The following is a 56,929-nucleotide window of genomic DNA, read 5'->3' as shown; positions in this document are numbered from 1 at the left end:
GGTGCCGCCGACCCGCCGCCCAGGAGGCACAGCGTGAGCCCGCCGGCCGCCGGCGGGCGGTACACGGCCCCGGTCGACGTGCACCTGATCCTGCTGCGCGAGGGCCCCGAGGGCGAGCGGGTGCTGCTGTCGCGGCGGGCCGGAGATGTGTACGCGAGAGGAATGTGGCATCTGCCGTCGGGGCATCTGGACGGGCCGCACGAGGACGTCGTCGACGGCGGACTGAGAGAACTGCGGGAGGAGACCGGTGTCGTGGCCGGCCGGTCGGATGTCCGGGCGGCGCTCACCGTCCATCACCGCGCCCCGGCAGGCAGCGCCCGCACCGGGGTGTTCCTGGTCGTCCTGGACTGGCAGGGCGAGCCTGAGATCACCGAGCCGGACCGGTGCGACGCGATGGACTGGTTCGGCTGGGATGCGCTGCCGGAGCCGATGGTGGCCTACTGCCGGGCCGGGCTCGACGCTTACCGCGCGGGCGCCCACCTGGCCGTACATTTCCAGCGCGAGGGTGACCCGATCGCCTACGACCGGGCCGTCGACCGGCTGCACATCGTCGCCGACGCCGCCCGTCCCTCGAACGCGCAGGCACCGGACGCGGTGGTACGTGCCTTCGCCGAGCAGGCGGTGGGGCGGATCGCTGAGTGGTCGGACGCGTCGTGGGCACGGCGCGAGAGCCGGGTATGGCGGGCCACCGGGGCTCGCGGCGGCGCCTGGTACGTGAAGCGGCATCAGAACGAGAAGTTCCACCAGCGCGAGGTTCACGCCTGCCGGCACTGGGTTTTCGCCCTCGGCCCGCGAGCACCACGGCTGATTGCTGCCGACGGTGCGCACCGTACGGTGGTCCTCACCGAACTGCCCGGACGCCCCCTGAACGGCCGTGCCCTGCCCGCCGAACTGGAGCGCGAGGTGCACCGGCAGGTCGGGGAACTCACCGCGCGCTACCACCACGCGGCCGACCCCAGCCCGGCCCCGCCGCCAGGACCTGACAAAGTCCACCGCCACCTTCAGGCCGCCGGTCCGCTGCTGGCCCCCGGTGACGAGGACGTCGTCCTCGACCTCGCCGCTGTCCACCGCACGCTGCCCGCGGTGCGGTGGGTACCGACCCTGGGCGACCTCCAACCGCGCAACGTCCTCCTGGACGACACCGGAAGCGCTCCTTGGGTCGGGCTGATCGACTTCGAACGAAGTGAACTCGGCCCCGCCGTACGCGACTTCGTGCGTCTGGCGGACGCGTGGCTGGGCCGGCCCGACCTGGTCGAGGCGTTCTTCACCGGCTACGGCCGCCCCCTCACCGGCGACGAGCGGCAACGCCTGCGCTGCGAGGCCGCGCTTGATGCTGTCAACGGTGTCCAGTACGGCCACACCCACGGCGACCCGGAACTCGTCGAACGCGGCCGGCGCACGCTGCGTGCCCTGCGTACCAACACCTTCATCTGACCAACTCCCAGGCCGATTCGACCGGGCAAGGAGCCCGCACGGTGGGATACACCACGTCTGACGAGTGGGATGCGCACTACGCGCGGCAAGACCTTCCGCCGTCTCGGCGACGCCGAGCGACGCCTGCTCGCCGCACACGCCCCGGCCCCGACGGCGGTGGGCTCGCCCTCGATGTCGGCTGCGACCTGGGCGAACTCGCCCGCCACCTCGCCGAGAACAGCTACGAGGTCGACGCCATCGACTACGCCCCCGCCGCCCTCACCCACGCCAAGCCCAAGTCCGTCAACCGAGCGGCTTCATCTCCTTCGACGTGATGAAGCCTGATGAGACTGACCGACGTCAACAAACCACCGGTAACCGCTCGCGCCTGCGTGTGCCCCGCAGCGCCACGGCCACGCCCCTGCGCACCGGCGAGTTCCACAAGGCCGGGCATCTGGTGAAGCGCTCGCCCGGTGCAGCACCCGCCGACGTTGGGCTTCGGTCCGGGCCCACACCGGGCCTGGGAACTATTGCGCGGGTGCGTCGCCGGATACGGCGACGCCGGCCCGGCGGAAGTCGTTCAGGGCCGCGGCCGTTGTGTGCGCAGCGACCCCGACCGAGTAGTCCAGGCGTACGCGTACGCGGAATCCCGCCTCGACTGCATCCAGCGCGGTCGCACGGACGCAGTGGTCCGTGGCGATGCCCACCACGTCGATGTCCTCCACCCCGCGGGCGCGCAACCAGTCCGCCAGAGAAGTGCCCTGTGCGTCGGCTCCCTCGAAGCCGCTCTTGGAGGCACTGTGCGCGCCCTTGAAGAAGACGGCATCGACCTTGCCGCCGGTGACGGCCGGGGCGAAGCCGGGGTGGAATTCGCCGCCCTCGTCCCCCGCCACGCAGTGGGCAGGAAAGCTGTCCTGGAAGTCGGGGTTTTCCGAGAAGTGGCCTCCTGGGTCGATGTGGTGGTCCCGGGTGGCAACGACGTACTGGTAGTCGCCCCCCGCGCTCTGCTCGACCAGATCGGCGATCGCCGTCGCGATCCGCGCACCGCCCGCGACGGGAACACTGCCCCCTTCGCAGAAGTCTTTCTGCACATCCACGACGATCAAGCCACGGCTCATCACGAACACCCTTCAGCAGGACGGAACGACCCTCACGTTGTAGTGGCCCTCTCAGGCCCGCCGGGGACATAACCGGCCGCGCTCACCCGCACGGCTGAGGACATTCACCGCAGGAACGATTCACACGACCGAAGGCGATGAAGTACGGCCAGCCACGCCCAGTTCGGGGCGGGGTGCCGCCGAGCGAGGGCAGCCCGGCCGTGTTCAGGTGGGCGGGGGCGGTCGGCACGGAAGCCGGGGAGGACGGTGACTCGACGGAGTCCCGGGAGCCACCCGACTCACGGAATTCGTCCACCGTTTCGGAACGGGGTCATCTGTCCGGCAGGGTGAAAACGGCGTACTCCGCGAATTCATCAGATGGTGTAGGTCATCCACCGTTCGGCCGTCTCGCCGTTCTTGCCCGCTGAAGATCGGAGGACGTCCGTGCCGTCCTGGGAAACGTTGTCCGCGACCTTGGCGTGCCCGGCCGCATGCACCATCCGACCAACAGAATTGGTTCATCGTGCATTTGACTCCGCATGAGCAGGAGCGCTTACTGATCCACGTCGCGGCCGACGTAGCGGGGAAGCGCCGCGACCGGGGGCTGCTCCTCAACTACCCCGAGACCATGGCCCTGCTGACCGTTCACGTCTTCGAGGCAGCGCGCGACGGCAAGACGGTCAGCGACATCATGGACTCGGGCCGACGGGTGCTCACCCGTGACGACGTGATGGACGGCGTCCCGGAGATGATCAAGAACGTCCAGGTGGAGGCGACCTTCCCGGACGGCACCAAGCTGGTCACGATCCACGACCCCATCCCGGAGGCCACGCGGAAGCCCGAGGTCTACCCGGGCAAGGTCGAGCACCCCCAGCCGGCGCCCGGGCCGGAGTGCCCGGTTGACTGCGACGACACCGACTCCTCCGCCTGTTGCCACGAGTGCGAGGACGCCGCGTCCTGGCATGAGGCGATCGCGTTCAACGAGCACCTGCAGCGCGACAAAAAGACGATCAAGGTCAGGAACACCTCCGACCGTCCCGTCCAGGTCGGCTCCCACTACCACTTCGCCGAGGTCAACCCCGGCCTCAAGGTGGTCGAGAATCCCGTCGGCACGCCCGTGACCAACGAACTGCTCAAGAACTGCGCCGAGGCGAAGGGGCGACGGCTCAACATCGCCGCGGGCACGTCCGTGAGGTTCGAACCAGGAGATGTGTGCTGCGTCGAGCTGGTGAGGATCGAGGGTGATGCCAAGAACGACACCCGCAAGATTCAGGGACTGCGCAAGGGGATCGTCCGATGAGTAGCCAGCCGGGGCAGGCGGGCCAACAGAGGCAGAGCAACGTTCTGAAGCGGGCGGACTACGCCGCTCTGTACGGGCCCACCACCAAGGACCGGGTGCGCCTCGCCGACACCGATCTCACGATCGAGATCGAAGCTGACTGGAGCGGCGGACCGAAGTACAGCGGCAATGAGATGATCTTCGGCGGCGGGAAGGTGATCCGAGAGTCGATGGGCATGTCCCACATCCCGAGGGACGGGGACGGCAACGAGGACCGCATCCCCATGGACACGGTCATCACTGGAGCGCTGATCCTCGACTGGTGGGGTGTGGTCAAGGCCGACGTCGGCATCAGAGACGGCAAGGTTCATGCCATCGGCAAGGCGTACAACCCCGAGACGATGGACCCGATCCCGGAGTTCGAGAGGTCCGCTCGTGAACAGGCGGGTGAGCAGCTGCCGGTGACGGCGACGAACTTCGTGGTCGGCCCGAGCACCGAGGTCATCTCCGGCAACGGCCGGATCCTCACCGCGGGGGGCGTGGACACCCACGTTCACTTCATCTGCCCCGAAGAGATCCACGAGGCCCTGGCCTCGGGCGTGACCACTCTCATCGGCGGCGGCACCGGCCCCGCCGAGGGCAGCACGGCCACTACCGTGACCCCGGGCGAGTGGCACATCACCCGAGTCTTCGAGGCCCTGGACGAGTACCCGGTCAACATCGGTCTGCTCGGCAAGGGCAGCACGATGAACGACAAGGCTCTGAACGAGCAGGTGGACGCCGGTGTCATCGGCCTCAAGATTCACGAAGACTGGGGTGCCACGCCCGCGGTGATCGACAAGGCACTGGCAGTCTGTGAAGAGCGCAAGATCCAGCTCGCCCTGCACGCCGACTCGCTCAACGAGTCCGGTTTCCTGGAGGACACCAAGGCTGTGTTCAAGGGGCGTTCCATCCATATCTTCCATGTCGAGGGCGCCGGAGGGGGCCACGCCCCGGACATGATCGAGCTGGTCAAGGAGCTGAACGTCCTGCCCGCCTCGACCAACCCCACCCGGCCCTTCACGGTGAACACCGTCAAGGAACACGTCGACATGATGATCGTGTGCCACCACCTCAACCCGGACATCCCGGCGGACATGGCCTTCGCGGACTCCCGCATCCGGCCGTCCACCATGGCGGCGGAGGACCTCCTCCACGACATGGGCGCCATCTCGATGATGTCCTCGGATGCCCAGGCGATGGGGCGCATCGGGGAGATGATCATGCGGACCTGGCAGACCGCGCACGTCATGAAGTGCCGCTACGGCGCGCTGCCCGAAGACCTGAAGAGCGCCAAAGTCCGAACGATCCGCGATGACAATAAGGCCAAGAAGGACAAGGCACACTCCTTCAATGAGGACAGGCTGACGCCGAACGACAACTACCGGGCGCGCCGGTACGTCGCCAAGTACACGGTCAACCCGTCGATCACACACGGCATCGCAGGTCACGTCGGTTCCGTGGAGCCGGAGCGGCTGGCAGACCTGGTGCTGTGGGAGCCGAAGTTCTTCGGCGTCAAGACGCACATGGTCCTCAAGGGCGGCCAGCTCGCCTACGCACAGGTCGGCGACGCCAATGCCTCGATCACGACGCCGCAGCCCTACCTGCCGCGGGCGGTCTGGGGGGCCAGCGGTAGTGCCCCGGGGAGCAACTCGGTGAACTTCGCCGCCCCGGGCGTGGCTGACAAGTTGAACACCCGATTCGTCATCGCCCAGGACGAGAGCAGCAAGGTCGCAGAGGCGAAGACGGAGGGTCTCGGACTCCGCAAGAAGTTCGTCGAGATCTCGGACACCCGGGATATCCAGAAAACCCACATGAAGCTGAACGACACGGTGCCGGACAGCCTCGAAGTCGACCACAACAGCTTCGAGGTCACCATCGGCGGTGCGACGACGAGCGACGCCCGCACCGAACTCAACGGTGCGACCGTACCGCGCTCCTACGTCACCGAAGTACCCCTGGCACAGCGGTACTTCCTCTTCTGATCCGACACCGGGCCTGGCCGTCGGCGCCGCCGCAACGGCCGGGCCCGGTGTGCCAGTCCCGCCACCGCATCACTGTCTACCCTGTGAAAGGCAGCCGCTCACCCATGAGCCGCGCAGCCCTGCTCCTGCTGGCCGACGGCCGCTTCCCCGCCGGTGGGCACGCCCACTCCGGCGGCGTCGAGGCCGCGGTCGCCCACGGAGCCGTACACGACACCGACAGCCTGGAGGCGTTCTGCCGCGGGCGTCTGCACACCACCGGTCTGACGACGGCAGGGCTGGCCGCGGCGGCCGCCGCCGGGCAGGACCCGCTGGTGCTCGACGACGCCGCCGACGCGCGCACCCCCGCTCCCGCGCTACGTGCCGCCGCCCGCAGGCTCGGCCGGCAGATGCTGCGCGCGACTCGTGCCACGTTCCCCTCTGCCGAACTCGAGCGCTTGGCAACCGCGCGTCCCCAGGGCGCCCACCAGCCCATCGTCTTGGGCCTCGCCGCCCGCGCCGCCGGGCTCGCACCGGTGGACGCCGCCTACGCCGCCGCATACGAGACCATCGGCGGCCCGGCCACCGCAGCGGTGCGTCTGCTGAGCCTCGACCCCCTCGACGCCTCGGGACTGCTGGCCCGCCTCGGCCCCGAAACCGACGACGTCGCAGCAGCCGCCGCCGACGCCGCGATCCGCGCCACGGCCGAAGGCATCGACGCCCTGCCGTCGGCCTCCTCACCCCTGCTGGACATCACCGCGGAGCAGCACGCCGCCTGGACCGTCCGGCTCTTCGCCTCCTGACCACCACCCGAACACCCGGACTTCCCAACGGAGTTGCCATGCACCTCGACCACTCTCCGCCTCACCAGCACATCACCAGCGCTTCAGCGACCCGACCCGACGGCAGCCGCCGTGCCCTCCGCGTCGGCCTGGGCGGCCCCGTCGGCTCCGGCAAGACCGCAACCGTCGCCGCGCTCTGCCGCACCCTGCGCGACCGCTGGTGCATCGCCGCTGTCACCAACGACATCTACACCCGCGAGGACGCCGAGTACCTGCTGCGCGAAGCCGTCCTGCCGCCCGAGCGCATCACCGCCGTCGAGACCGGCGCCTGCCCGCACACCGCGATCCGCGACGACATCTCCGCCAACCTGGAAGCCGTCGAGCACCTGGAAGAGACCCTCCACCCCCTCGACCTGGTGCTCGTCGAGTCCGGTGGTGACAACCTGACCGCCACCTTCTCCAAGGGCCTCGTCGACGTGCAGATCTTCGTCATCGACGTGGCCAGCGGCGACGACATCCCCCGCAAGGGCGGGCCCGGCATCACCACCGCCGACCTCCTCATCGTCAACAAGACCGACCTAGCTCCACACGTCGGCGCCGACCTGGACACCATGGCCATCGACGCGAAACGACAGCGCGGCGACCTTCCCGTCATCTTCACCAGCCTCACCACCGACAACGGCATCCGGGAAGTCGCCGACTGGGTGACCGGTCACCTCGCCCTGTGGCGCGCCCGGGCAGCTGTATGAGCCCCTCCTCCCCACTCGGCTCCACCCGAGCCACCTCCAACCGCGACGTTCCCCCAGCCGGCGCCCAGGAGTCCGCCGGCCACCCCGACGGCGTACACGCCACCGCCCGGATCCGCGCCACGCACAACGGTCGCGTCACCACCCTCCCGCAGTTGCGCAGCGACGGCCCCTTCCACCTGCGGCGTCTGCGCAACGCCGGCAACGCCGCCACAGTGGGAATCATCGGCGCGATGAGCGCCCCGCTCGGTGGCGACCGGCTCACCCTCGACATCACCGCTGAGGACCGGGCCGAGCTGGAGGTCACCACGGCTGCCGCCACGCTCGCCCTGCGCGGCCCCACCACCGACGCGGCCACCTACGACGTGCGGCTCACCGCCGGAGAACACGCCCATCTGCGCTGGCTACCGCAGCCCCTGATCAGCGCCGCCGGCAGCAACCTGCGGCAGACGTACACCGTCGAACTCGCCGCCACCGCACGGCTGGTGCTGCGGGAAGAGCAACTCCTGGGCCGGGCTGACGAGGAACCAGGCCACCTCGTCAGCCGGATCCTGGTCCACCGTGCCGGGCGCCCACTGCTCGACCAGCGCACGGCGTACGGGGCGCCCGAACCCGGCTGGGACGGCCCGGCCGTCCTGAACAGGCACCGTGCCGTCGGCCAGCTCCTGATCGTGGACCCGCGCCTCAACGTCCGACGAGGCCCCGTACTCCTCGGCGAAGGCACCAAGGACGGGTGTGCCGTCCTCGCGCCGCTGGCAGGCGGCCCGGCACTGCTCGCCACCGCCATCGCACCAACCACCTCGACGCTGCGAGAACTGCTCGACGAGGCACACGCACACGCCCTCACCAGCTAGCGCGGACGGGCCGTCGCCCCCGGCGGGTGACGGCCCACGTGTCGGACCAGTCCTCACTGGGGTTTGTTCATACTGAAGTTGCTGGTCATTGGCACGTCCCTCCCGGAGCCGACCTACGAAGAGCCGCACGCTCTCCTCGGAATCCAGGAGAACCGCAAGAACTGCCAGAACTGCCAGAACTGCCCCATGACGGACGATTGCCTGCTCAATGCTGTGCCCGGGAAGCTTCGCACTTCGTCCGGAGGGTCTTCGGGGACGTACGCCTCGACGTCTGCTGGCAGGTCCAGGTGCCACAAGAGAAACTCGGGGACTCGGACGACGTGGCGAGAGAGTCGGCGGAGAGGAGCTGCCGTCAGCAGGCAGCGGCGATGTGCCTGTTCCTGGCTGCGCTCGCGTCGAGGTCGTCGGACAACGGGGAAATGGTGGCGGACTTCCGGAGCCGGGCCGATGCCGAGAGCGCCGCGCTCGGCTACGCGGACGAAGCCGTGCGGGTGGACAAAGTCGATGCTGCTGCCGAAGTACGGCCGGCAGAGAGTTCAGACCTGACCGTCAGCCCGCGAGCGGGAGTTCCGCACAGGCAGGAAGCGTGGACATCGAGTGCGCGAGATGTTGGCGAGAGCCACAGGTTGACAGGCCAAGGAGCACAGCGGCTGACACCGGCCAGTCGGGGGCCAAGGAGCGTAGAGGGGCGCGCTCGTGCATATATCTGCCCCAGAACGTGCGCCGCGCTCACTCTATGTAGCGAAGTACGTGTCCAGCGTATGGCCCGTTTGTGCCGCGCGCGCTGCACTGGGGCGTGAAGCGAGCGGTGCTGTGCTGACGCCGAAGCGCCGGGGTGCGCTTTCCCCTTCCTCCGGTGTCGGCACGTGGCCGCGGTGACTGCTGCGGAAGGAAAGGTGTTATGGCACTGATGTGGATGCGGTCAAGTGCCTCGGAGTGGCTTGCCGCCGCCTCGGAGGATCCCCGATCCTGCAAGCGCGAGTGGCGGCTCGGCCTCAGCGGTGTCGCGCTGCTTCCCGCGGGACGTCTGTGGGATGTGGTGATCGTTCCGGATGAGCTGGGACTGCGTGTCGCCGGCATCCTGGAGGACCTGCCGCTGCTGAGGCCCGGGCCCGTCCTGTGGGATGCCCGGCGGTGTCAGGTGGGCTTCTTCGTGCCGCCGGGCACGGCTTCCCGGTGCGTCTGCACGGGTCTGCGCTGCGCGGGCCAGGGCGCGTGGATCACAGCTCCGGCGCCGCACCGCCGCTGGGGCTCTCTGCGCTGGCTGATCCCCCCGGACGGCGCCGGCACCTTGAACCGGCCGGAGGTCCTGGAGCTGACGCTGAAGCGTGCAGTGAGGCGATCGGTGCTTGGGCTGAGCGGGTGATGACGGCGGTGCTGCTGTTGCCGTAGCCCTTGATCACGCGTTGGCAGGGCATGGATCCTCGCCGTGATGACGCTGTGCCGACGCCAACCCTGCTCGGGACCACCTCCTCCTGGCTCCCACCCGAGCGGGAGGACCCGGATACCGTCATCACGCGCGACGGCGGGTGGAGCCGGGCCGCGATGGTCATCTGCTCAGCGGCAACCGTTGCCACCGCGGTGGTGCTGGCCGTCGCGGGCCGGCTCACCTGAAAACGGCGATCAGGAATTGAATTCCCCACGACGGTCAGTTTCGGATGTAACCGCGCGTGACGGCACTCGGCTCGATGGCATTGGCCGTGGGCTCGTGGCCGTTTGTTCGGCAGGCGCCATTTGTTCGGCAGGCGCCGCTTGTTCGGCAGGCGCCTGCCGGCCCAGGTCAGTACGTCCTCGGCTCGGGTAGCCAGGGTCGTGGCGAGGTCGGCTGCGGAGGGCAGACCGGTATGAGGTCGACGTCCAGGGCCCGACCGGCCTCGTCCGGATCGTTGACATGAATGATCAGAGCCGCGTCCGACCGGCAGATCCGTTCGACGAACGGCCTTGAGTCGCCGAAGGACAACATCAGCGCCGCCGCATTGAACTACCTCGTCTGCTCCACCGCGTCAGCATAGATCGCCCAGGTCAGATACCGATACCTCATGGTTCGTCGGCGCCCTCCGCAACGATCGCCAGCTCCCTGGCGGGACTCCGCCGCGAAGGAACTCCGGCCCCGGTGGAGGGCGCTCGCGGGAGAAGCGGGGGCCATGAGGGTTGCTATCTCGACTGGTGCCGGTTGTTCCGCCGAGGGTCGGCGCCGTCGCGACGAGCACGGCTCATCGACACCAGAGTCGCGACGATCCCCCCGAAGCACAGGGCCACTCCGACGATGCAGATGACCATCCCAAGCACCATCGCGACGATCGTGCTGTCGTCGGAGCTGGTGGAATTCAGGTGCTGGTAGATGAGCACGATGGGAACGGCCAAGGTCACGCCGACGAGCGGCAGCATCCCGAGCATGATCCATGGGCCTTTGCGCGCATGCTCCGGCGGTACCGCGTCGGGGCGCCGCGCGAGGAGCGTCCGGGCGATGGCCGGGCCGTCGGCGGTGTACCCGTCGATCCTGATTCTGGACCTGTCGGTGAACCGAACCACACAACGGAAATGCCAGCCGAGGTGCCGGGCAATGCGCACGTACGGTACCTGGGTGTGTTCGTACTCCGGCGCGTCCGGGTTGGCACGCAGGAAGGCCACCTCGTCCCAGGTCCAGCTCCGCACGCGCCCTGACACTCGATGAGCGAGGCCGTGCTCGTACAGCTGGTAGTTCTCGTCCCTGCCGCTGCGCTGCGCGCGGGTCAACTGGACTGCGGCGATCGGGAGGCCGGCGATCGTGGGGATCAACGCGAGGCCAAGAATCCGCTCCACGACAAGGCCCGGGTAGGTGATCAGGAGAACCATGAGGAGCCCGCCACCGAAGGCGAACGCCAGCGCCTTGAATCCGGTGCTCGAGTACCGCCCGCTGGCCACCGAGTGAGTGCTGAGCAGACGGCCGAGTCGGTCATCACCTGGTTCCGGCGTGGCCACTGTGGTCTCCCTCCGCCGCACAACGACGATCCGACCGCGCCTCGCTCGGCGGGGAATCCCCCAACCGGCACTCGTCGACACGGATGCACGCAGTCTGGCAGTGCTTCCGGGGACCGGTCCCGGAATGCGGTGACCACCACCTCACCACCTCCTACTCCACCGTTCCTCCTCACTGTTCGGCCGTGCCCCGCCGAGTGGTATGGCCCTCCGAACCCCCGGCCAACCGGCCCCATGCCCTGCGGCCGCTGACGACACGGTCACCGTCGTGATCAGTCGACGATACGGTCGCCGCCAGGATCAGTCAGATACAGGACGCCGGCGGGCGTCCTTTTCGGAGCCCTGAGTTCGTACTTGTCCGTCACTATGGCCGAACCCGCCAGGCACCGGCGCACGATGGCAACTCGCTGGGACCAACAAAAGCTCGACACATCCATCGAGTACGCCGCGTGTGTGAAGGAGGCAGCTGACGCCTCGAAACACTCTCGGCCGGCAAACAAGCGCGGACACATGAACTTCACCCGTGATCGGCAACCCTCCACGAGCGACTGAACACGCTCCATGGGCGAGCCCGAGAGGACCTGGGTCTCAGCAACCATTCGTGAGCGGTTCACGCCGAGAGAACCGCACCCCCGCCGCCTGGTCACTGCCTGCGAAAGACAGGGACCAGGCGGCGACGTTGCTGCGCGGAAAACTCAGTCCACCCGAGGCTTCCATACCCCCTAGGGGTATGCTAACTTCCTCCACCGGTACCCCCCAGGGGTACCAACTTCAGGAAATCGACCTGGAAAGGGGAAGGCAATGCCAACCGTCAGTCCCCGGCGCTGGTGGGCGCTCGCTGTGCTCGCCACCGCCCAGTTCATGGTGATCATGGACACCTCGATCATCGGAGTCGCGCTCCCCGAGATGCAGAAGGACCTCGGCTTCTCGCAGGGCGAGCTGCAATGGGTCTTCAACGCGTACGTCATCGCCTTCGGCGGCCTGCTGCTCCTCGGCGGGCGCCTGTCCGACCTGCTCGGCGCCCGCCGGGTCTTCACCGTCGGCTGGACCGTGCTGATCGGCGGATCGATCGTCGCGGCAGCCGCGCAGACCGCATGGGTGGAGGTCGCCGGACGCGCGGTGCAGGGTGTCGGCGGTGCGCTCATCGCCCCGGCCGCGATGACCCTGCTGATGACGCTGTTCGCGCACGACCCGAAGGAACTCGGCAAGGCCATGGCCCTCTACGGCGCCGCGGCCCCCGCGGGCGGCACCGCCGGCGTCTTCCTCGGCGGCGTCTTCACCGAGTGGCTGAGCTGGCCGTGGATCTTCATCATCTACGTCCCGATCGGCGTCGTCACTCTTGCCGCCACCAAGCTGCTGCCTGTCGTCGAGTCGCGCCGAGGCGCCATCGACGCACTCGGCGCCGCCGCGGTCACCGCGGGTCTCGCGCTCGCCGTATTCGCCGTCGTGCGCGCCCCGGAGACCGGCTGGGGGTCCACCGAGACCGTACTCGAACTCCTCGGCGCCGCCGCCCTGTTGGTCCTCTTCTTCGTCATCCAGAAGTCCGTACGGCAGCCCCTGATGCCACTCGGTATCTGGCGCGTGCCCCGGCTCGGCTCGGCCAACCTGGCGATGATGCTGCTCGGGGCCGCGTGGATTCCGATGTGGTACTTCCTCAACCTCTACCTCCAGCAGGTCCTCGGTTACGGGGCGTTCGCCTCGGGCGCCGCGCTGCTGCCGATGACCTTGCTGCTCATGGTCTTCATGACCGCGGTCACGGCGCGCCTGCTCGGTCGCTTCGGCGCCAAGCCGCTGATCGGCGGTGGGCTTCTCGTCCTCGCGCTCGGGCTGGTGTGGCTGTCGGCCGTGGAACCGAGCGGCTCCTTCGTGGTTGACGTACTGCCCGCCTCACTGGTCGCCGCGCTCGGCATGTCGCTGGCGTACATCCCGGCGATGATGGCGGCCATGGCCGGAGCCCCGCAGGAGCAGGCAGGCCTGGCCTCCGGCATCGTCAACACCACGTATCAGGTCGGCTCGGCCCTCGGCCTGGCCGCGCTCACCGCCCTGGCCACCTCGCAGGGCGCGGGCCGGCTCGGCGACCTGCCCGCCCTGACCGACGGTTTCAGCGCGGCGTTCACCGCGGCCGCGGTGATCGCCGCGGTCGGCGGACTGATCACGCTGCTGGTGATGCGCACCGAGAAGGCCTCGGCGGCCGGACGCCAGGAACAGCCTGAGCACGCGGGGCCGGGTGAGCAGGTTGGGGTCTGAGTGATGGGTTGCCGAACCGTGGTCCGGCGATGTCATTTCCGACGGTCCGTCAGATCCGTGCCGGGTCTGGCGGACCGTCGGCGCTTACCAACAGATCAGCGACAGGTCAGCGGCTCAAGCAGACCGGTCGGGAAAGGGGTTTCGACCGTGCAGGTCCCATCGCAGAAAGGCGCTCTTCGACGAGCGGTTGAGCATCCGGTGGTGAGGATGACGGCCGCCGCGCTTCTCCGGACACTGGCAAACCAGCTCAGCGAGAAGGGCGATGACGGCTCGTCGTGTTCGGGCGTCTGTGCACCCACCAGGGCTCCGCGTGCCGCCTCTTCAAAGCCGTGATCGGGTCGAGACGGGCAGCGGGCATTTCAAGGGCTGTGTCGGCGTCGCTTGTAGTGGCTGCTGGGGGGCTTGGAATTGTCGCCTGCGGCATCAGTGTGACCAGTGCAGAGAGTGGCTGACCAATGCGGGTCGGCGGTCGGTGAAGCGGTGGATCAGGCGTCTGATCTCGGCGAGGCTGACGTGGATGAGTTTCGGTGATCTGGCAGCCGAGGTCGCGGAGCGCGGCGATCTGCACCGGCATCTGCGGCCGGCTGACATCCACGGCCGGCTGATGGACGACGGCGCCCGGATCGCGGTGCAGACGGTCCGGGCGGTGGACACCGCCGTAGACGAGGTGCGGTTCGTGCTCGTCGACGATCGGGCGTACGAGGTGTGCGCCGCGCACGTGCGCTGATCGCGGGGCGGCCGGATAATTGGCTCCGAAGGCGTCTGGAGAGTGCGGCACGCCGGCTGAGGTGTCAGGGCAGGCTGCCTAGCGCCAGGTAGGAGCGACATTGATCCGCGTTCTTCTCGTCGAGAACACCCGCCTCGTGCGGGCAGCGTTCGCCGCTCTGCTGTCTCGCGAAGAGGACATCGAAGTCGTTGCCGAAGCCGAGGGCAATGGTGAGGTTCTCGCGCGGGCGCTGATGTGCCGCCCCGACGTCGTGGTGATCGGCGTCGACTCCAAGGAGGGCGAGGAAATCGCCGCGCGGAGTGAGCTGAGGATCCGACTGCCGGACTGCCGGATGCTGCTGCTGATGGCCTCGACGACACCCGAGCGGCTCCGCCGCATCCTCGACCTGCACGCCGCCGGGGTCATCAGCACGAATGCCCCAGCGGACCGCTTGGTCCACGGCGTCCGCAAGCTGGTCAGGGGGCAACGATTCATCGATCCCGAGTTCGCACTGGTCGCACTCGACGCGGGAGAGAACCCGCTGACCCCGCGAGACGTGGACATCCTGCGCCTGACCGCCGATGGCACGCCCACACGGGAGATCGCCGAGCGGCTGTCCCTGTCCGTGGCCACGGTCCGCAACCACCTGTCGGCGATCACCAGGAAGACGGGCGGACGCAATCGGATCGACGCCATCCGGATCGCCAGGGAGTCGGGCTGGGTGTGAGCAGTCAGAGCTGATCGGCAAGCCGTAGGAGTACGCGGACCGCATCCCGTACCCGTCCCGTACGTGTCAGCGACCCGACCGGTGCACGGGACGGGTTCGCCGCACCCCAGTGACCGACCAGGTCACGGTAGAGCGGGGAGTCGGCGAGCAGCTCCTCGTGGGTGCCGAGGCCGACCCGCGTACCGTCCATGACGAGGATCCGATCCGCCCGCAGTGCCGAGCTGATGCGGTGGGCGAAGACGATCAGGGTGCCCGGGCGGCGGGCGAACGCCTCCTCGGCGACCGCCTCGGCGACCGGATCGAGGTGGCAGGTGGCCTCGTCCAGCAGAGCCAGTCGCGGGGCCGGGAGCAGGGCGCGGGCCAGGGCGACGAGCTGGCGTTCCCCGGCCGAGAGGTCGCGCGGGTCCAACAGCGCGTCGTAGCCGCCCAGGCGCTCCACGAGCGGCGCCGCGCCCACGGCACGGACCGCCGCCTCCACGTCCGCCCGGGCGGCGCCAGGAACCAGGTAGGTGAGGTTCTCCTCCAGCGTGTCGGCGAAGACGTACGCCTCCTGCGGGATGAGCACGCGGTGCCGGGCCAGGTCGTCGTCGCCGAGCAGATCGCCGACCGGCACGCCGTCGAGGCGCACCTGCCCCGCCTGCGGTTCGAGGACTCCCGCGATCAGCGCGGCGAGGGTGGACTTTCCGACGCCGCTCGGTCCCACCACGGCGAGGTGCTCGCCCGGGCGCAGGACGAGGTCAAGGTCGCGGATCACCGGCTCCGCGGACTGGGCGTAACCGAAAGTGATACCGCGTGCCTCCAGGCGGGCGCCACCGGGCCGTACCGGCGGGTGACCCGTCGCGGCGCTGGTCCCGGCCTCAGCGGCCTCGCCTTCGGGGGCCTCGGGTCGGTCTGGTTCCACTCCGATCTCGGCCATCCGGCCGACGGTGACCAGCAACCACAGCCCGCTGCTGCCGAGTCCCTGGACGAAGCCCTGAAGGGCCGGTTGCAGGGCCTGCGACACATAGGTCACCGCCCCGAGGATCGCGCCCGCCGTGACTCCATTGCGTACCAGCCAGGGCGCGCCGAGCAGAATGAGCAGCAGAGGTACCCAGCCGCCGATGCCCAGGGCGGCGGTCCGCACGGCGGTGAGCCGCGCCAGCGATACCGCTGCCCGCGCCGCGGCGTCCACCTGCGCGCCTGTCTCGGCCTCTACGCGGTCCTCGGCGCCGCAGGCCACCACGTCCCGCAGCCCGCCGGTCACGGCGCTCGAACTCTCGGCGATGCGCTCGTCCGCCAGAATGACCTCCCGCTGGCGTGCGGCCATCGCCCGGAGCGCGGCGGCGAAGAGTGCGAGGCCGATCAGGAGGGGCGGCAGCACGAGGACGAGCAGCAGGGGGTCGAGGCCGGCCAGGCCCAGCAGCACGCCCCCGGCGGTGACGACGAAGCCCTGGACGAACAGGACGATCGCCCCGTACGCGTCCCGGGCCCGCTCCACGTGCTCCGTGAGCCGGGCCACGCCGGCGGTGTCGGCGGGCGCGCCCAGCCCGGCGGACCGGTGCAGTGTGCCGGTGGCGACGAGTGTGATCAGCTCGTCCCGGAACGGTTCGATGAGTGAGGCGAGCCCCAGCATGGCGTGCCGGGTCCCCCAGGCTCCCACGAGGTAGGCGCCCGCCAGCGCGGCCAGCCAGAGGAAGCCGGTGGCGGGCCGGTCGGCGAGGAACCCCTGGTCGACGGCGCGGGCCACCATCCACCCGGAGAGGAAGGCGGGCACGGCCTGCACCAGCGACCAGGCGATCAGCCGCCGGTACTCCCGGCGCCGGCGGCTGAGCGAGGAGCGCAGAATGCGGACGGACCGCGCCTTCATCGCGCGCCCCCCGCGCCCGAACGGACAGGTTTCCTGGTCGCGGAGAGCGGCTGGAACGTGGCCCGGTACTCGGCATCCGCCCACAGCGCGTGATGGGTTCCCCGCGCCCGGACGCCACCGTCGGACAGCCACACCACGAGGTGCGCCCGCGCCGCCGTGGAGGCCCGGTGCGTCACGATGAGCCGTGTGCGGTCGGCGAGCGCGCCGGTGAGCACCTGGCTGATGTGGTGTTCGGTCACGGTGTCCAGACTCGCGGCCACGTCGTCGAGCACCAGCACCCGCCCGGCATGGACGAATGCGCGGGCCAGCCCGATCCGTTGGGCCTCCCCGCCGGAGATCGGCGTGTCGGCGACGCGGCTGGCGTAGCCGGCCGGCATGTGGCGGATGAACGCGTCGGCGCGGGCCGCCCTGGCCTGCGCCACCAGTTCCTCGGTGGAAGGGGTCCGTAGCCCGAACCCGATGGCGTCGGCGAGAGTCTCGCCGAGCAGCACCGGGCGTTCGAAGCCGTACGCCACCGCACGCCTGAGCTCCTGGCGTGCGAGGCGGCGCAGCGGCACGCCGTCGAGCAGCACCTCGCCCTCGTCCGGGTCGACGAGGCGCCCGGCCAGCGCCGCCAGCAGCGACTTGCCGGCCCCGGAGGGGCCCACGACGGCGACGAGTGCCCCTCCGGGGACGACCAGGCTGAGGTCCTCGAGCACGGGCCCGTCCGTCCCCTGGACGGTCACGCGCCGGAACTCCAGTCGGGCACGGCGCATCCGTCGGCGTTCCAACTCCGCGCGGTCCGCGGGCGAGAACCCGTACCGGCCGCCGGGGCGCCGAGCGAGCCGGAAGTCTCGATCGTCGGCGACGCCGGACATGACGTCCCCCGCCTGGCCGGGCTCATCCAGAGGCGGGCGGACTACGCCTGAACTGCGACGTACTCACCGTCCCCGGCGACGATCAGCAGGTCGCCTTCATCACCGCGGACCCGGGCACTCCCTCCGCCCGGGCCCTGCGCCACCTTCTCCCGGCCGTCTGACGTCGTCGCAGCCGTGCTCACCACGCTGCGGGGCGCCGACGCCGCCGTGAAGCTCCGGCCGTCCCCCAGGCGTTCCGCGTGCTGATAACCGCCGCCGCCAGCGAGTGCATCCACACCGCGTTGGCCGCATCGACGGGCCGCTCGTGAGCCAGGGATTGCCCTTCCCGGGACGCTGACGGCGGTGTTCACGCCGAACTGGACAGTGCGCACGGCGGGTTCGGCCCGAGCCGTGAGGTTGCTGTGCCTGGCTCGTCCACCCGGGTCTGGCTGGGCAGGTCTCCCGGCCGATCGGCCTCAGCAGCAGCCGGTATCGGCGGCGCCGATGACTGCTTCGTCGGCGGCGCCGGTGACGGCTTCCAGGCGGCAGAAGCAGGATGCCTCGATCGGTACGTCCGCCAGGGCGGAGGCGATCTTCAGTTGCTGGGCCACGATCTGTGCCTCGCCTACCTTGCCCAGACGGACGAGGCACTCGTGGAACCCGTGCAGGGCCCAGACGTTGCCGGGATGCCGCAAAGCGCGTGGAAGGGTGTCGTCGAGCCCCAGATCGGCCCGGTAGACGGCTTCCGCCTCCGCGACGCGCCCCTGTTCGAGGAGCAGGGCACCGTACGCGTGCCGGGTGGGCTGCATCCATCCCCACGGCTCGTCGTAGGGAAGGCTGTCGTCCAGTTCGATCGACCGCTCCAGTGCGGCGAAGGCCGCCTCGTGGTTGCCCTTGCGGTACTCCAGTTCGCCGTCGAGCATCGCCGACGCGACCCCGAGGATGTCGGCGCAGGTGTTGTTGAACAGCATCCGCGTCTCCGGAACCCGCGTGACCGCCTGGCGGAAGAGCTCCCGTTCCGCCTCTGCCTCGGCGATCCGGCCAGTGGCCGAGAACGCGACACCGCGGGCGTAGTGGAGCATCGCGGTCGTCACGCAGTACAGCCGCGGATCGGCAGGCAGCGGCAGCTTGAGGATGTCGGACCAGCGGCCGAAACGGATCAGGACATGGACCCGCATGGCGAGGAAGCCTTCCAGCCAGTCCGCCATGGGCGGACTCTGCACCCGCAGCAGTTCTTCCGGGATGGAGGCTTCGAGTTGGGCGGCGGTCTCCAGGGCGGTCTTCGACTGGCCGAGGAACATCGCACCGTAGATCTTGAAATGGTAGTTGTGCGACCGGTACAGGGTGTAGAAGTTCATCGCCCCGGCCCGCGCGCGGAACTTCTCGTCGGCGACGATCGCCGCGCTGTTGTCGGACACGACGCGGCGGTAGTCGCCGCAGAGCACGTCCAGGTGCGTGGGCATGTGCTGCAGGTGGCCGGCGTCGGGGACCAGGCCGCGCAGCCGGTCCGCGGCGGGCAGCGCGGTCTCGGGGGCCGAGGACATCTCCATCAGGTGGATGTACATGTGCAGGACGCCCGGGTGCCGCGCCCCGGCCTCGGTGGCGATCGCCCGCTCCAGGAGCGCCTTCGCCTCCATCGTGCGCGTTCCCTCAGCCGGCTCGCCCGTGCGCAGATTCCACAGCTGCCAGGGCGTGAGGTTCATCAGCGCATCGGCATAGAGCGTGACGACATCAAGGTCGTCGGGGGCGAGTTCGTAGACGGCGCGCATGCTGTCGGCGTAGGGCTCGTTCCACACCGAGCAGTCCTCCACGGCCTCGGCCTGCGGGTAGCGGGCACGCAGCGCACCGATCAGCGCACGTTCGACGGGGGTGGCGCCGGCTGCCTTCTCGTGGGCGAGCTCCACGGCGGCGTGGGTTCGGTTGACGGTGTGGGTCAGCTCCTCACCATCGAAGAACTCCCAGGGCTTGTTGTAGTTCGGGCCGAGGGCGTAGGCGATGCCCCAGTAGGCCATGGCGCATTCGGGATCCGCCGCCGCGGCGGCCTCGAAACAGGAGACGGCTTCCTCATGGTGGAAGGCGTACGCCCAGATCAGGCCGCGGTCGAACCACGTCTGCGCCTGGGGGGACGACGTCGTCACGGGGCGGTTGTGGGTGCCGAGATCGTAGTAGTCCATCCGCCACTCCTGTGTGTGTACGGCCGACCAGGGAGTGCGAATCAGCCGGGCTGCCCGGCCGGACATCCCGTCATGACGTTGCGCCCTGCCCGCCCGGAGTCTGTTCCCCTCAGTGGCCGAAGCCCCGAGGGACCGTATCGCCGAGGCTAGATGCGATCCTGAGCGCCCAGTGGCACCGTCACGCACCGGCTCCTCGCGTGTTGACGTACCGGGCGGCGTCGCCCCCGGCCTGCCGTCGCGCGGACCTCCCGCGCCCGCGGACTTCGAGGAGCCAGGCCAAGCCAAAGGACCTGCCCCGCCGGCGACGGCCGCAGGACCGATTCCTCCACGGGGCGGGCGCGAAAGCGCGCAGGGAGTAGACGGTGCTGTCGGCACCGACCAAGTCGATCGCCAGGTCACCCCCTGGTAGGGGTGGTCGACGTTGACGCAGCCCATGACGCCCGAAGCGTTGCCCGGCCGGCCGGTGTCGGTGACGGGCGACTCGGCGGCGGCACCGACGCGGAGATGTCGACGCGGGTGGTGTTGGCATAGACGTACACCACCCTCCGCTTAGCGTGTGGCGGCACCTGGTCGCCTTCCAGTCGGAGACGTCACCACGCAGTCGCGCCCCGCCGCCCTGTCGAAGGGCAGCGACTGGCCGTCCGGACCCGTCGGCCGGACCTGTCGGCGGCCCGCGCGAGCGCCTGCACCACTCGGCGACCCGCGAGCGCCGCGCACTCGGCCAGCAGTCCGCTCTGCGTCCTCGCCCTCGGCTCATCGACCGCCACAACCATCGGTGGCCGCACCCTCGGCCTGGCCTCGGCACCCGCCGCGAGTCCGCGGACGGAGTTCCTCGCCCGGGTGCAGGCGGAGGGCGTCGTGGCGCATTCTTGCTGTGTCAGCCATCCGGCGGCGCACGGACGAGGTGGGGCCGATGACTGAGAGCGCCGAGCACGAGAACCGGAGGCCCGGACGCCTGGCCGCGCTGCTGACCGGGATCACGAACGAGGCGATCAGCGCGGCCGGCGGCTTCGCTGGGGGCGTGTACATGCGCTCCAGTACGCCCGGGCTGCTGCGGCTCGCCGTGCTCGCCGGGCTGCCCGGGCCGTTGTTCCGCCCCTGGTGGCGCCTGCACGTGGACCGTCGGTTCCCCGTCGCCGACGCCTACCGGCTCGGCGTCCAGGTGGTGCTACCCGACGCCACGGAGACGATGCGCCGTTACCCCCAGTTCGCTGCGGGTCTGCCGTTTCAGTTCGGGTCCGTGTACGTGCCCGTCGTGGGGGCGTCGACGACCTACGGCGTACTGGCCCTCCTGCGCCCCTCGGCGTCGGACGCCATCGAAGTACTGCCCGACCGTGACCGCATGGTGCGGCTGGCCGAGTACCTGGGCGCGGCTCTGCGGACCCTGGGGGACAGCGACGGGTCGGCGGTCGTCTGGGACGGCGAGCCGCTGTGCGTGCGGCCACCGGCCTCGGGCCCGCCGGTCGGGCGCATCGGGCGTTTCACCTGGGATCCCGCGACGGATGTCGTGACCGCGGACAACCGTTTGCATGCTCTGCTGGGCGCGCCCCCGGGGCAGTTCGCCGACACCTCGCAGGCGCTCGCGGACACCGTGGCCGCCGCCGACGCGCATCAGATCATGACCGCTCTACGGGAGACGGCCGCGGGGAGACCGCCACCCCTGCCCCTGCACGTGCACGCCGTCGACGGCACCCTGCGGCTGTTGGAACTCTGGACCACGCGTGACGCGTCCGTACCGTCCGGAACGCACCCGGTCCGCGGCATCGTCCTCGATCCGGACATCGGCTCGGCGGCCGACGGGGCGGCCGACCTGCTCCCGGAGGGCGTGTTCTGCCTCGACCGGCTGGGCCTGATCGTCTATGCGAATCCGCGGGCCGCGCAGCTCCTGGGTCGGCCGCGGACCCAGCTCCTGGGCCGCTCGCTGTGGGAGGGAGTGCCGTGGCTGGACCGGCCCGCCTATGAAGACCATCTGCGCGAAGCCCTGCTGTCACCGGACCCGGTTCACTTCCACGTCGTACGGCCCCTCGATCGGGATGGGAAGCCTCCCCCGCACCCCCACGGGGGCGACTGGCTGGCGCTCTCCGTCTATCCCGGACCCGACATTCTGACCTGCAAGGTCGTCCCCGCGAACCGGGTGGCGGATCCCTCTCCCGACCCCGCGCCGGCCGACCTGCCCCAAGCCGACGGATCGGCCACCGAAGTCACCGCCATGGCTCCGCTGTACCGCCCGATCATCCTCGCGATCGCGCTGACCGAGGCGGTCACCGCCCGCCAGGTTTCCGCGGTCGTGATGCAGGAACTGCTGCCGGCCTTCGGCGGCCGCAGGCTGGCCATCTATCTGCTGCAGGACCGGCACCTGTACCTGGCCTGGGAGACGGGCTTCCCTCAGGGGTTCCTCGCCCCGTTCGAAGGTGTGGGTCTCGACACGCGGCTGCCCGGCGTCGAGACCCTCACCAGCGGCCGACCGCTCTTCTTCGAGTCGATGCAACAGCTCGCGGCCGCCTACCCCGGCGTCCCACTGGACGCGACGGAGGGAGCCCGCGCCTTCTTGCCGCTCATCGCCTCCGGACGTCCGGTCGGCTCCTGCATCCTGGGGTTCGACCGCCCCCGCGGCTTCAGCACCGAGGAACGCACGGTGCTCACCGCCCTCGCCGGACTGATCGCCCACGCGATGGAGAAGGCGCGGCGTTACGACACCGAGGCCGCGCTCGCACGCGGTCTTCAGCAGGCCCTGCTCCCCCGGCACCTGTCGGCACACCCGCGGGTGGAGACCGTCGGGCGTTATCTGCCGGGCACGCAGGGGATGGACGTGGGCGGGGACTGGTACGACGTCGTCGAGTCCGGTGACGGTCTCGCCCTGGTCATCGGCGACGTACAGGGGCACGGTGTCCAGGCCGCCGCCACCATGGGGCAACTACGCAGCGCCGTAAGGGCCTTCGCGCTCAGCGACCGTCCGCCCGACGAGGTACTCAGCGGCACCAACCATCTCCTGATCGACCTCGACCCCGGCCAGTTCGCCAGTTGCTGCTACATCCGGTTGGATCCGGTCACCGGTCTGGCCCGGGTCGCCCGGGCGGGACATCTGCCGCCGATCATCCGCTACCCGGACGGCCATACCCACATCCTGGACATCCCCGGCGGTGTGGTGCTCGGGGTCGACCCGCACGCCCAGTACCCCGCGACCGAGTTGCAGCTGGAGCCCGACGCCATCCTCGCGCTCTACACGGACGGTCTGGTCGAGCGGCCCGGTTTCGACATCGACGAGGGCATCACGGCACTGCGTGTGGCCCTGGCCCGGGCCGGTTCCCCGGCCGCCCGCCCGGGCGGGCGTTCGCTGGCCGGTGTCGCCGACCGTCTCACCGCCACCGCCCGGCATGTGGCCGACCGCCCCGACGACATCGCGCTGCTGCTCACCAAGCGTCGTCCGACGCCCCGGCACCGCCCGTGAGCGCTCCCCCGTGCCGGGCTCACCTGCACGGAGGGCCAGTCGTCATCGACCACCAACGCGTCCGGGAACACCCGGGGAGTACAGCCCGCTCACCGGTTCCCCTGTCGAGGGCCGACGCCGCGGCGCGTTGTCAGCCATCAGGCGTCGCGCGTCAGACATCAGTGGGCAGGCCGCTCACCTCCGCGATGCCTCGCAGTTCCTCGTCCTGCCGGTGTCGTTCACTGATGAAGTCGGCGATCTCCTTGCACCTGGCGGGATCGGCTGCGGTGCCCGAATCCGTGACGACCCTGACGGGTCCGTCCTCCTCGGTCTCGATCTCGACGATCTGGTTGTCCAGGCGCCCCGTGGCGGCGACCGCCACGACGAGGGACGCCTCGTCACGGATCTCCTGCGAGAGGTTGTCACCCTCCGCACCTTCCAGACTCAGCTCGATCGGTCCCGCACGTTGTTCCTCCATCGCTTCGAGCACTGGCTCGACCATGCGGAGCAGCAGCGCGAAGTCCGCTGGAGCCATGCGGACGCGCAGCAGGTCGAGATATAGGTCCACGGGCCGGCCTTCCGGCGGAAACTCTGATTCGCTCATGGGACTCGACTTCCCCGATGTGGGCGACGTGATCGCATCTGGGTCCAGAATGGTGGATCTCGGCGCCCGCCGCCCCTCGACATCGGCCGCCGGGCCGCCGGGCCCGAGGCCTCCGACCCGCTCCGTGTCCGGCTTCCGATCCCGCTCGGTGCGGCGGATTACCCCTGCTGAGCGGCTGTCCCCGGGCCACCGTGGTCCGCGCGATCCGCGGCCGTAGGCCGCTGCCGGGCACGGGATACTCACGTGAATGCGGGGATCCCCCACTCGGTCCCATTCCGCGAGCGGCGGGCATCAAGGACCAGCGACAGCGAGCCCTCCAGCTCTCGCTCTGCCCCATGCGCCGCGACGGATCCGGGCAACGCTACGGGCCTCGGCCGCCTGGCCGGCCTCAGCGGACCGGCGGGATCAGCCGACCGGCAGGACTCGCCTACGGCGCGATCGGGCCGGCCTGGGCGAGTGCCCGGACCATGGCGGGAGACACGTCCGCGCCGCCGTTCCGCGACCAACCCGCTGCCCCGATGGGGACACCGGCGCGGGCGGTACGGCCGCCGCGGTGCGGGGAGTCCTTGTGGTCGCCGGGCGGGGGGTCGACGAGGCCGCGGCGACAGTGGACGGCAGTACGAACTGCCCCTGCACCGCGGAGGGACGGCGCCCACGGCCGCCCGCCCCCGGGGGACGCCCGGGAAACGGGGCGTCCCTGGCCCGCCGGCCCATGCCCCCATATTCCAGCCCGGTCACCCATTTCGGGGGATTTACGACCGTCTGATGTCGAGTGACTCCATGTATCGCGTCGGTATGGTCGGCTTCCTTCGGCCTCGCATTCGACTCACACCAAGCCAGAGAAAATCCCTGGGGACAGAAAAAAGCCGGGACCCCACCACAAAGCGGGGCCCCAGCTTCCTCTTACACTTCCGCGTCAGGCGGGAGTGATGTTCTCCGCCTGCGGGCCCTTCTGGCCCTGCGTGATGTCGAAGTTCACCTTCTGGCCTTCCTGGAGCTCACGGAAGCCCTGAGCGGCAATGTTCGAGTAGTGGGCGAAGACGTCCGGGCCGCCACCCTCCTGCTCGATGAAGCCGAAGCCCTTTTCCGCGTTGAACCACTTAACGGTGCCAGTAGCCATGTCAAATCTCCTTCGGGGCAGTGCCCGGGGGTCCGCACTGTGTGAACCCCTATGTCGCCGCAATGAACCCGTCCGGAAGGAGCACCGGAAATACAAGAGCGCCCGACGATATGGAATCGTCTAAAACACTTGAAGTTTGCGGGAACCACAACTGCAACTGGATCAAGACTATCACCGCGCGCTCATTCGGCAACGGCGAACGCACTCTCCGGGGCATCCTTGACCACGGATCACAGCCCCGGTCGCGACCGACGTCGCCGACCCGACGCGCGCACCGGACAGCCGCCACACGAGACCGCGCGCCGGAAGCAGCGGTGCAGAACTCTGGAAACTGACGATCCGTCAAGTTACCCTCCGCGCATGATTTCCACGGTGGTCTGGGGTACCGGCAACGTCGGCCGTGCGGCGATCCGTGCGGTCGAGGCTCACCCGGCCCTCGATCTCGAGGCCGTGCTCGTCCACAACCCCGACAAGGTCGGCCGCGACGCGGGCGACCTCGGGGACCTCGGTCGCGGTCTGGGGATCCCGGCGACCACCGACATCGACGCGGTACTGGCCAACGGTCCCCAGGCCGTCGTGTACGCGGCGTCGGGCGACATCCGACCGGACGAGGCCTTGGCGGACATCAGCCGGGCGATCCGGGCGGGTGCCGTGGTCGTCACGCCCGCGCTGTATCCGCTCTACGACCAGCGCAACGCCCCACCCGAGTTCCGGGAACCCGTACTCGCCGCCGTCTCCGACGGCGGAGGGTCGCTGTTCGTATCCGGTGTCGACCCCGGCTGGGGCAATGACGTACTGCCTGTGCTGATGAGCGGACTCGGCACCGTGGTCGACGTCATCCGCTGCCAGGAGATCTTCGACTACTCCACGTACGAGCAGGAAGAGTCAGTTCGGTACCTGGTCGGGATGGGCCAACCGATGGACTACGAACCTCTGATGCTCGCCCCGTCGGTCCCGACCATGGTGTGGGGCGGGCAGATACGGCTGATGGCCAGGGCCCTCGGCGTCGAGCTCGACGAGATCCGCGAGACCATGCACCGGCGCCCGCTCGACGCCACGGTGAGCACCCGGACGATGGGCGCGTTCGAGGCCGGCACGCAGGGTGCGGTGCGGTTCGAGGTGCAGGGCGTCGTCGAGGGTGAACCGCGCATCGTCATCGAGCACGTCACCCGTATCCATCCGTCCTGCGCACCGGACTGGCCGGTGCCGCCCGACGGCGCCGGGGCACACCGCGTGATCATCGAAGGCCGCCCGCGCATCGAGATCACCGTCGAGGCGACCGACGAGGGCGAGAACCGGGCCGCGGGCGGGAACGCCACCGCGGTCGGCCGGCTCGTCGGCGCGATCGACTGGCTCGTGGACGCGGAGCCCGGCCTGTACGACGCACTCGACGTCCCGCTGCGCCCGGCGGCCGGAAGGCTCGGAAGGACGTGACGCCGACACCGCCAGGACGCGCCTCCTCCCCCGGCCGAGGCGGGGACGTACATGAAGGAGCCAGACGCACACGAAGGAGTCCCCGATGAACATCGACATCCCCGAGGGCAAGGACCCGATCGAGTACGTGTGGGGCGAGATGGTCCCGGGCATCGGGGCCGCCGCCGCGAACTTCTCGCTGTCCGTCTACTCCCATACGACCCTGGGGCTGCGTGAGTTCGAGGCCGCGCGGCTTCGGATCGCGCAGATCAACGGCTGCCTCTTCTGCCTCGACTGGCGGACCGAGCGGGACGGGCACAAGGTCGAGGACGAGTTCGCCGACGCGGTTCTCCAGTGGCGCACCACCGACATCTTCGACGGGCGCACGCGGCTGGCCGCCGAGTACGCGGAGCGGTACGCCCTGGATCACCACGGCCTCGACGAGGCGTTCTGGGAGCGGATGGCCGCGCACTACGGCCAGGCCGAGATCGTGGAGTTGACGATGAGCCTCGGTTCCTGGCTGGCGTTCGGGCGGCTCAACCATGTGCTGGGTCTGGACGCCATGTGTGTGCTGCCGGGGCACTGAGGCGGTCCGGGGCCGTCCGGCAACTCCGATCGGCCCCGGCTTCGTTCTCTTCCCGGAGATGGTCCGCTCGTCTCCGGGGGCCCACGCTCGCGGGTCGCCGCTACGGGTCTGCTACAGGTCCGCGGCGATGATCGCTTCGATGTTCCGTTCGGCGAGCGCCGTGATGGTGACGAACGGATTGACGCTGGTGTTGCCGGGGATGAGCGCACCGTCGATGACGTACAGGCCCGGATGTCCGTGCAGGCGGCCGTAGTTGTCCGTCGCCCTGTTGAGCACCGCGCCACCGAGCGGGTGGTACGTGAGGTGGTCGCCCCAGGTCTTGTTGGTGCCGAAGAGATCGGTCCGGTAGATCGTCCCCTCCTTGGCGTTGATCTTGTCGAAGATCGACTTGGCCATGTCGATCGATGGCTGCTTCCAGGCGGTCTGCCAGTTCAGGTCGACCTTGCCCGCCCCGGCGTTCCAGGAGAACTGGGCGCGGTTGGGGTTCTTGGTGATCGACAGGTAGAACGAGGCGTACGTCTCGATCCCCGTGGGCAGCGGAGCCACCTCGGCGAACGCGCCGCCCGCGGCCCAGTTGTCGATGCCGGAGCACGGGATGGAGGACTGCAGGGCGCCGGTGGCGTCCCACATGTGGTTGGCGCGGCCGCACATCACGTTGCCGTTGTCGCCCCAGCCCTTGCCGACCTCGCTGTTGAGGCCCGGCAGCGCGCCGGTGGCCTTGAGCCTGACCAGGAGCTTGCTGGTGCCGACGCTGCCGGCCGCGAAGAACACCCTGTCCGCGGTGACGGTCTTGGTGGCGGTGGTGTTGCCACCGGTGTCGATCTGGTCGATGACGACCGTGTAGCCGCCACCGGCCGCCGGGGTGACCGAAGTGACCTTGTGCAGGGGTGAGATGGAGACTCTGCCGGTCGCCTCGGCCTGGGCGAGGTAGGTCTGCCGCAGGGACTTCTTGCCGTAGTTGTTGCCGTAGAGGATCTCGCCCGCGAGCGCCGACTTGGGTACGGTTCCGGCGGCCTCCCGCTCCATGTAGTCCCAGTCGTACACGTCGGGGACGAAGACGAACGGGAAGCCGGAACGCTCGGCGTGCTTACGGCCCACTCGGGCGTACTGGTAGCAGTCGGCGGTCTCGAACCACGTCGGGTCGACCGTGCCGACTCCGAGACCCGCGTTGGCGCGCGGGTAGTAGACGTCGTACATCTCGTCGGCGTCGACCGACGGCAGGACGGCGCCGAAGTTCTCACGCCTGGGGGTGACCGCCATGCCCCCGTTGACCAGCGAGCCGCCGCCGACGCCGCGGCCCTGGTAGACGATGATGCCGCCCATCTCCTCGGCGTCCAGGATCCCGGTGTAGCGCGGAACGTCCTTGTCCAGCGGGAAGCCGAGGAAGTTGCTGAGAGGCTGCTTCGTCCTGGTGCGCAGCCAGTAGGACCGGTAGTCGGGGGTCCTCGTGTTGGCGAAGATCTTGCCGTCCGATCCGAGGGTGTCCCAGGCCATGCCCATCTCGACCATGTGGACGTCGAGGCCCGCCCGGGCCAGGCGCAGAGCGGCCACCGAGCCGCCGTATCCGGTGCCGATCACCAGAGCGGGCACGTGTGCTCCGGGTTCGATCGGTGCGGCCGCGGGTGCCGCGTGGGCCTGGGTGACGTGCCCGGCGAGCGCAGTCGCTCCAAGAAGAGAACCAGTTCCAGTTATGAATCTTCGGCGTGATAAGCCCCTCAGGCCTACCTCACGTGGGGAATCACCACTCATGCGCAGCTCCTCACTCTCCATTGAGTGAAACGGGTTCTACTGGCGCCTACATGAGAAGTCACGCCATACCTTCAGGTAACTTCCAAAAGATCACATACTCGGCATCACACACCCGCCGCCCGTGCGCCCGGCACGGCGGTCACCCTCGCGGTGCGGTTACCGCAGCCTGGCCACAGCCGTCGGCGGCGCTCCGTGCCCGGGTACCGGGCCCGCCAACCTCGGCGCCACGACGGCGGCCGGCTCGCACGGGCCGGGCGGACCGGTCGCGACCTGCGCTCCTATGCCCGGGTACGAGTACGGGTTACCTGAAATCGATCACACGCCAAGCCGTCGTCGCGGTCTAAACCACTGACACCGCGGCTCGACGGACCGCGCCGCTCCACATCCGCTCCGTCCGGCTGGTCAAGGGAGCCTGACCACAGCATGCGCAATCTCGTCCCGGGATTCACCTGGGCAATCCTGTGGTCCCGGGGCCCCGGAGGGCCGGGCCGGATCGCGGGGCGGACGAACCGCGTCGCACGAGGGACACCGCCGACGGCGCGTGGGCCGAGCCGCACGACGCTGCTGCGTCAGACCGGCAGGGACCCGGACGCGGTCAACCGGCTGGGTGACCTGTCGGCGTACCGCGCCTTCGTGGACGTATGCGACGTAGCGGGCGACGCTCTGGGCGGCGGCTTGCCCCCGGCCCCTTGCCGCCCGTCCTCAACATCGGCGGCGGGCAGGCCGTCCCGGTCCGCGATCTGGTGCGGGCGCCTGCGCGCGTCGCGGGGTTCCGGGGGGATCGAGGAGGTCAGTGATGGATCCGCCCGCTCGGGTGAGGTGTCCTGGGCAGCGCTCCGACATCACGGCCGCCGACGACGCCCTCGGCCGGCGGCCTTCCTGCCGACTCGGCGCGGCTCCGGTCGTGCTGAACCTGGGCGTCCGTCCGGCGCCGGGGTACGCCCGGCTGGGGGATCTGGTCGTGACCTTCGAGGGTCACTGGTCCATGTACGTGACGGCCTTCGGCAGACCTGTGGACCACTCAGCTCCCGCCCGAGCGGTTCTGCCACCTCGTCCACGGCGTGCCCGAAGCACACGCACCGCGCTCGCCGTCCGCAACGCACGCGACCGCGGTGCGGCGGTCTTCGGGGCCTGTGCCGGGCGAACTGCCCAACCCTCGGTCTCGGTTGAAGCCCGTCCTGGGCGGAACCGCTCCATGAAACCTAATGGGGATTGCTCGGTCGCCGGGGCGAGGCCGCGCAGTGGGAAGAGGCGTACGGCCTGCCTGGGTCCCGTGGGCGACGCCGGTTGCCTGGTTGGTCGACAGGGCCGATGTCACGTTCCGGAGACCGCGCCCGCGGTGCCGTCCGGAGGCCGGCGAGATCCTCCGGACGAAAGACGTCCAGGTCGGCCCACTCAGGGCCGACCTGGACGTCATGATCAGACGAGGTCGAACCGGTCCAGGTTCATCACCTTGTCCCACGCCGCGACGAAGTCCTTCACGAACTTCTCCTTCGCGTCGTCGCTCGCGTAGACCTCCGCGAGCGCGCGCAGCTCGGAGTTCGACCCGAAGACGAGGTCGGCACGGCTGCCGGCCCACTTGATCTCGCCCGTGGCGGCGTCGCGCCCCTCGAACGTGTTCGCGTCCTCGGACGTCGCCTTCCACGTCGTGCCCATGTCGAGCAGGTTGACGAAGAAGTCGTTGGTCAGCGATCCGGGGGTCGTGGTGAGGACGCCGAGCTGCGACTGCTGGTGGTTCGCGCCCAGCACGCGGAGACCACCGACGAGGACCGTCATCTCGGGGGCGCTCAGGGTCAGCAGGTTCGCCTTGTCGAGCAGCAGGTACTCGGCCGGCAGCCGGTTGCCCTTCCCGAGGTAGTTGCGGAACCCGTCCGCGGTCGGCTCGAGCGCGGCGAACGACTCCACGTCCGTCTGCTCCTGCGACGCGTCCACCCGGCCCGGCGTGAAGGGGACCTCGACCTCGAAGCCGGCCTCCTTGGCGGCCCGCTCGACGCCCGCGGCACCGGCGAGCACGATCACGTCGGCGAGCGAGATCTGCTTGCCGCCGGTCTGAGCGGCGTTGAACGTCTCCTGGATCCCTTCCAGGGTGCGCAGCACCGTCGCCAGCTGGTCGGGGTCGTTGGCTTCCCACCCGATCTGCGGCTGGAGGCGGACGCGCGCACCGTTGGCGCCACCACGCTTGTCGCTGCCGCGGAAGGACGAGGCCGACGCCCACGCGGCGGACACGAGCTCGGACACCGACAGGCCCGAAGCGAGGATCTGGCCCTTGAGGGAGGCGATGTCCTCGGCGTCGACGAGCTCGTGCGTCACCGCGGGCAGCGGGTCCTGCCACGGCAGCACCTCGTCCGGAACCTCAGGGCCGAGGTAGCGCACGACCGGTCCCATGTCGCGGTGGGTCAGCTTGAACCAGGCGCGGGCGAAGGCGTCCGCGAACTCGGCCGGGTTCTCCAGGAAGCGCCGCGAGATCTGCTCGTAGGCCGGGTCGAACCGGAGCGAGAGGTCGGTCGTCAGCATCGTCGGGGCGTGGCTCTTCGACGAGTCGTGGGCGTCGGGCACGATACCCGCCCCGGCGCCGTCCTTCGGCCGCCACTGGTTCGCACCGGCGGGGCTCTGGAACAGCTCCCACTCGTAGCCGAACAGGATCTCGAAGAAGCTGTTGTCCCAGGTCGTCGGGGTGTTGGTCCACGTCACCTCGAGACCACTGGTGATCGCGTCGCCACCCTTACCGGTGCCGAAGGAGTTCCTCCAGCCGAGGCCCTGCTCCTCGAGCGGGGCAGCCTCGGGGTCGGGGCCGACGTTCTCCGCCGGGCCCGCGCCGTGGGTCTTGCCGAAGGTGTGACCGCCCGCGATCAGGGCGACGGTCTCCTCGTCGTTCATCGCCATCCGGCGGAACGTCTCACGGATGTCGCGGGCCGCGGCGAGCGGGTCCGGGTTGCCGTTCGGGCCCTCCGGGTTGACGTAGATGAGGCCCATCTGGACCGCGCCGAGGGGGTTCTCCAGCTCACGGTCGCCGGTGTAGCGCTGGTCGTCGAGCCAGGTGGTCTCGGGACCCCAGTAGACGTCCTCGTCGGGCTCCCAGACGTCCGGGCGCCCACCGCCGAAGCCGAAGGTCTCGAAGCCCATCGACTCCAGGGCGACGTTGCCGGCGAGGATCATGAGGTCGGCCCACGAGATGTTCTGGCCGTACTTCTTCTTCACCGGCCACAGCAGACGGCGGGCCTTGTCCAGGTTCCCGTTGTCCGGCCAGCTGTTGAGGGGGGCGAAGCGCTGCTGGCCGGCCCCGCCACCACCGCGGCCGTCGCTGATCCGGTACGTGCCCGCGCTGTGCCACGCCATCCGGATCATGAGCGGGCCGTAGTGGCCGAAGTCGGCCGGCCACCAGTCCTGCGAGGTCGTCAGCACCTCCGCGATGTCCTGCTTCACCGCAGGGAGGTCAAGGCTCTTGAACGCCTCCGCGTAGTCGAACTCCTCGCCCAGAGGGTTGGCCACGGCGGGGTTCTTGGCAAGGATCTTCAGGTTGAGCCGCTCCGGCCACCACTGGCGGTTTCCACCGCCCTGAGTCGGGTGCGCGGCCCGCCCGTGCACGACCGGGCAGCCACCTCCGCCCTCCGATTTCGCGTCTACGACGATTGCGTCATGGTTCTCAGTCATGGGAATCCTTCCGGACCAGGCGGATCACGGTGCTCAAAAATTGCGGGCGGTGGAACAGTCGGGGCAGGGACCCCAGTGGATGACCCCGGCCTTGTCGATCGACAAGCCGTGGTCGTCGGAAACGGTCAGGCAGGGGGACTCGTCGACCGCGCGTTCGACGTCGGTGATGACACGGCACGACCGGCACAGGACGAGGCGGTGGTTGTCCCCGACACGTCCCTCGAATCGGGCCGGGCTGTCGCTCCGGTTCGATACGGCGTACGAGCCCAGCCGCGGTGGGCGCGTGGAGGGCCTCACGCACGACTTGAAGGAAGACACGGCCCACGCGATCGCGCGCCCCGGAGGCGATCGCCTCGACACCGAGATGGTCACCGCCGAGGCGGTCACCGTCCCGAACGGCGTCGCGCAGCGCGACGCGGGCGGCCGTCACCCGCAGGCCGGCACCGCACAGCTCCCCGGCGGTGGTCCCGTCCGTCTCTGTCTCCTGCCCTACTGGAATCTTCCTGTCCCTTGGCTCTCGCCGGAACCGATCCTACGATGGACCGAGTCCAAGTCAATAAGCGCGCCAAACCCATATCCAATCGGACCCCGGACGTCCCACTGTAAACTCCGGGCATCCCACCGAACCTGAATAGGTGAACCGATATGAGTGACCTGCTGGAGCGACTGCGCGGGCGTGGCTGGCGGATGACCTCCCAGCGGCGTGTCGTTGCGGAGGTCCTCGACGGCGAGCACGTGCATCTCACAGCCGACGAGGTGCACGCCCGCGCGGTACAGCGACTGCCCGAGATCTCCCGGGCGACCGTCTACAACGCCCTGGGCGAACTGGTCTCCCTCGGTGAGGTCATCGAGGTCTCCACGGACGGCCGGGCCAAGCGCTACGACCCCAACGCACACCACCCGCACCAGCACCTGGTGTGCTCCAACTGCGGCACCATCCGCGACGTCCACCCGACCGGCAATCCACTGACCGACCTCCCGGCGGAGGAGCGGTTCGGCTTCATGGTGTCCGAGGTGGAGGTCACCTACCGCGGGCTGTGCCCATCCTGCGTCTAGGAATGCTCGCCCCTGGGAGTGCTTGGCGCGTCCGGGGAAGGGGAGCGCTTGCTGGTGAGGGAACGCGTTTCTCGCAGCGCGCGGCGCTCTCCCCCGGGTTGACCGCACCGGACAGCACGAGCCCCAGCTTCTGCCCGGCCTCCTCCATGGCCTTCAGAGCGCGTTCGTCGCCGCGCCGGGCCCGGCGCTCGAGCTCGGCCACGCCCGGTGTCCCTGCCGCATCGTCGATTCCGGCCGCGTCGTCGATGCCGACCGCCTTCAACAGGGCGTACTCCGCGAACCCGTGGGCTCCGCGCAGCAGTGGACCGCCCACCACCAGGCGCCACCGACGCCGATCCCGCCGCTCAGACAGACGAAGCTGCGCGCCTCGTCCGCCCCACCGGCGAACCACAGCTCGGCGAGAGCCGCCACATTGGCCTCGTCGCCGGAGCCGACCAGCAGCGCGCGGTGGCCAGGCCTCAGCGCGGTCAGCGCCTTGGCGAACAGTCCCTCGACCGCCACCCTGTTCCACCCGAGGTTGGGCCTGACGTACCGATCCCCCGGAGACGATTCCCGGTAGAGCCGACTGGGCCGCCACCGGAGGGAGGCGGCTGGATGCGAAGGTGAAGGAGCCTTCAGCGGTTGTCGTTTGCCGATGTGACAGATTCGCCCGATGTGACTCGAGGCCGGGCGGGACGGCCGGTCACAGGTCGAGGACCAGCCGGGGCCCGCACGAGCGGGAGACGCAGATGAACATGGTGTCGCCGGCGGCCCGCTCGTCCTCGCTCAGCAGCGAGTCCCGGTGATCGGGCGTGCCGTCGAGTACGTCCGTCTCGCAGGTGCCACAGGTGCCTTCGCGGCAGGAGGAGTCCACATCGACGCCGGCCTCCTCCACGGTTTCGAGCACCGAGCGGTCGGGCGCCACGGTGAGAGTGAGCCCGGCGCGGGCGAGCACCACCTCGAAGGCCTCGGCGGGGCGGACTTCGGCTGCCCGCACCGGGGCGAACCGCTCGACGCCCAGCGTGCCCGGCGGCCAGCCGGCGCACTGTTCCTGCGCCGCCAGCAGCAGGGGTTCGGGGCCGCAGGCGTGCACCAGGGTGCCTTCTTCGGGCGAGCCGAGGAAGGAGGCGAGGTCCAGCAGGCCGTGCTCGTCCTGCGGCCGGACGAGCACGCGGTCACCGTAGGGCGCGAGGCGGTCCAGGAACGCCATGGAGGTGCGGGTGCGGCCGCCGTACAGCAACCGCCAGTCGGCCCCCGCGGCTTCGGCGGCCTCGATCATCGGCAGGATCGGTGTGATGCCGACACCGCCGGCGATGAACAGCTGGCGTGCCGCCGGCCGCAGCGGAAAGTTGTTCCGCGGCCCGCGGACGCGCACGGTGCCACCCTCCGGGAGGAATCCGTGGACGTACGCGGAACCCCCGCGGCCCTGCGTCTCGCGCAGGACGGCGATCCGCCAGACATCCTGATCCGCGGGGTCGCCGCACAGCGAGTACTGGCGGACCAGGTCGGCGCCCATGAGCAGGTCGATGTGCGCGCCCGGAGCCCAGGTGGGGAGCGGCTTGCCGTCCGGGTGGCGCAGGGTGAGGGAGACGACGCCGTCGGCCACGCGGGTCCGGGTCGCCACGACGAGGATCGCCTCGTCCGCGGGCAGCTGGTCTGTCATGGTGGATCAACCTGGTCTCGTACGGGTGTGGGGATACGGACGGGATGCGGGTAGCGGCGGGCAGCAGGCCGGGAAGCGGGTTCGGCGTCAGGCTTGCGGTGGTACGTGGAGCAGCAGGGCGTCACCCTGGCCGCCGCCCCCGCACAGGGCGGCCGCCCCGGTACCGCCGCCGCGGCGGCGCAGTTCCGCCGCGAGGGTCAGTACCAGCCGGGTGCCGGTCATGCCGACGGGGTGTCCGAAGGCGATCGCGCCACCGTTGACGTTCACCTTGTCCAGGGGGACGCCCAGCTCCCGCATGGAGGCCAGGGCCACACCGGCGAACGCCTCGTTGATCTCGAACAGGTCGAGGTCGGCGGCCTTCAGCCGGCCGTTCCGTGCAAGGGCGTCGCCGATCGCGCCGGCCGGCTGGACGAGGAGGGAGGGGTCCGGGCCCGCTACGGTGCCGTAGGCGCCGATCTCCGCGAGCGGGGTCAGGCCCTCCCGGCGGGCGCGTTCGGCGCTCATCACGACGACGGCCGCGGCGCCGTCGGACAGTTGCGAGGAGTTGCCCGCGGTGATGGTGCCCGCGGCGGAGAAGGCGGGCTTCAGGCGGCCCAGGCTGTCCGCGGTGGTCCCCGGCCGTATGCCCTCGTCGGCCTCCACCACCGTCTCGCTCCGGCGTCCGACCACCGTGACCGGGGTGATCTCCGCGGCCAGCGCGCCGGACTCCTGGGCGTGCAGGGCCCGTTGGTGCGACCGCGCGCTGTACTCGTCCTGCTCCTCGCGGGTGAAGCCGAACGGCTGCTGGTACCGCTCGGTGGCCGCTCCCATGGAGATTCCGTCGAAGGCGCAGGTGAGCGCGTCACGGTCGAGGGCGTCCTCGGCCGCGGCCGTGCCGTACTTCCAGCCGGTACGGGCTCCGCGCAGCAGGTGCGGGGCGCCCGACATGGACTCCATGCCGCCCGCGACGACCACCTCGTGGCGCCCAGAGGTGATCATGAGGTCGGCGAGGGCGATGGCGTGCAGACCGGACAGGCAGAGCTTGTTGACGGTGCTCGCCGGTACGGCGAACGGAACGCCGGCGGCGACGGCGGCCTGCCGCGCCGGGTTGGGACCGGCCCCGGCCTGGACGACATGGCCCATCACGACGGCCTCGACCGCGGCCGGGTCCAGGTGCACGGCGGCGAGTGCGGCGCTGATGGCGTGGGCACCGAGGTCGGGTGCGGACAAGGTGCTCAGGGCGCCCATCAGCTTGCCGATGGGCGTTCTGGCTCCGGCGACGATCACGGATCCGGGCACGGCCGGTACCTCCTGAAGTGGATGTGGGCAGGTCAGGCGGCAGCGTTGACGGCGTCGCCGGCGCGCTCGGCGACCATGTGGGCCGTCTCGTTCACCGAGTGCAGGACGATGCGTCCACCCGGCAGCCGCCGCACCCGGCTGACCGAGGTGTAGCCAGGGTGGAACCAGAACATGCGGGACAGGCCGAGCACGGTCGCCAGATAGGTGTTGGTGATGCCGCCGTGGCAGACCGCCGCGACCCGCCCGCCGGGGTGGGCGTCAAGGATGGTGTCCATGGCCCGGGCCGCCCGCTCCCGGAAGGCGTCCCAGTCGAGATCGGGCACGAAGTCCTCGTACCGTCCCTCGGCGAGCGCCACCGACCGGGGATCGTCCGCGCGGATCTGCTCCGGCGGCGTGTAGGGGTGCGAGACGTCGGTGTCCCACTCGCGCAGGTCGTCCAGGACCGTGGCGGTCATCCCGGTGAGCCGCTCCAGCGGCGCCGCTGTCTCGCGAGCCCGCTGGAACGGGCTGACGTAGAGGGCGTCGATGTCCTCGTGCACGAGCCAGGCGGCGAGGCGCTCGGCCTGGGCGGCGCCCTCCGGCGACAGCCCCGGGTCGTACACGCCCCCCAGGGGAAGGCCGTGCCGGATGAGGAGGAGTTCGGTCATTGATCGTCCCTAAGTGGGTGGTCCTGGGGAGTGGTCCCTGGGGGGCCTTGGGGGGTGGTCCCCAGGTGGATGGTTCCCGGATGTGAGGCGGTCCAGGAGGACCTGGTGTGGTCGGTCGGTCCGGCTCAGCCGGCGATGGTCCGCTCGGAGCTCCAGTAGGGGCGGCGCATCGCGCGTTTGTCGAGCTTGCCCATCGCGTTGCGCAGGAGGTCAGGGACGAACTCGTACGACTTCGGGCACTTGTACGCGGCCAGCCGGTCGCGGCAGAACCGGTCCAGTTCCTCGGCCGACGGCTCGTCCCCGGCGGTCACGACCAGCGCGCGCAGCGACTCGCCGAAGTCCGGGTCGGGCACGCCGATGACCGCGACCTCGGCGACCGCCGGGTGTCCGCGCAGCACCGCCTCGCTCTCGGCCGGGTACAGATTGACTCCGCCGGAGACCACGACGTCGGCGGCCCGGTCGGTGATGAAGATGTAGCCGCTCGCGTCGACGTAGCCGATGTCGCCCAGCGTGAAAACGCCCGGCGACACGTACGCGGCCTTGGTCTTGTCCGGGTCCGCGTGGTAGCGCACTCCCCTGCCCTCGGGTGCCTGGAACGCCAGCAGTCCGAGTTCGCCGGGCGGCAGCGGGTGGCCGTCTTCGTCGGTCACCAGGACCTCGAACGGGGGCTGGACCCGCCCGACCGAACCCGGGTGCGCCAGCCACTCGGTGCTGCTGATGCGTGCCACGGTGCCAGCCTCGCTGGCGCCGTACGACTCGGTCAGCACCGGACCGAACCACTCGATCATGGCTCGCTTCATCTCCGGCGGGCAGGCGGACCCGGTGTGGGAGACCTGGAGAAGGCTGGAGACGTCGTATCGGGTACGTACCTCTTCCGGCAGCGCGAGCAGGCGTTGGAAGTGTGTGGGCACCATCACCGTGGAAGTGACCCGCCACTCGTCGACGCGGCGCAGGAACGTCTCCGTGTCGAATTTGCCGAGGACGACCACCTGCTGACCGGCCACCAGATGCCGCAGCGAGGTCAGCGGCGCGTTGTGCTGGAGCGGGCCGCACACGAGGTGCGGCCCGGGCGGGAAACTCGGCCGGGCGGCCATCGCTGTCAGGTAGGCGGAGCTGTCGGCGACCGGACCGTTCACCCAGCGCACCTCGGTGCCGCGTGCCCGGCCGGTGGTTCCCGAGGTGTAGACGAGGGGCGGCCGGGCGGCTCGGTCCTTGGGGAGAGTCCGCTCGGCGGGCGCCGCCGCCAGCCACAGGTCCCAGTCGAAGGCGTGCCCGATCGCCGGGGTTCCGTGCATCACGATCGGCAGGCCCAGTTCGCGGGCGGCCTCCAGGGCGGCGACCGCGCCGGCGGGTCCGGAGATGATCCCCGTCGCGCCCGCGTCGATGATCTGGTCGACGAGTTCGCCCACCATCAGCTGTCGGGAGGTGGCCACGGTCCCGACTCCGGCGCGCAGTCCGGCCAGGTGGGCCACGAGGGTGGGTATGGCGTTGTCGCCGAGGACGGCGACCCGGTCGTCGGGACCGGGCGCGATCTCCAGCAGACGTGCCGCCGCCCGCGAGACCTGGTCGGCGAGCTGGGACCAGGACAACACCTCCCCGTCGTCCACCAAGGCGGGCTCGTCGGGTGTCTCCTGGGCGCGGCGGTCGAGTGGTAGCAGGGGCATGGCTCCTCCGGCGGCTCCTCGGTCCTCCCCCGTGTCCACGGGAGAGCCGTTGCCGAGACTGTAGCGTTTATCAAGAAAGTGCGGAACACTCTGACCGAGACGGAGGCATTCGAGCCTGCTCGACGGATGGGATGGCTTCTTTCTCTCCACCGTTACTGAATCTGCCGTCTGGTAACTGTTGGTCTTGGTAAGTGTCCTGAGGAGGACCCATGTCCCAGCCGGATGTGGACACGTGGCGCACACAGGTCGGGCAGTGGCTGGCCACCGTGCTCGAACCGGCCCGTGAGCCGGAGTCCACCGATGACACCCCCGATCTCGCCGTGTTCCACAATCTTCCCGACGACGAGGAGCGGCTGCTCCTCGAGCGCTGCCGCGCCTACCAGCGCGCCCGCTTCGACGCCGGATACCAGGCCCTGACGCTCCCCCGGGCCAACGGTGGCGCCGGCCTGAGCGCCGCCCACGCGATGGCCTTCGCGCAGGAGGAGGCGGTGTTCCAGGTACCGCCGTCGACCGAACTGATCAGCGTCACGGTCCGGCTGGTCGGCATGGCCGTCTCCCTGTTCGGGACAGCCGAACAGTGCGACGTCTACGCACAGGCTTTCCTGCGTACGGACCTGCTGGCCTGCCAGCTCTTCAGCGAGCCCGGTGCCGGATCCGACCTCGCCGCCCTGCGCACCCGCGCCCGGCAGGAGGAGGGGGGAGACTGGGTGATCGACGGTCAGAAGGTGTGGACCTCGGGAGCCCAGTTCGCGGACTACGGTCTGCTGCTGGCCAGGACCGACCCGGACGTCGTCAAACAGGCGGGCATCACCGCCTTCCTGGTGCCGATGGACGCACCCGGTGTGGAGATACGCCCCATCCGCCAGATGAGCGGCGGCGCCTCGTTCAACGAGGTGTTCCTCAGCGGCGTACGCATCCCGGACCGGCTGCGGATCGGACGTCCTGGGCAGGGCTGGGAGGTCGCCACCACCACCCTCGCCTTCGAGCGGACCGCCTCCGGCACCGGCAACCGGCGCAAGGGCGGCACCTTCACGGACGTTCTCGCCCTCGCGCGCTCACTCGACCGCACCGGGGACCCGCTGGTCCGCCAGCGCCTCGCCGATCTGTACATCCGCGCCGCGCTGCGCACGGCCACCGTGGACCGGGTCGCCAGGGCGAGCGCCGCCGGCGGCCGGCCGGGCCCGGAGGCGTCGCTGACCAAGCTGATGGCATCCGACCTGCTCACCCGTACCGGGCAGGCCGCAGCCGAGCTGATGGGTGCCCGGATCAGCGCCGACACCGGAGAGCCCGGCACGTTCGCCTGGACCCAGCACCTGCTCGGCGCCCCCGGCTACCGGCTGGCCGGCGGCACCGACCAGATCCAGCGCAACCTGATCGGCGAGCGCGTGCTGAAGCTGCCGGGCGAACCGCGGGTGGACCGGGTGCCGTTCTCCGAACTGTCCGGCAATTGAGCCCTGGGCGGGATGACGCCCCCCAACACGACACGACACCCGCAACAACCGAGGAGTGACATCGATGGATCTGGGACTGACAGGTGCGAATGCGCTGGTGACCGGTGCGAGCCGGGGTATCGGCCGAGCCATTGCCGGAACCCTCGCCGCCGAGGGCTGCGCGCTGGCGCTGTGCGCCCGGGGCGAGGAGGCGCTGGCGAAGGCCGCCGCCGAATTGCGCGGCGAAGGGGCGACGGTGTTCGCCGAGCCGGTCGATGTCACCGACCCGGCCGCGCTCGCGGGCTTCGTGGAGCGGGCGGCCGCCGAACTCGGCGGCCTGGACCTGCTGGTGTCCAACGTGTCGGCGGGCAACGTCAAGGGCCCCGAGTCCTGGGAGGCCAGCCTGCGCGGCGACCTGATCCCCTTCGCCGGACTGGTCGAAGCGGCACTCCCCTACCTCGAGGCGTCCGACCGGGCCGCCGTGGTGGCCATCGGCACCACCAACGCCTCCGACACCGCCCGCCCCGCCGGAGCCAACTCCTACTCCGCCCTCAAGGCCGCCGTCGTCCAACACGCCTCCGCCCTGGCCCACTCCCTGGCACCCAAGGGCATCCGCGTCAACACCGTCTCCCCCGGCCCCATCGACTTCCCCGGCGGCGCCTGGGAGACCATCCGCACCAGTCGCCCCGAGGTGTACGAGGAGGTGCTCGCCAAGCTGCCGATCGGCCGCTACGGCACCGCCGAGGACATTGCCGCGGCGGTGGCGTTCCTGCTCGGGCGGACCGGCTCCTTCTGCGTCGGCGTCAACCTCGTGGTGGACGGCGGGCTGTTGACCCGCGTCCAGTACTGAGCCGTGGCGGGCCCGGCCGGCCGGCTGGACGCCGTACTGGTCTGCGGTGGCAGGTGGCACGACTTCGACTACGCGCGGCTTCGGCTGCTGGAACTGCTCGGTGACCATCCGCAGGTACGCACCACGGTCTACCAGGACTACGACTGCGTCGCCGCGCTGGAGAAGGCCGACCTGGTGGTCACCTACACCTGTGATGTCCGGCCCCGCCCGGCCGAGCGGGCCGCGCTGGCTCGGTTCGTCGAGCGGGGCGGGCGGTGGCTCGCCCTGCACGGCACCAACTCGGTGATCGAGGAGCCGGCCCGCGGCGGCCCGCGGGTGTTCACCACACCGCGGCTGCTCGGGCAACTCGCCGAGGTGCTCGGCAGCCAGTTCATCGCCCACCCGCCGATCGAGCCGTACAAGGTACTGGTGACCCGGCCCGACCACCCGCTGGTCGCCGGGATCGACCCGTTCATGGTCACTGACGAGCTGTACGTCTGTGAGCTGCACGGGGAGTTGGAGGTGCTGCTGCACGCCGAGTACTCGGGGCCGTGCCGCGGTTTCGCCGAGGGCGACACGGTGGCACTCGACGACGCGCCCCGGCCTGTGCTGTATCTGAGGCGGCACGGCTTCGGCGAGGTGTGCTACTTCACGCTCGGTCATTGCCGGGGGCGCTACGACGTGCAGGATCTCGGCGTGGACGACACCGGGCGGGTGGATCGGGGGCCGTGGGAGACGACGGAGTTCCTGACCGTACTGCGGCGGTGCGTGGAGAGGGTCGTGGGGGCGGGGAGCCCTGTGGGCGGCTGAGCGAACCGGGGTGGTACCCGAGGGTTTTCGCCCCCGCCGCCCCTACCCGTCCCATCCCTGGGGCTGGCGCCCCCAGACCCCCCTTTCGGCCTGAACGGCCTCGTCCTCAAACGCCGGACGGGCTGGAAGTAGGGGCACAGCCCCACTTCCAGCCCAGGGGCGCGGGGAACTGCGCGACCAGCCACAGCGGACCCGCACCCGACAACACACCCCGACGGAGCCTGGGGCGGAGCCCCAGGCTCGTGTCCCGGCTCACCCGTGCGGCAGCACAACCGCCCGGCCGGTGATCTCCCCCGCATGCAGCCGCTCGTACGCCACCGGAGCGTCCTCGATCGAGAACGTCTCGACGTGGGAGGAGACGAGACCCTGGCGTGCCAGCTCGACGACCTCCATGAGCTCCACGCGGCTGCCCCAGTAAGGGGCCGAGGCGGACACCTCGAACGGCAGGCCGCCCCCGAAGCCGACCGCCAGCGTGCCTCCGCCGATGCCGACGACGGTCACATCGCCCTCCACCGCCACTGACGCGGCGGCCACCGCCAAGGTCGCCTCGACTCCCACAAAGTCCAGTACCGCCTCCGCTCCCACCCCACCGGTGAGTTCCCGGATGCGTGCCGCCGCCTCGCCGTCGGAGAGCAGCGTCTCGTGGGCGCCGACGGTCCGCGCGAGCTCAAGCTTCTCCTTGCTCACGTCGAGGGCGAGGACCCGGGCGGGAGTCAGCGCGCGCAGTAGCTGTACGGCGAGGTGGCCCAGCCCGCCGACGCCGATCACCACCGCCGTGCTGCCCGGCACCAGCTTGGGCAGCGACTTCCGGATCGCGTGATACGGCGTCAGCCCGGCGTCGGTGAGGGGTGCTGCCTGCGCCGGGTCCAGTCCATGCAGCGGCACCAGGTGGCGGGGTGAGTCCACCACCATGTACTCCGCCAGGGCGCCGGGAGAGCCGAGTCCGGGTGGCATGATGCCGAGCCCGGCCGCATGCGGACAGCAGTTCTCCTTGCCCTCGGCGCACTTGCGGCAGCGGCCGCAGCCCCATGGGCCGTACACCGCCACTTCGTCGCCCTCAGCCACTCCGGTGACACCGCTGCCCACAGCCGCGACCGTGCCGGCGCCCTCGTGACCGAGCGTCAGCGGCAGCGGATAGGGGAACTGTTCCTCGGGCCAGCCCATGACCGCCAGGTCGGAATGGCACAACCCCGCCGCCGTCACCTTCAGCAGGACCTGGCCCGGGCCCGGTTCGGGCACCGGAATCTCGACGACCTCGGGCGCGCTGCCCACCGCCCGGTACTGAACCGCTTTCATCGTCAGACCTCCTTGTCAGGGCTGGCTACAGGCTCGACGGGCGGCGACTTCCGGCGGCGCAGAACCGCCGGTAGCGCGATCCGCCCACCCGTGAGCACCAGCGCGACGATGAGGACCGAGCCGGTGAACAGGCTCGCGGCCCACTGCGCGCTGGTGGCGAGCCCGAGCCCGGTGATGCCGGTGCCGAGCAGCAGCACCGCGAGCACGGTGCCCCAGGCGTTGAAGCGGCCCGCGCGCAGCTGGGTCGCCCCGACGAAGGCAGCCGCGTAGGCCGACAGCAGGTACGGCGTGCCCGCGGTCGGCGACCCGGATCCCACCGCGGACGCGAACACGATCCCGGCGAAACCGGAGAGCAGCGCGGACGCCACCAGGGTCAGGAAGCGCAGCCGGTCGGTGCGTACTCCTTGCAGGCGTGCCGCGTCGGCGTTGAAGCCGGTCGCGTACAACCGGCGTCCGGTGGCGGTGTGTTCCAGCAGGAACCAGATGGCCGCCGCGGCGAGCAGCAGATAGAGCACCGGCAGCGTGATGCCGCCCGCGTCCAGCTGGGCCAGACTGGCGAACGGCTTGTCCAGCAGCTGAACACCGGTGATTGAGCTGTCCTTCGTGACCATGGTGATCACGGACTGGATCAGCGCGCCGGTGGCCAGGGTGGCGATGAACGAGTCGACCCGCAGGACCACCACCACGATTCCGTTGACCACCCCGATCATCAGCGCGGCGGTCATCGCCAGGGCGATCGCGGTGCCGGGACCGAGGCCCGTGGAGACCATGAAGTAGGCGGTCAGCACGCTGGTGAGAGACATGGTGAAGGCGACCGACAGGTCGAAGACGCGCGCGGCCAGCGGCGGTACGACGCTGAGCGCCACCAGGCCTGCCACGGCGTTGCCGTTCAGCACCTGCTTGACCGTGATGACGGTCGGGAACGTGTCCGGCGCCCAGACGGAGAAGAGCAGGACGATGACCAGCCACACGTAGACGGCGCCGATGTTCCGGAACGACAGGGCGGCCGCTGCCCGCCGGAACAACGCGCTCAGGGCGGGCGCGGGCCTGTCCGGTCGTTCCGGCTGGTCGGCCGGCCGGAGTTCCGCGGCCCGGGTCGGGGTGGATGTCATGTCACTCTGTTCCTCTCATCTGTTCCTTCCATGGCATGGACGAGCGCGGGCTCGGTGATGTCCCGGCCACTGATCTCCCGTACGATCCGGCCGTTCCTCACCACCAGGACCCGGGTGCACAGCGCGAGCAGGTCCTGCGTGTCGGACGAGGAGACGATGACGCCCATGCCCTCGTCGGCCTGACGCCCGATCAGGTCGTACAGCTGCAGGCGGGTGCCGATGTCCACGCCGGCCGTGGGTTCGCACAGCACCAGTACCGGTGGTCGCTGGGCCAGACAGCGGGCCATCACGACCTTCTGCTGGTTGCCGCCGCTCAGGGTGGTGATCGGGGCCCCGCGGCCTGCCGTGCGCACCCCGACCCGCTCGATCCACTCCTCCGCGAGCGCGCCCTCCCGTCCTCGGTGCAGCCGGCCGACGCGGGCGCGGAGCCTGTCGAGGAGGGGAAGGGTGAGGTTCTCCCCGACCGAGAAGTCGCCGATCACTCCCTCGCCCGCCCGGTCCGCGGGGACCAGGGGGAGGCGAAGACCGCCGGCGTCGCGCACGTCGACCCACCGCTCGGAGCGCTCCGGCAAGCGCAGCCTGCCACGCACCGGTCCGGTATGGGCGCCGCACACCGCGTACGGCACCACCTCGTGACCGGAGCCGACGAGGCCGGTGATGCCCAGCCGCTCGCCCCGGGCCAGGTCGAAACCGACTCCGCGCAGAGGGCCGGCCCACAGGTCGCGGACCTCCAGTACGGCCTCGGAGGGACCGGAGGGCGACACCGCCCGGTGGTCGGTCATCTCCTCGCTCTCCTCGCCCGCCATCAGCTCCGCCAGCGAGCGCGGGGTGAGGTCGGCGACGGGAAGGGTGGCGATTCGTCGCCCGCCGCGGATCACGGTCACCCGGTCGGCGAGCGCGAATATCTCGTCCATCCGGTGCGAGACGTACAGGACTCCGGCACCGGCGTCGCGGATCTCCCGCACGATGTCGAAGAGCCGGGCCACCTCGCCGGGCGGCAGTACGGCGGTCGGTTCGTCGAGTACCAGGACACCGCGCCGGCCCTCCCAGCCCTGCAGCGCGGCGGCGATGGCCACCACCGCGCGCTGGACGGGAGAGGCCTGGGCCAGTGGGCGGCGTACGTCGATGCCGAGGCCGAACCGTTCCACCAGCGCGGTCGTCCGTCGCTCCATCTCCGACCAGCGGATGTTGCCGAAGGCCGTACGGGCGAAGCCACGGCTGAGCGCGAGATTGTCCGTGGCGCTCAACTCCCCCACCAGGCCCAGCTCCTGGTGGACGAAGCGGAGCCGGTCGTGCCGGGAAGCGGTGACGTGGCCCAGGTCGAACGGCTCGCCGTCGAGTTCGGCGACCGCTCCCGGCTCGGCGTGGTGGTATCCCGCGAGGATCTTGATGAGGGTGGACTTGCCGGAGCCGTTGGGCCCGATCAGGGCGTGTATCTCCCCTGGGGCGACCTCGATGTCCACCTCGTTGAGCGCCTGGGTTCCGCCGAATCGCTTCGACAGCCCGGACACCCGCAGCACCGGCCGGTCCACCTCGTTCACCTCGTCCGTCCCGGCCGGCCCGTGCGACGTATGTGCGTGCACCGCTCCTCTTCCCGGCATGTCAGCTCAGGCCCCAGAGCGCCTTGAACTGCGCCTGGTAGTCCTCGACGAGCGGGAAGTCGCCGTCGGCGGACGGGAGGTTGTCCTTGGTGACCAGCATGTTGGGCAGCAGCGCCTTCTGGTCCACGGCCATGGACTGGCCGGTGAAGTGGCGGGCCAGCGCGTCGACCTGGATCCATGCCGTTTCGTGGGAGTTCAGTGCCATCGCGCCGTCGGTCTGGCCGCCCTGGATGTACTGGTAGCTCTGCGCGTCACCGACGTTGACGATGATGTGCTTGCCCGTGATGCCCGCGGCCTTCAGCGCGGCCGGGACGCCCACATTGAGCAGGCCCAGGGAGAAGACGACGTGGGTCACCTTCGGGTGCGACCTGAGGTACGAGACCACGCGGTCCGGCATGTCCTTGCCGACCGACGTGATCGGCACGTCGACGGTGTCGAGCGCACAGCCCTCGCACCATTCCTTGTACTTGGCCGCGAACGCCATTTTGACGGGCTTGAGGATCGTGTACGCCGGCAGGTCGAAGTACACGGCATTGGCCTTGGCGCTACTGTCCGACACCACCCACGAGGCGATCATCTCGCCCTGGACGCCGACATCCATCGGTCCGTTCTTCAGCAGGGAGATGCCGTCGCCCACCACGTCGTCGGCGTTGGACTGGATGACGGGGATGTCGGCCGCCTTCAGCTGCGCCAGCTGCTTGGCGTAGACGGCACGTGGGAAGCCCGAGGCGACGACGGCGTCCGGCTTGTCGCGCAGGGCCTGCTCGTAGGCGGCCTGGACGGATTCCGGGGTGCCCTGCGTGGCGATCTGCTTCACCGTCCAGCCGAGTTCCTTCGCGCCGGCCGTGAAGAAGTCGGCGAGGTCCTTGCAGGACTGGACGCCGCAGAGGATGAAGTCGATCTTCTTGCCCGTGGGGATGTCCTTGCCCACCGGCTTGGTGACGGGGATCCGGGTCGGGCGCTCGGAGTACTTCTCCGCGGCCGCACGGGCCTCCGCCAGGCCGGGGCTGTCGGCCGCGGCCGCGGCCGCCTGCGACGCGTCGGCGGCCGGAGTCGTGTCGCCGCCGCACGCCGTAAGGGCGAGCAGGGCGGTGACAGGGACGATCGCGGTGAGGGCGCGGCGGACCGCGCGACCGGGTGTGGAACTCATCGTTGAGTACTCCCGTGGTGTGGTGCCTGCACTGCCGCGGGCCCGCGTCGCTCGCACGTCCGCGGCGGTCGGCTCTGTTCAGGCGGATTCCGGTGCCGTCCGGGCGGGACGGCACGCATGGAGATGGAAAGGGCTGCGTGAACCGCCGTCGTGGGGTACGGCGCGGGCCGCCAGGATGACCTGGCGGCGCTGCGGCCGGGGTGAACGGACTCCGCCCCGGACCAAGAAACTTATGAGGCACTACAGCCTCAAGTGCGTCGGAGTGTGACACGCTCCGGCTGGCTTGGGGAGAGGTTGACCACCACAAATTCGCGGCCTGACGGCAGATTCCCTCGACGACCTCGACCGATACGGCATGCAAACGCCGTCGCGAGTGTTGCTCCGAGCCGCACCTGCTAACTACACTCACTCTAAAGTTTCTGCTGGAGGAGAGATGATGGACGAAACGTCGGAGTTGGGCAGTGCTCGATGCCCCGGGCCCAGCGTCCAGGACTACCTCGACCAGGACAGCCGTCACGTTCCCACCGCACTGCGGCACGACAGGAACGACTACATCGGCAGCGAGGACATCGACTCCGCGCGCTTCGTCTCCCGCGAATGGGCGGAACGCGAGATGGAGCAGGTATGGCGGCGCGTGTGGCAGTTCGCCTGCCTGGAGAGCGAGATTCCCGAGGTCGGCGACCACGAGGTGTACGAGATAGGCGACGACTCACTGATCGTCGCGCGAACCGCCCCCGACGAGATCCGGGCGTACGTCAACGTGTGCCTGCACCGCGGCCGCAAACTGCGCACCAGCAGCGGCAACGTCGGCGAGTTCCGCTGCTCGTTCCACGGCTTCGCCTGGAACCTCGACGGCACCATGCAGACCCCGCCCTGCGCCTGGGACTTCCCGCACGTCACCCCGGAGAAGTTCGCACTTCCCGAGGCCCAGGTGGCCACCTGGCGCGGCTTCGTCTTCATCAACATGGACCCGTACGCGGAGTCCTTCGAGAGCTACCGCGGCACCTTCGACGAGCACTACATCTGGCCGCTGGAGGATCGCTACAAGTCGCTGCACATCGCCAAGGTGCTGCCCTGCAACTGGAAGGTCGCCCAGGACGCGTTCATCGAGTCCTTCCACGTGATCGCCACCCACCCGCAGATGCTGCCGTGGCTCGCCGACGCCAACTCCCAGTACGACGTGATGGCGGACCAGCCCAACTGGAACCGGATGATCAACATCCAGGGCGCCCCCAGCCCTCACGTGGCGGACTCCGTCACGGAGGAGGACGTACTGGAGACGTTCTACGACTCGCGGGCGTTCTACGCGGCGGCCCAGGGCCGTGACCTGGTGATGCAGGAGGGCGATGAACTGCCCGCGATCCCGCCCGGCGGCACCGCCCGCCAGGTCCTCGCCGAACGGATGCGCGCACAACTGGCGGCCACCTCGACCCAGGACTTCTCAGGGACCGCCGACACCGAACTGCTGGACGCCATCAACTACTTGCTGTTCCCCAACTTCAACCCCTGGGGCGGCGCCAAGTCCAACATCATCTACCGGTTCAGGCCCAACGGCCTCGACCCCGACTCCTGCACCGCCGAGATCATCTTCATGTCGGCTCCCAAGCAGCCCGGCGAGATGCCGCCCCCGGCCAAGATCCGCTGGGTTCCGGAGGACATGCTCTTCGCGGACATCCCCGAACTCGGTGTGCTGGGGCCCGTCTTCGACCAGGACTGCGAGAACCTCCCCTACGTCCAGCAGGGCCTGAAGGCGACCCGCAAGCCCGGCATCACCCTGGCCAACTACCAGGAGAGCCGCATCCGCCACTTCAACCAGACACTCGACCGGTGGATGGACAAGTGACCCACCGGGTGGCGGTCCATCGAGTGTCGGTCAGGCCCTCCGGCGTCGAGCTCGAAGTGCTCGACGGCGAGGACCTGTTCACCGCCGCCCGGCGCCTCGGATACCGCTGGCCCACCGTCTGCGGCGGCCAAGGCACCTGCCGTACCTGCTTCGTGGCCGTCGAGGAGGGCACCGAGAACTGCTCGCCCGTGGGCCAGCTGGAGCGCGAGGGCATCGAGGCCCTGCGCAAGCCGGTGGACGGCCTGACCCGGCTCGCCTGCCGGCTCCGGGTCGACGGCCCGGTGACCGTGACCAAGCGCGGCGTGCGCCGCACAGTGCAGGAGTGAGCCCCATGTCCAAGCAAGTGATCCACCCGCTGACCGGGCATGTGTACCGGCTCACCGAGGACGGGCTCGTCGAGGTGACCGACCCCAAGACCGGAGCCCAGGGCACCTTCGACTTCCAGGCCCGGTGGCAGTCGGGCGAACTGCGCCACGCCGACCTCCAGATGGCCGGCTGGGTGGGGCGCCTCGCCCAGCGACGCAGCGTCCGGCAACCGGAGGAGTGACCCGGTGACACCCCGTACGACTCGGGTGGTCTGTCTGGTGCGGCGCCCCGACGGAGAACCGGTCCCCGGTGACTTCGCCGTCGAGGAACGCCCGCTCCCGTCCCTCGGCGAGGGACAACTACTCGTCCGCAACCTCTACATGAGCGTCGATCCGTCCATGCGCGGACGGCTGGAGAGCACCGAGAAGCACTACACGCACAACTTCACGCCCGGCTCGCCGCTCGACGGCCGGGCACTGGGGATCGTGGAGGAGAGCCGCTGCCCCGCTGTGCCGCCGGGTACGTATCTACGCCACCAGCTGGGCTGGCGGGACTGGGCCGTGCTCGACCCCGCGGACACCGAGGGCGCCGGTCGCATCGACCCACGACTCGCGCCGCTGCCCACCTGGTTGGGGCTACTCGGACAGACCGGCTTCACCGCGTACGTCGGACTGGCCCGGATCGCCGAACTGCGTCCCGGGGACACCGTCTTCGTATCGGCGGCGGCCGGGGCCGTGGGCAGCGCCGCCGGCCAGTTCGCCCGGCTGCTGGGCGCGGAGCGGGTCGTCGGGACCGCCGGAGGGCCGGACAAGTGCGCCCTGCTGGTGAAGGAGTTCGGCTACGACGCCGCCGCGGACTACCGCGCCGAGCCGGTGCGGGACGCGCTCGCCCGGCTGGCACCGGACGGTCTCGACGTGTACTTCGACAACGTCGGCGGGGAGCAGCTCGTCGCCGCCCTGCACGCGTTGCGGACGGGCGGCCGGGTCGCCCTGTGCGGCATGATGTCGCAGTTCGGCGGCGAGCGGCGGTCAGCCGGCATCGAGCAACGGTCGGCCGACATCAACCAGTTGATCCAGGCGGTCCTCAAGCGGCTGACCCTGCGCGGCTTCATCGTCCGCGACCACGAGGACCTGCGGCCGGAGTTCGAGCGCCGCGTCGCCGAATGGCTCCGTTCGGGCCGGATCACCGCTCGCGAGACGGTGGTCGACGGCCTGGACAACGCGGCGGGTGCCCTGCTGTCGCTGCTGAGCGGCGGCAACATCGGCAAGATGCTGGTCCGGCTGGGCGATTCCGTGAGCGTGGGTGGACTCGTCTGACTTCGGGATTCGGGCCAACTTGTACGCCCGGGCCGGGAACACCCAGCCGGTCATGGGGCGTTCGAGCCGCGCTGACCATGTCGATGAACGCACGGGTCCTCCCTCGGAGCGATCGGGAGTCGCGACACCTTCATAAATGCATGGGGCGCTCAAGGGCGCGGAACATTCCGCAGGTTGGCCCGGGCCAGCTGGATCATGCGCCCGACGCCGCCGGTGAGGACGGTGCGGCTCGCGGACAGGGCGAAGCCGGTGAGCTGTTCGGAGGTGATCTTGGGTGGGACGGCGAGCGCGTTGGGGTCGGTGACCACGTCGACCAGTGCCGGCCCGTCGTGGGAGAAGGCTTCACGCAGGGCGTCGCGCACCTCCCCGGGCTTCTCGACCCGGATGCCGTGCGCTCCGGCGGCGGTGGCGATGGCCGCGTAATCGGTGTGCGGGTAGGAGGTGCCGTGCGGGGGCAGGCCGTCGACCATCATCTCCAGGTCGACCATGCCGAGCGCGGAGTTGTTGAAGAGGACCACCTTCACCGGGAGGCCGTACTGCACGAGCGTCAGGAAGTCGCCCATCAACATGGAGAAACCGCCGTCGCCCGAGAGGGAGACCACCTGTCGGCCGCGGTCCAGGAACTGCGCGCCGATGGCCTGGGGCAGCGCGTTGGCCATCGAGCCGTGCACGAAGGAGCCGAGGATGCGTCGCCGGCCGTTCGGGGTCAGGTAACGGGCGGCCCAGACGCAGCACATCCCCGTGTCGACGGTGAAGACCGCGTCGTCGGCCGCCTCTTCGTCGAGCACCGATGCCACGTACTCGGGGTGGATCGGGGTGTGCTTCTCGACGTTGCGGGTGTAGGCGCCGACCGCGCCTTCGAGTGCGTGGACGTGCCGGTCCAGCATCCGGTCGAGGAACCGGCGGGACGGCTTCTCGCGCACCGCCGGTGTCAGGCACCTCAGGGTCTCGCGGACGTCTCCCCAGACGGCGAAGTCCAACTGCGTGCGCCGGCCCAGCCGTTCGGGCTGGATGTCGACCTGCACCGTCCTGACGTCGCGGGGCAGGAAGTCCGTGTACGGGAAGTCGGTGCCGAGGAGAATCAGCAGGTCGCACTCGTGCATCGCCTCGTAGGCGGCGCCGTAGCCCAGCAGGCCGGACATGCCGACGTCGTACGGGTTGTCGTACTGGATGTGTTCCTTGCCGCGGAGCGCGTGCCCGACCGGGGCCTTGACCTTGTCGGCGAAGGCCATCACCTCGGCGTGGGCGCCCTCGACGCCCCTGCCGCAGAACACCGTGACCTTCTCGGCGGCGTCCACCAGGTCCGTCAGCCGGGCCAGTTCGTGGTCGCCCGGACGGACGGCGGGCCGGTCCAGTGGTATCGCGAGTTCGGCCCCGCCGTCCGGGGAGTTCTCCGCGGCGATGTCGCCGGACAGGGCCACCACTGACACGCCTCGTCGACCGACCGCGTGCTGGATCGCCGTCTGCACCACCCGGGGCATCTGCCGGGGCGAGGAGATCAGTTCCGAGTAGTGACTGCACTCTGCGAACAGCCGGTCGGGATGCGTCTCCTGGAAGTATCCGGTGCCGATCTGACTGCTGGGGATCTGGGCGGCCAGGGCGAGGACGGGGGCCATCGAGCGGTGGGCGTCGTAAAGGCCGTTGATCAGGTGCAGATTGCCGGGTCCGCAGGAGCCCGCGCAGGCGGCCAGCCTGCCGGTGAGTTGCGCTTCGGCGCCGGCGGCGAAGGCGGCGACCTCCTCGTGCCGGACCTGGATCCATTCGAGGGCGTCGTGTCGCCTGATCGCGTCGACGACGGGGTTCAGGCTGTCGCCGACCACGCCGTACATCCGGCGCACACCTGCGCGGGCCAGGAGGTCGACGTACTGCTCGGCGACGGTCTGCTTGGCCATGGCGGTCCTCCAGGGTGGTCCGGCGTGGGGCAATGATCAGGCTAGGCAGGAGTGGGAGTGCCGAGTTGCTCGTCAGCGCACCGGTGGGAGCCCGACAGCGCACCGGTCGTCAGCGGCCCCGGCGTCGCTCTGCCGCCCGCCGCGAATCGGTCCGCCGGTCACCGAGAGCGCCTGTCCGCTGCGGCCGTTGCGCAGGGCGATGAGTTCCGCGGCGATCGAGACGGCGGTCTCCTGGGGTGTGGAGGCGCCGAGGTCGAGGCCGACGGGCGAGCGGAGTCCGGCCAGCGCGGCCGGTGATACGCCGGCGTTCCGGAGCTCCTGAGTACGGGCCGCGTGGGTGCGACGGGAGCCGAGTGCGCCCACGTATGCCAAGGGTCTGCGCAGGGCCTCGACGAGCAGGGGCACGTCGAATCTGGGGTCGTGCGTCATCACGCACACCACCGTGCGGCGATCGGTTTCCGTGTCCGCCAGATAGCGGTGCGGCCAGTCGACCACCACCTCGTGGGCGGCGGGGAATCGCTCGCTTGTGGTGAAGGTCGGGCGCGCGTCGCAGACTGTGACGCGGTACCCGAGAAAGGCCCCGAGTTCGGCCATCGCGGCGGCGTGGTCGTTGGCGCCGAAGACGAGGAGCCGGGGTCTCGGTGCCCACGCCTCCAGAAGCACGTCCGTCCCGGTGCCCTCCCCGGTGTCGTACGCCTGCACCCGGGTGCCGTCGAGGCCCAGCATCAGGCGGGCGTCGGCCACGACGGCGGCGTCCAGGTCCGCCCGGCCGGTGCTTCCCCGGTGCCGGTCCTCCCGTACGGCGATCACTCGCCCCGCCCGGTCGTCGTGACCCGACATCACCCGGGCCACGACGACCGGCCGCCCTGCGGTCACCGCCTTGTGAGCGGTGGCAAGGGTGCGAGCCGTTTCCCCGTCCACGGTCTGGACGAAGACGTCGATCTCGCCCCCGCAGGTGAGCCCGACGGCGAAGGCGTCGTCGTCGGAGTATCCGAAACTCGCGCGCCGCGGCCTGCCCGAGAGCAGCGTCTCTCGCGCCAGTTCGTACACCGCTCCCTCGACGCAGCCTCCCGACACGCTCCCCAGCGCGGTGCCGTCGGCGCGTACGCACAGGGCCGATCCCGGCTGCAGCGGGGCGCTGCCCCGTACGGCCACGACACTCGCGACGGCGTACGTCGCATCGGAGGCGTGCCAATCGAGCAGTTGGCGTGCCAGTTGTCGCATGAGCCTCTCCGAATGGGCTGTCAGGTGCGGGCAGGTGTCAGCCCCAGGAACAAGCGGCCGTTCACTTCGAGCGTCGCCGCGTCGATTCCGTGGTCCTGAGGGAAGCCGGCGGGGTCCGGCTGGGCCATGTCGAAGGGGTAGTCGCTGCCGCAGAGGATGCGGTCCGGTGCGGCGTGGGCGCTCAGCAGCAGGAGCGCCGCCGGGTCTTGGGTGACCGTGTCGAAGTAGAGCCGGGTGAAGGATTCGCTCGGCGGGCGGCTGCTTCCTCGGCGTACGTCGTCGCGCGTACGCCATCCGTGGTCCCACCGGCCCACCAGGGACGGTGCGCAGCCACCGCCGTGGACGAAGCAGATCCGCAGGTCGGGGAGTTCCTCCAGTACGCCGCCCAGGAGCACCGAGGCCACGGCGGTCGTGGTTTCCACCGGGTTGCCGATCAGGTTGACGAGGTAGTGGTGGTCCCACTCGGGGCGTGGCAACTGCATGGGGTGGACGAGCACGGCGAGGCCCAATTCGGCGGCCACGCCGAGGACTTCGCGCATGGTGCCGTCGGCGTATGAACGTCCCTGGGCGAGGGGCGGGACGGCGACGCCCGCGATGCCCTCCGCTCTCGCCAGTCGCGTCATCTCCCGACGAGCGGCGGTCACGTCGTCCAGTCGGACCAGGCCTAGCCCGACGAGCGTTCCGTCGGTGCCGGCCACGGCTCGGGAGAGCTGTTCGTTGTACGCGGCGACGTAGTCGTCGGCATCGGACGGCGCGTGGACCGGGAAGGCGAACGGCGGCGCCGAGACGACCCGGGTGCCGAGGCCGGCCTTCACGGTGTCGGCGGCGACGGTGTCGATGTCGGTCATCGCCGCGGTCGCGAACGACAACGGGGTGTCGCCGAGGAAGAGTTCGCCGTCGCGGTCGTTCATGCCTCCGTAGGGGTTCCCGGGCGGCAGGGCGAGCAGTTCGCGCGGCAGCCAGTGGGCGTGGACGTCGATGATGCCCGCGCGGATGTCACCGGTGAGAGCCATGGTTGCCTCCTTGTGCCTGTGCCTGCTCCTGTGCCGCGCGTGTGATGGCGCGCTTGATGGGCTCGTAGCCGGTGCACCGGCAGATGTTGGAGCCGACCAGGCCTGCGACGGCCTCCGGGTCGTCGCCGAGGCCGGGATCGTCCTCCAGTGCGCCGGCGGCCACCATGAGGAACCCCGGTGTGCAGAAGCCGCACTGCAGGGCGCGTTCGGCGGAGAAGGCCCGTTGGAGAGGGTGCGGCTCTCCGTCGGGTCCGGCGAGGCCTTCCACCGTGCGCACCGAGCTGCCGTCGCACTGCACGGCGAACATGAGGCAGGAACGTACGGCCTGTCCGTCGACCAGGACAGTGCAGGCCCCGCAGATTCCGTGCTCGCAGCCCAGATGCGTACCGGTGAGGCCGCAGTCCTCCCGCAGTACGTCGGCGAGGATGCGCCGCGGTTCCACGTCCAGCGGGTGGGCGTCGCCGTTCACGTTGAGGGTGATCTTCATCGGTGGTCTCCCTGGTGTGCGGCGCCGCGCGCCCGCTGGTCCGCCGCCGCTTCGCGCAGTGTTCTGGCGACCAGGACCGCGACGGCCTGCCGCTTGTACTCGACATCGGCGTACGGCTCGGCCACGGGCGCGGCGTCCTCCGTCGCGGCGATCCGGCCCGCGCGGGCGAACGGATGGTCCTCCGGGAGACGGTGGCCGGCCGGGGGCGCGTCGGCCTCGGCGCCGATCAGCGCTTGCTCGGCGGCGCGCGCCCGCACCGGCCTGTCGGCCGAGTTGACCAGCCCTATCCGGGCCTCGCCGATCACTCCGTCCCGCACGGTCAACGCCGCCGCCACGGCCACCTGGGCGAAGGTGAAGTGGGTGCGCCGGTGCTCGACGAAGCTCACGCCCGTGTCCTCACCGAGGAGGGGGAGACGTACGGCGGTGATCAGCTCCTGCGGGCGACGTGCGGTCCGGTAGGGGCCCTGGAAGTAGTCGGCGGCGGCGACCTCGCGTGTGCCGTCAGGACCTCGCAGCTCGACCACGGCGTCCAGGGCGACGCCGATCGCGCACCACTCGGAGGCGGGATGCGCCCAGGCGAAGCTGCCGGCCATGGTCCCGCGGGAACGGATCGGCGGATGGGCGATGTTGACGACGGCGCGGGCGAGCAGCGCGCCGAGCGGGCCGGCAACGGCTCCCGGCGATTCGAAGACGGCGTGGCGTACAAGGGCGCCCACGCGCAGGGTGCTGTCCGCGACGCTCAGGTGACCGAGCTCCGGGATGCAGTTGATGTCGACGACCAGCTCCGGGCGGATGCGCTGGAGATGCATCTCCAGGATGAGGCTCTGTCCGCCGGCGAGCACCTGGGCCTTGCGTCCCGTGTCGCCGAGGGCGTCCACGGCCTCGCGTACGGTGCGCGGCACGACGTAGTCGAAGGGGGCGGGCTTCACCGGACTTCCTTCTCTCGCTTCGGAGTTCGGGCCGCTCGCCACACCACGTCCGGGGTGAGCGGCATCTGCAGCAGGTCGGGGTCGGCGAGGTCCAGCGCGTCGGCGACCGCGTTGACGACGGCGGCCGGGGTGCCGATGCAGCCCGACTCGCCCGCGCCCTTGGCACCAAGAGGCGTCGCCGGGCTCGGGGTGCAGGTGTCCTTGATCTCGATGGGCGGGATCTCGGTGGCCGTCGGCAGCAGATAGTCGAGGAAGCCCCTGGACAGCGCGGGCACCCCGTTCTCGTCGAAGGACATGCCCTCGTACAGCGCCTGCCCGATGCCCTGCACGGCCGACCCGTACGCCTGCCCGTGCACGACGGCGGGGTCGAGCACGACTCCGCAGTCGTCCACCGCGACCAGTTGGAGGACGCGCACGGTGCCCAGCTCGGGATCGACCTCGGTCACGGCGGCGTGTGCGCCGAACGGGAAGGCCATGCCTGCCTCGAAGCGGTCGTCGACACGCAACGGCCCGGTGGCCTCGACCAGTTCGGCCAGGCTCAGGGACCCCGGACCGTCGTGGACCGCGTGCACCGTGCCGTCCGACCACTCGACCTCGTCAACGGGCACCCGCCACAGCTTCGCCGCCCGATCCCGGGCCTCGTCGACGAGCAGCCGGGAGGCATGCTGCAGCATCGCGCCGGCCACCTGCGCCGAGCGGCTGGCGAAGGAGCCCAGCCCTTCGGGCAGCTCACCGGTGTCGCCCTCGACGAGCCGGACCCGTGACTCCTCGATGCCGAGGGTCTTGGCGACCAGTGTGGGGAAGACCGTCTCGTGGCTCTGGCCGCTGGGGGCGGTCCCGCAGCGGGCGGTGACCGTACCGTCCGCGTGCGCCTCGACGCCGCCGAACTCGTGCAGACCGCCCGGCTCGCCGCCGGAGCGCTCCACGTAGCAGGAGAGTCCGATCCCCAGGGGCAGGGCGTTCGGGTCGTCGCGGCGCCGGGCCTGTTCGGCACGCCATTTGTCGTAGTCGAGGGTGTCGAGGGCCAGTTCGAGGGCCGCGGCGTAGTTCCCGCTGTCGTAGCGCCGGCCGGTGGGGGTGTCGTACGGGAAGTCCTCGGGCGGGATGAAGTTGCGGCGCCGCAGTTCGGCGGGGTCCATCTCCAGGCGGCGGGCCAGGGCGTCCATCGCCCGCTCGAGGGCGATCGCCG

The 56,929-nt window shown here is 70.2% G+C and carries 47 protein-coding genes and 6 pseudogenes (2 of these 53 only partly in view); 27 read left to right on the top strand and 26 right to left on the bottom strand.

The annotated features are described in order from the left end of the window. The 3 genes in view from ACTWQR_RS02840 to ACTWQR_RS02830 are tightly spaced (at most 41 nt apart) and all read left to right on the top strand, a layout consistent with a single transcriptional unit that may run on beyond the window. Positions 1-37, top strand: partial view of a methyltransferase gene (locus tag ACTWQR_RS02840; protein ID WP_443225246.1) — the end only. 626 nt of this gene lie to the left of the window's left edge; 37 of the gene's 663 nt are visible here — the last part of the coding sequence; the start codon falls outside the window, past its left edge; the stop codon is at positions 35-37. Further along, entirely contained in the window at positions 34-1,434 is a 1,401-nt protein-coding gene (locus tag ACTWQR_RS02835) for a phosphotransferase (RefSeq protein WP_443225245.1), read from the top strand. The genes ACTWQR_RS02840 and ACTWQR_RS02835 overlap by 4 nt, the downstream gene beginning before the upstream one ends. A 41-nt stretch (positions 1,435-1,475) precedes the next feature. Further along, positions 1,476-1,748 carry a class I SAM-dependent methyltransferase gene (locus tag ACTWQR_RS02830; RefSeq protein ID WP_443225244.1) on the top strand — a complete coding sequence of 91 codons (273 nt, stop codon included), beginning with the start codon at positions 1,476-1,478 and terminating at the stop codon, positions 1,746-1,748. Positions 1,749-1,940: 192 nt separating this feature from the next. On the opposite strand, the gene ACTWQR_RS02825 is transcribed toward ACTWQR_RS02830, so the two are convergent. Then, entirely contained in the window at positions 1,941-2,531 is a 591-nt protein-coding gene (locus tag ACTWQR_RS02825; RefSeq protein ID WP_443225243.1) for an isochorismatase family protein, read from the bottom strand. A gap of 353 nt (positions 2,532-2,884) precedes the next feature. After that, the gene (locus ACTWQR_RS02820; protein ID WP_443225242.1) at positions 2,885-3,010 is read right to left on the bottom strand and encodes a hypothetical protein; all 126 of its coding nucleotides are present in this window, start codon (positions 3,008-3,010) and stop codon (positions 2,885-2,887) included. Between the two features lie 23 nt (positions 3,011-3,033). On the opposite strand from ACTWQR_RS02820, the pseudogene ACTWQR_RS02815 reads away from it, so the two are divergent. From ACTWQR_RS02815 to ACTWQR_RS02780, 8 genes and pseudogenes are all read left to right on the top strand, one after another. Beyond that, a pseudogene (locus ACTWQR_RS02815) lies at positions 3,034-3,330 on the top strand (urease subunit gamma); the annotation flags it as partial. After that, positions 3,307-3,810, top strand: coding sequence for an urease subunit beta (locus ACTWQR_RS02810; RefSeq protein ID WP_443225298.1), 504 nt, complete (start codon positions 3,307-3,309; stop codon positions 3,808-3,810). The pseudogene ACTWQR_RS02815 and the gene ACTWQR_RS02810, both read left to right, overlap by 24 nt. Beyond that, on the top strand, positions 3,807-5,813 hold the full coding sequence (locus tag ACTWQR_RS02805; RefSeq protein WP_443225241.1) for an urease subunit alpha: 2,007 nt from the start codon (positions 3,807-3,809) through the stop codon (positions 5,811-5,813). The genes ACTWQR_RS02810 and ACTWQR_RS02805 overlap by 4 nt, the downstream gene beginning before the upstream one ends. A 104-nt stretch (positions 5,814-5,917) precedes the next feature. Further along, positions 5,918-6,592, top strand: a complete 675-nt coding sequence (locus tag ACTWQR_RS02800; protein WP_443225240.1) for an urease accessory protein UreF — start codon at positions 5,918-5,920, stop codon at positions 6,590-6,592. Positions 6,593-6,630: 38 nt separating this feature from the next. After that, complete coding sequence (gene ureG, locus ACTWQR_RS02795) at positions 6,631-7,320, top strand: urease accessory protein UreG (RefSeq protein ID WP_443225239.1); 690 nt, start codon at positions 6,631-6,633, stop codon at positions 7,318-7,320. Continuing rightward, a complete protein-coding gene (locus ACTWQR_RS02790; protein WP_443225238.1) occupies positions 7,317-8,171 on the top strand; it encodes an urease accessory protein UreD in 855 nt (284 codons plus the stop codon). Before ureG ends, ACTWQR_RS02790 begins: the two co-directional genes overlap by 4 nt. A 901-nt stretch (positions 8,172-9,072) precedes the next feature. Continuing rightward, the gene (locus ACTWQR_RS02785) at positions 9,073-9,537 is read left to right on the top strand and encodes a hypothetical protein (RefSeq protein ID WP_443225237.1); all 465 of its coding nucleotides are present in this window, start codon (positions 9,073-9,075) and stop codon (positions 9,535-9,537) included. Between the two features lie 74 nt (positions 9,538-9,611). Further along, on the top strand, positions 9,612-9,785 hold the full coding sequence (locus ACTWQR_RS02780) for a hypothetical protein (protein ID WP_443225236.1): 174 nt from the start codon (positions 9,612-9,614) through the stop codon (positions 9,783-9,785). A gap of 540 nt (positions 9,786-10,325) precedes the next feature. Here the strand turns inward: ACTWQR_RS02780 and ACTWQR_RS02775 are convergent. After that, positions 10,326-11,132: a hypothetical protein gene (locus tag ACTWQR_RS02775; protein WP_443225235.1), complete on the bottom strand. Its 807-nt coding sequence runs from the start codon at positions 11,130-11,132 to the stop codon at positions 10,326-10,328. Between the two features lie 798 nt (positions 11,133-11,930). Between ACTWQR_RS02775 and ACTWQR_RS02770 the strand changes: the two genes are divergently transcribed. The 3 genes and pseudogenes from ACTWQR_RS02770 (at position 11,931) to ACTWQR_RS02760 (ending at position 14,809) form a co-directional block, all read left to right on the top strand. Further along, positions 11,931-13,376, top strand: coding sequence for an MFS transporter (locus ACTWQR_RS02770; RefSeq protein WP_443225234.1), 1,446 nt, complete (start codon positions 11,931-11,933; stop codon positions 13,374-13,376). Between the two features lie 604 nt (positions 13,377-13,980). After that, positions 13,981-14,103 (top strand): annotated as a pseudogene (locus ACTWQR_RS02765) (O-acetyl-ADP-ribose deacetylase); the annotation flags it as partial. A gap of 100 nt (positions 14,104-14,203) precedes the next feature. Then, entirely contained in the window at positions 14,204-14,809 is a 606-nt protein-coding gene (locus tag ACTWQR_RS02760; RefSeq protein WP_443225233.1) for a response regulator transcription factor, read from the top strand. A gap of 4 nt (positions 14,810-14,813) precedes the next feature. On the opposite strand, the gene ACTWQR_RS02755 is transcribed toward ACTWQR_RS02760, so the two are convergent. Then, positions 14,814-16,655, bottom strand: coding sequence for an ATP-binding cassette domain-containing protein (locus ACTWQR_RS02755; protein ID WP_443225232.1), 1,842 nt, complete (start codon positions 16,653-16,655; stop codon positions 14,814-14,816). After that, the gene (locus tag ACTWQR_RS02750) at positions 16,652-17,512 is read right to left on the bottom strand and encodes an ATP-binding cassette domain-containing protein (RefSeq protein WP_443225231.1); all 861 of its coding nucleotides are present in this window, start codon (positions 17,510-17,512) and stop codon (positions 16,652-16,654) included. Before ACTWQR_RS02750 ends, ACTWQR_RS02755 begins: the two co-directional genes overlap by 4 nt. Before the next feature lie 23 nt (positions 17,513-17,535). Between ACTWQR_RS02750 and ACTWQR_RS02745 the strand changes: the two are divergent. Further along, positions 17,536-17,673: pseudogene (locus tag ACTWQR_RS02745) on the top strand (MmyB family transcriptional regulator); the annotation flags it as partial. 294 nt (positions 17,674-17,967) lie between these two features. Here ACTWQR_RS02745 and ACTWQR_RS02740 read toward each other — a convergent pair. Next, positions 17,968-19,665: a hypothetical protein gene (locus tag ACTWQR_RS02740; RefSeq protein ID WP_443225230.1), complete on the bottom strand. Its 1,698-nt coding sequence runs from the start codon at positions 19,663-19,665 to the stop codon at positions 17,968-17,970. A 913-nt stretch (positions 19,666-20,578) separates the two neighbouring features. Here ACTWQR_RS02740 and ACTWQR_RS02735 point away from each other — a divergent pair. Then, on the top strand, positions 20,579-23,113 hold the full coding sequence (locus ACTWQR_RS02735; RefSeq protein WP_443225229.1) for a SpoIIE family protein phosphatase: 2,535 nt from the start codon (positions 20,579-20,581) through the stop codon (positions 23,111-23,113). A gap of 151 nt (positions 23,114-23,264) precedes the next feature. On the opposite strand, the gene ACTWQR_RS02730 is transcribed toward ACTWQR_RS02735, so the two are convergent. Together ACTWQR_RS02730 and ACTWQR_RS02725 are read right to left on the bottom strand one after the other, a co-directional pair. Next, the gene (locus tag ACTWQR_RS02730; RefSeq protein WP_443225228.1) at positions 23,265-23,696 is read right to left on the bottom strand and encodes a hypothetical protein; all 432 of its coding nucleotides are present in this window, start codon (positions 23,694-23,696) and stop codon (positions 23,265-23,267) included. Between the two features lie 916 nt (positions 23,697-24,612). After that, a complete protein-coding gene (locus ACTWQR_RS02725) occupies positions 24,613-24,816 on the bottom strand; it encodes a cold-shock protein (RefSeq protein ID WP_443225227.1) in 204 nt (67 codons plus the stop codon). Positions 24,817-25,176: 360 nt separating this feature from the next. Here ACTWQR_RS02725 and ACTWQR_RS02720 point away from each other — a divergent pair, with 360 nt between their 5' ends. Both ACTWQR_RS02720 and ACTWQR_RS02715 read left to right on the top strand, forming a co-directional pair. Beyond that, positions 25,177-26,250 (top strand): NAD(P)H-dependent amine dehydrogenase family protein, encoded by a 1,074-nt coding sequence (locus ACTWQR_RS02720; protein ID WP_443225226.1) that lies wholly within the window; start codon positions 25,177-25,179, stop codon positions 26,248-26,250. An 85-nt stretch (positions 26,251-26,335) separates the two neighbouring features. Next, positions 26,336-26,815 (top strand): carboxymuconolactone decarboxylase family protein, encoded by a 480-nt coding sequence (locus tag ACTWQR_RS02715; RefSeq protein WP_443225225.1) that lies wholly within the window; start codon positions 26,336-26,338, stop codon positions 26,813-26,815. Between the two features lie 111 nt (positions 26,816-26,926). Here ACTWQR_RS02715 and ACTWQR_RS02710 read toward each other — a convergent pair whose 3' ends face one another. Beyond that, the gene (locus ACTWQR_RS02710) at positions 26,927-28,564 is read right to left on the bottom strand and encodes a GMC oxidoreductase (RefSeq protein ID WP_443225224.1); all 1,638 of its coding nucleotides are present in this window, start codon (positions 28,562-28,564) and stop codon (positions 26,927-26,929) included. 841 nt (positions 28,565-29,405) lie between these two features. Between ACTWQR_RS02710 and ACTWQR_RS02705 the strand changes: the two are divergent. After that, positions 29,406-29,763, top strand: a pseudogene (locus ACTWQR_RS02705) (spherulation-specific family 4 protein); the annotation flags it as partial. Between the two features lie 220 nt (positions 29,764-29,983). Here ACTWQR_RS02705 and katG read toward each other — a convergent pair. Together katG and ACTWQR_RS02695 are read right to left on the bottom strand one after the other, a co-directional pair. Further along, positions 29,984-32,215: a catalase/peroxidase HPI gene (katG, locus tag ACTWQR_RS02700; protein ID WP_443225223.1), complete on the bottom strand. Its 2,232-nt coding sequence runs from the start codon at positions 32,213-32,215 to the stop codon at positions 29,984-29,986. Between the two features lie 33 nt (positions 32,216-32,248). Further along, positions 32,249-32,714: pseudogene (locus tag ACTWQR_RS02695) on the bottom strand (Fur family transcriptional regulator). Positions 32,715-32,860: 146 nt separating this feature from the next. Between ACTWQR_RS02695 and ACTWQR_RS02690 the strand changes: the two are divergent. Beyond that, positions 32,861-33,271 carry a Fur family transcriptional regulator gene (locus ACTWQR_RS02690; protein WP_443225222.1) on the top strand — a complete coding sequence of 137 codons (411 nt, stop codon included), beginning with the start codon at positions 32,861-32,863 and terminating at the stop codon, positions 33,269-33,271. Positions 33,272-33,368: 97 nt separating this feature from the next. On the opposite strand, the pseudogene ACTWQR_RS02685 reads toward ACTWQR_RS02690, so the two are convergent. The 5 genes and pseudogenes from ACTWQR_RS02685 to ACTWQR_RS02665 all read right to left on the bottom strand — a co-directional run. Then, positions 33,369-33,857 (bottom strand): annotated as a pseudogene (locus ACTWQR_RS02685) (ROK family protein); the annotation flags it as partial. A gap of 96 nt (positions 33,858-33,953) precedes the next feature. Then, positions 33,954-34,913, bottom strand: a complete 960-nt coding sequence (locus tag ACTWQR_RS02680) for a PDR/VanB family oxidoreductase (protein WP_443225221.1) — start codon at positions 34,911-34,913, stop codon at positions 33,954-33,956. Positions 34,914-35,000: 87 nt separating this feature from the next. Then, positions 35,001-36,191 (bottom strand): acetyl-CoA C-acyltransferase, encoded by a 1,191-nt coding sequence (locus tag ACTWQR_RS02675; RefSeq protein ID WP_443225220.1) that lies wholly within the window; start codon positions 36,189-36,191, stop codon positions 35,001-35,003. 32 nt (positions 36,192-36,223) lie between these two features. After that, positions 36,224-36,838, bottom strand: a complete 615-nt coding sequence (locus ACTWQR_RS02670) for a histidine phosphatase family protein (RefSeq protein ID WP_443225219.1) — start codon at positions 36,836-36,838, stop codon at positions 36,224-36,226. A 125-nt stretch (positions 36,839-36,963) separates the two neighbouring features. Continuing rightward, a complete protein-coding gene (locus ACTWQR_RS02665; protein ID WP_443225218.1) occupies positions 36,964-38,502 on the bottom strand; it encodes an AMP-binding protein in 1,539 nt (512 codons plus the stop codon). Between the two features lie 209 nt (positions 38,503-38,711). On the opposite strand from ACTWQR_RS02665, the gene ACTWQR_RS02660 reads away from it, so the two are divergent. The 3 genes from ACTWQR_RS02660 to ACTWQR_RS02650 all read left to right on the top strand — a co-directional run bounded on the left by ACTWQR_RS02660 (position 38,712) and on the right by ACTWQR_RS02650 (position 41,571). Next, a complete protein-coding gene (locus ACTWQR_RS02660) occupies positions 38,712-39,953 on the top strand; it encodes an acyl-CoA dehydrogenase family protein (RefSeq protein WP_443225217.1) in 1,242 nt (413 codons plus the stop codon). Between the two features lie 64 nt (positions 39,954-40,017). Beyond that, positions 40,018-40,782, top strand: a complete 765-nt coding sequence (locus tag ACTWQR_RS02655) for an SDR family NAD(P)-dependent oxidoreductase (RefSeq protein ID WP_443225216.1) — start codon at positions 40,018-40,020, stop codon at positions 40,780-40,782. A 3-nt stretch (positions 40,783-40,785) separates the two neighbouring features. After that, positions 40,786-41,571: a ThuA domain-containing protein gene (locus ACTWQR_RS02650; protein WP_443225215.1), complete on the top strand. Its 786-nt coding sequence runs from the start codon at positions 40,786-40,788 to the stop codon at positions 41,569-41,571. 252 nt (positions 41,572-41,823) lie between these two features. Here ACTWQR_RS02650 and ACTWQR_RS02645 read toward each other — a convergent pair whose 3' ends face one another. From ACTWQR_RS02645 to ACTWQR_RS02630, 4 genes are read right to left on the bottom strand one after another with little or no spacing between them, the layout of a single operon-like run. Beyond that, complete coding sequence (locus ACTWQR_RS02645; RefSeq protein ID WP_443225214.1) at positions 41,824-42,867, bottom strand: NAD(P)-dependent alcohol dehydrogenase; 1,044 nt, start codon at positions 42,865-42,867, stop codon at positions 41,824-41,826. Between the two features lie 2 nt (positions 42,868-42,869). Next, positions 42,870-43,979: an ABC transporter permease gene (locus ACTWQR_RS02640; RefSeq protein ID WP_443225213.1), complete on the bottom strand. Its 1,110-nt coding sequence runs from the start codon at positions 43,977-43,979 to the stop codon at positions 42,870-42,872. Beyond that, positions 43,976-45,562, bottom strand: a complete 1,587-nt coding sequence (locus ACTWQR_RS02635; protein WP_443225212.1) for a sugar ABC transporter ATP-binding protein — start codon at positions 45,560-45,562, stop codon at positions 43,976-43,978. Before ACTWQR_RS02635 ends, ACTWQR_RS02640 begins: the two co-directional genes overlap by 4 nt. A gap of 19 nt (positions 45,563-45,581) precedes the next feature. Further along, complete coding sequence (locus tag ACTWQR_RS02630) at positions 45,582-46,730, bottom strand: substrate-binding domain-containing protein (RefSeq protein ID WP_443225211.1); 1,149 nt, start codon at positions 46,728-46,730, stop codon at positions 45,582-45,584. 433 nt (positions 46,731-47,163) lie between these two features. Between ACTWQR_RS02630 and ACTWQR_RS02625 the strand changes: the two genes are divergently transcribed. Genes ACTWQR_RS02625 through ACTWQR_RS02610 form a run of 4 tightly spaced genes read left to right on the top strand, consistent with a single transcriptional unit; the run spans position 47,164 to position 50,195 of the window. After that, positions 47,164-48,573 carry an aromatic ring-hydroxylating oxygenase subunit alpha gene (locus tag ACTWQR_RS02625; protein WP_443225210.1) on the top strand — a complete coding sequence of 470 codons (1,410 nt, stop codon included), beginning with the start codon at positions 47,164-47,166 and terminating at the stop codon, positions 48,571-48,573. Further along, positions 48,558-48,899, top strand: coding sequence for a 2Fe-2S iron-sulfur cluster-binding protein (locus tag ACTWQR_RS02620; protein WP_443225209.1), 342 nt, complete (start codon positions 48,558-48,560; stop codon positions 48,897-48,899). The genes ACTWQR_RS02625 and ACTWQR_RS02620 overlap by 16 nt, the downstream gene beginning before the upstream one ends. 5 nt (positions 48,900-48,904) lie before the next feature. Next, positions 48,905-49,120, top strand: coding sequence for a transposase (locus tag ACTWQR_RS02615; protein WP_443225208.1), 216 nt, complete (start codon positions 48,905-48,907; stop codon positions 49,118-49,120). Between the two features lie 4 nt (positions 49,121-49,124). Next, positions 49,125-50,195, top strand: a complete 1,071-nt coding sequence (locus tag ACTWQR_RS02610; RefSeq protein ID WP_443225207.1) for an NADP-dependent oxidoreductase — start codon at positions 49,125-49,127, stop codon at positions 50,193-50,195. A gap of 149 nt (positions 50,196-50,344) precedes the next feature. Here the strand turns inward: ACTWQR_RS02610 and ACTWQR_RS02605 are convergent, their stop codons facing one another. The 6 genes from ACTWQR_RS02605 to ACTWQR_RS02580 form a co-directional block, all read right to left on the bottom strand. Beyond that, positions 50,345-52,087, bottom strand: a complete 1,743-nt coding sequence (locus ACTWQR_RS02605) for a pyruvate dehydrogenase (RefSeq protein ID WP_443225206.1) — start codon at positions 52,085-52,087, stop codon at positions 50,345-50,347. Between the two features lie 72 nt (positions 52,088-52,159). Then, a complete protein-coding gene (locus tag ACTWQR_RS02600; protein WP_443225205.1) occupies positions 52,160-53,311 on the bottom strand; it encodes an XdhC family protein in 1,152 nt (383 codons plus the stop codon). Positions 53,312-53,331: 20 nt separating this feature from the next. Beyond that, a complete protein-coding gene (locus ACTWQR_RS02595; RefSeq protein WP_443225204.1) occupies positions 53,332-54,324 on the bottom strand; it encodes an amidohydrolase family protein in 993 nt (330 codons plus the stop codon). Next, positions 54,308-54,811, bottom strand: a complete 504-nt coding sequence (locus tag ACTWQR_RS02590) for a (2Fe-2S)-binding protein (protein WP_443225203.1) — start codon at positions 54,809-54,811, stop codon at positions 54,308-54,310. The genes ACTWQR_RS02595 and ACTWQR_RS02590 overlap by 17 nt, the downstream gene beginning before the upstream one ends. Next, positions 54,808-55,740 (bottom strand): FAD binding domain-containing protein, encoded by a 933-nt coding sequence (locus tag ACTWQR_RS02585; RefSeq protein WP_443225202.1) that lies wholly within the window; start codon positions 55,738-55,740, stop codon positions 54,808-54,810. Before ACTWQR_RS02585 ends, ACTWQR_RS02590 begins: the two co-directional genes overlap by 4 nt. Next, positions 55,737-56,929 carry the 3' portion of a xanthine dehydrogenase family protein molybdopterin-binding subunit gene (locus tag ACTWQR_RS02580; protein WP_443225201.1) on the bottom strand. 1,084 nt of this gene lie beyond the right edge of the window, so only the last 1,193 of its 2,277 coding nucleotides appear in the window; its start codon lies beyond the right edge, outside the window — the gene reads right to left on this strand; its stop codon occupies positions 55,737-55,739. The genes ACTWQR_RS02585 and ACTWQR_RS02580 overlap by 4 nt, the downstream gene beginning before the upstream one ends.

The organism is Streptomyces sp. 2A115 (assembly GCF_052245575.1).
GTDB lineage: Bacteria > Actinomycetota > Actinomycetes > Streptomycetales > Streptomycetaceae > Streptomyces.
The sequence above is the reverse complement of the archived record's forward strand: the minus strand, read 5'-3'. Positions and strand labels throughout refer to the sequence as shown.

Coding starts and splice junctions, on each gene's coding strand:
- ACTWQR_RS02665 (WP_443225218.1), bottom strand. CDS start 38,502: ATGCCCCTGCTACCACTCGACCGCCGCGCCCAGGAGACACCCGACGAG.
- katG (WP_443225223.1), bottom strand. CDS start 32,215: ATGACTGAGAACCATGACGCAATCGTCGTAGACGCGAAATCGGAGGGC.
- ACTWQR_RS02730 (WP_443225228.1), bottom strand. CDS start 23,696: ATGAGCGAATCAGAGTTTCCGCCGGAAGGCCGGCCCGTGGACCTATAT.
- ACTWQR_RS02790 (WP_443225238.1), top strand. CDS start 7,317: ATGAGCCCCTCCTCCCCACTCGGCTCCACCCGAGCCACCTCCAACCGC.
- ACTWQR_RS02645 (WP_443225214.1), bottom strand. CDS start 42,867: ATGAAAGCGGTTCAGTACCGGGCGGTGGGCAGCGCGCCCGAGGTCGTC.
- ACTWQR_RS02720 (WP_443225226.1), top strand. CDS start 25,177: ATGATTTCCACGGTGGTCTGGGGTACCGGCAACGTCGGCCGTGCGGCG.
- ACTWQR_RS02735 (WP_443225229.1), top strand. CDS start 20,579: ATGACTGAGAGCGCCGAGCACGAGAACCGGAGGCCCGGACGCCTGGCC.
- ACTWQR_RS02600 (WP_443225205.1), bottom strand. CDS start 53,311: ATGCGACAACTGGCACGCCAACTGCTCGATTGGCACGCCTCCGATGCG.
- ACTWQR_RS02625 (WP_443225210.1), top strand. CDS start 47,164: ATGATGGACGAAACGTCGGAGTTGGGCAGTGCTCGATGCCCCGGGCCC.
- ACTWQR_RS02680 (WP_443225221.1), bottom strand. CDS start 34,913: ATGACAGACCAGCTGCCCGCGGACGAGGCGATCCTCGTCGTGGCGACC.
- ACTWQR_RS02800 (WP_443225240.1), top strand. CDS start 5,918: ATGAGCCGCGCAGCCCTGCTCCTGCTGGCCGACGGCCGCTTCCCCGCC.
- ACTWQR_RS02590 (WP_443225203.1), bottom strand. CDS start 54,811: ATGAAGATCACCCTCAACGTGAACGGCGACGCCCACCCGCTGGACGTG.
- ACTWQR_RS02750 (WP_443225231.1), bottom strand. CDS start 17,512: ATGTCCGGCGTCGCCGACGATCGAGACTTCCGGCTCGCTCGGCGCCCC.
- ACTWQR_RS02655 (WP_443225216.1), top strand. CDS start 40,018: ATGGATCTGGGACTGACAGGTGCGAATGCGCTGGTGACCGGTGCGAGC.
- ACTWQR_RS02755 (WP_443225232.1), bottom strand. CDS start 16,655: ATGAAGGCGCGGTCCGTCCGCATTCTGCGCTCCTCGCTCAGCCGCCGG.
- ACTWQR_RS02640 (WP_443225213.1), bottom strand. CDS start 43,979: ATGACATCCACCCCGACCCGGGCCGCGGAACTCCGGCCGGCCGACCAG.
- ACTWQR_RS02710 (WP_443225224.1), bottom strand. CDS start 28,564: ATGAGTGGTGATTCCCCACGTGAGGTAGGCCTGAGGGGCTTATCACGC.
- ACTWQR_RS02770 (WP_443225234.1), top strand. CDS start 11,931: ATGCCAACCGTCAGTCCCCGGCGCTGGTGGGCGCTCGCTGTGCTCGCC.
- ACTWQR_RS02820 (WP_443225242.1), bottom strand. CDS start 3,010: ATGGTGCATGCGGCCGGGCACGCCAAGGTCGCGGACAACGTTTCCCAG.
- ACTWQR_RS02715 (WP_443225225.1), top strand. CDS start 26,336: ATGAACATCGACATCCCCGAGGGCAAGGACCCGATCGAGTACGTGTGG.
- ACTWQR_RS02605 (WP_443225206.1), bottom strand. CDS start 52,087: ATGGCCAAGCAGACCGTCGCCGAGCAGTACGTCGACCTCCTGGCCCGC.
- ACTWQR_RS02725 (WP_443225227.1), bottom strand. CDS start 24,816: ATGGCTACTGGCACCGTTAAGTGGTTCAACGCGGAAAAGGGCTTCGGC.
- ACTWQR_RS02660 (WP_443225217.1), top strand. CDS start 38,712: ATGTCCCAGCCGGATGTGGACACGTGGCGCACACAGGTCGGGCAGTGG.
- ACTWQR_RS02805 (WP_443225241.1), top strand. CDS start 3,807: ATGAGTAGCCAGCCGGGGCAGGCGGGCCAACAGAGGCAGAGCAACGTT.
- ACTWQR_RS02615 (WP_443225208.1), top strand. CDS start 48,905: ATGTCCAAGCAAGTGATCCACCCGCTGACCGGGCATGTGTACCGGCTC.
- ACTWQR_RS02595 (WP_443225204.1), bottom strand. CDS start 54,324: ATGGCTCTCACCGGTGACATCCGCGCGGGCATCATCGACGTCCACGCC.
- ACTWQR_RS02740 (WP_443225230.1), bottom strand. CDS start 19,665: ATGGACTACTACGATCTCGGCACCCACAACCGCCCCGTGACGACGTCG.
- ACTWQR_RS02630 (WP_443225211.1), bottom strand. CDS start 46,730: ATGAGTTCCACACCCGGTCGCGCGGTCCGCCGCGCCCTCACCGCGATC.
- ACTWQR_RS02670 (WP_443225219.1), bottom strand. CDS start 36,838: ATGACCGAACTCCTCCTCATCCGGCACGGCCTTCCCCTGGGGGGCGTG.
- ACTWQR_RS02785 (WP_443225237.1), top strand. CDS start 9,073: ATGGCACTGATGTGGATGCGGTCAAGTGCCTCGGAGTGGCTTGCCGCC.
- ACTWQR_RS02690 (WP_443225222.1), top strand. CDS start 32,861: ATGAGTGACCTGCTGGAGCGACTGCGCGGGCGTGGCTGGCGGATGACC.
- ACTWQR_RS02825 (WP_443225243.1), bottom strand. CDS start 2,531: ATGAGCCGTGGCTTGATCGTCGTGGATGTGCAGAAAGACTTCTGCGAA.
- ureG (WP_443225239.1), top strand. CDS start 6,631: ATGCACCTCGACCACTCTCCGCCTCACCAGCACATCACCAGCGCTTCA.